The following is a 57671-nucleotide window of genomic DNA, read 5'->3' as shown; positions in this document are numbered from 1 at the left end:
TTGAGAGTCAGTTGGATCTTGTGGAAGAAGACATCAAGTCTATCCGCGAAGCACTCTCAACCTTGAAAGAACAAGAAGAAAAGAACAGTGCTCGCGTTAAGCATGCACTAGACTTGTACGAAGAGTTGCAAAACTCAATCGAGGAAAACTCTGATAATTTCGGTTCTACCATGACCGAAATCAATAAACAGCTTAAAAACATTGAAGCTGAGTTTGCAGAATTCGTGACGCTTAACTCATCAGGTGACCCTGTTGAGGCATCAAGCATCTTGGACCGTGCAGAAGAGCACACTATTGCATTGGGTCAAATTTCAGAGAAGATCCCTGCTATTGTAGCTAAGTTGGAAGATGATTTCCCAGATCAGTTGGATGATTTGGAGTCTGGCTACCGCAAGTTGATTGAGCAAAATTATCACTTCCCTGAAAAAAATATCGAACGTCGCTTCCAAGAAATTCGCGAAGCTATCCGTTCAAACTCAAGTGAGTTGGTTTCTCTTGATTTGGACCGTGCGGAAGAAGAAAACGCTGAGATTCAAGAAAAAATTGACAACTTATATAGCATTTTCGAACGTGAAATTGCATCATACAAGGTTGTTATGCGTCAAAAGAAAATTTTGCCAGATTATCTCAAGCATGCTAAAGAAAACAACAAGAAACTTCAAGAAGAGCTTGAGCGTCTCATGTTGACTTACATTTTCGATGAAACCTATGCAGCAGATGTACGTAGCTTTGCATCTGATATCTCAGGTGTGGAGACAGCTGTGCTTCCAACCCTTGAAAATTTTGAAACTCAGGTGAAACCTTTCTCAGAACTTGAAAAGGTTTTTGAAAAGAGTCTCAATACCTTGTCTGCTGTTGAAAATGGTCAGGTTGAGGTCTTTGAAAAACTTCAGGCTATTGAGAAAAACGAAGCTAAGGCACGTGAAGAGCTTGATGTTTATGTTAATAAATTACATGTTATCAAGCGTTACATGGAAAAACGTAACCTTCCAGGTATTCCTCAATCCTTCTTGAGTGTCTTCTTCTCAACAAGTGCACAAATTGAGGCCCTTATGGATGAACTCAGCCGTGGACGTATCAATATCGATGCGGTAATGCGTTTGACAGAAACATCTAAAAATGCCATTGATCATTTGGAAGAGACTGCCTACTTGGTTGTTCAAAATGCAACCTTGACTGAGCAACTCTTGCAATACTCAAACCGCTACCGTTCATTCGAACCTGCTGTTCAAAGCAGCTTTGAGCATGCACTTAAATTGTTTGAAGTTGATCATGATTATGATGCATCTTTGGAAGAAATCTCTTACGCCTTGGAAACAGTTGAACCAGGTGTGACAGATCGTTTTGTATCATCTTACGAGAAGACACGCGAACAAATTCGTATGTAAGAGAAAGATTCTGGACTAGGGTCCAGAATTTTTTGTAAGGTCCGTTTTTCATTTCATATTAAAATTAAATCCAGTGTAGGTTTAGATAGGCATCAAAGAATCGAGGTAATTATGTCAGAAGTTAAAGGTTTATTAGTTATGGACGTAGATTCAACGCTAGTCCAAGAAGAAGTTATCGATTTATTGGGAGAAGAAGCAGGCGTTGGTCAAGAAGTTGCTGAAATCACAGAGCGTGCCATGCGTGGAGAATTGGATTTTAGACAGGCCTTAAATGAGCGTGTAGCGACCCTCAAGGGATTGCCAGAGAGTATATTTGATAAGGTCTATGCTCGTATTCATTTCAACAAAGGAGCCAAGAAACTTGTGGATGAACTTCACGCCCGTGGCTTTAAGGTAGGCTTGGTTTCTGGAGGCTTCCATGAGACTGTGGATAGACTAGCAGCTGAAGCAGGAATCGATTATGTCAAGGCTAATCACCTAGAGGTTGTTGATGGTGTCTTAACTGGTAAGGTTTATGGTGAGATTGTCACCAAAGATGTCAAGGTAGCCAAACTCAAGGATTGGGCGTCAGAAAATGGTCTCGAACTCTCGCAAACCATTGCAATGGGTGACGGTGCCAATGATTTGCCTATGATTAAGACAGCTGGCATTGGTATCGCCTTTTGTGCCAAACCAATTGTCCGTGAACAAGCTCCCTACCAAATCACAGAACCAGATTTGTATAAGGTAATCGAGATTTTGGATGAGGTCAAGAAATAGTAGAGATATAAATAGTCCTTTGGAATCATCCAAAGGACTATTTGTATACCAAAAAAGCACCGAATCGGTGCCACTTTCTCAAGTTGAATACGGACCAAGCCTTATTTTAACTTTGCTGTATTGTTTCGAATGGTTTCGCTTCCCAATATATCGATTTTTGGTTGACTTCTTTTCCAACTCATCCTATCATAGAGGAGTCTAGTATTGAAATGGGGGAAGAGACATGTTATACGAATATCCGGCGATTTTTCACACGATTGAGGAAGGTTATCAAATTAGTTTTCCTGACTTTGGTCGTAGCATTAGGGCAGATTCTTTGCCTCTTGCCATGACGAAAGCATCTGTGTTTTTATCACATATTATAAAGGGCTATGGAGATAAGGATTTACCTGTGCCGACTGCGGTAAGTAGTATTCCTAATGAGGAAGAACTCGTCGTTTTGATTCAAACAGAGCTTGATTAAGACTAAAAAACTCTCGGAAGATCGATTACCGAGAGTTTTAGTTTTTATTGGCCACATAGACGCCCAAGACGACTAAAATTCCTGCAAAAATTTGTAGATGTGAGAAGGGCTCTCCTAAGACAATAACAGCAGCTAGAATAGATATAATTGTCGAAATCCCAATGAAGGAAGCTGTTCGGTTAACCCCGATATTGGCGATGGCAAAATTTGATAGCAAATAGCCCAGAACACTACATCCCAAGCCTTGATAAAGGATAGTGATTGTAAATTTTGGATTGGTCAAAGGAAGAAGTAAGAGTTCTTTTAAGTAGCCAGCTAGAAAGCCTTGGCTGAGTGCAAAGAGTCCAAATGTCAGGCAACCACTGGCAAGCATAAAATAGGTAATCTCAAGGCTGGTGAATTGACTTGCCCTTTCAACATCAACGCAATACAGGGCGTAGGAGATGACTGCTAGCCCTAGAATCAAGTAGCCAACAAGGGAGAAGTGAGTAGAACCGCCAGCAGCAAAGACAGCCATGATAATACCGACAAGGGTTGTGATGACACCGACCACTTGCCAACGGCTAGGCCATTCTTTTAAAATTAGGCTGGACATGATAAGGGCAACGACTGGGATACAGGCGAGGAAGGCTCCGCTTTCAGAAGCAGTCGTCATACGAATGCCAATCGTTTCGCAAATAAAATAGATAATCGGATTGAGAATGGCAATACGTGTCAGAGGTTTAAGATTTCTACCGTTAATGTTTAGCCGACGTCGACTGACGAGAAAATAGAGGTTGATAAAAAGGAAGGCTGTGACAAAGCGCCAAGAGATCAAAGCCAGGTCACTGACCTGTGCTGTAATAGATTTGGTAAAGATAAAACTGAGCCCAAAGAGAATCTCACAAGTCGCTGCAGCAAAACATCCCAAGACGATTTTATTTTTCATTGTCTCACCTCCTGAATTTGGATTTCCACGCCTATTATAGCACTTTCAGGAAGCGTTTACATCAATCTGAACCTAAAAAATAGACTAGCAGATTAGCTAGCCTTTTTTATCTTATTTAGTTACCAATTGAGACAGTCCCGTCTGATCCAACTTTGACATTTGTACCGTCTTGGCTATTAACGTCGACTGAGCCATCTTGACCAACTGTTGCGCTGTTACCTTCGCTATCGTTGGCTTCGACAGTATTATTACCGTTTGTTTTTGCTGAGTTACCGTTTCCGTCACTGACCTCAGTTGATCCGTCTTTGTTGACTTTTACTGAAGCGCTTGAATCCGTTGAAGAAGATTCTTTGGTCACCTTACTTGATGATGGTGCTGAAGATGACGAGTCAGTTTTGTCTTTAGAGTTGCCACATGCTGCTAAGGTCAACAAGGCAAGAACTGAGACAGAGGCTAAAGTTAATTTAGAAAATGTTTTCATAATAGTCTCCCTTTTTTCTTAGTAAATTCATTTTAAATGAAAAAACGAAATTTTAAAAGCGCTTCCAGTTGTTTTTACCCAACTGTAATCCCTCGGTAATATCAGTGTTGTACAAGGTTAATCTATTGGAAAATAAGAGCTAAAAGACCTTACGCTTTTTCTTCTTTTGATAGATATTTCAAAGCGTTCAGCTCGGTCCTTAAGGCTCTCTTTGTTATAATAATAAAAAAAGATTGAGGTGACATGATGTATCAAACAACAATTAAAGGTGACAAACGTTTCCATTCGCTTTCAGAGGGTTACGGAGCACCTGTGGAACTTTTTGGCTATACGGAAGATGGGGAAACACCGATGAGTTTGGTGAATATTGCCTTGGCTTCCTGTGTGACCATGTGTCTACAGAGTTATTTTGCCAAATATCAGGGAATCGAGGAGCTTGCTATTCAGGTTGATTCCAACTATGAAGAAGACCATTTTACCCTTGCCATTCATTTACCTGAGGATCTGATTTTGGAAAATGAGCAAGAACTCTTGGCTTTTGTGGATAATTTTTGCCGAGTGAAGAAGCTTTTTCGTGAAGATATTCAGGTTGATATTAGCTTAGCCAAATAAGCTTACTATCCTTTATGAACTTCGTGTTATACTAGTAGATAAAGACGTGTCATTTCACTAGGTATGGAATGAGCAACAATAGGAGGGCTTGCTATGCAAGACAAACTACATGAAATCCGTGTATTTGAGAATTTTCAAGAAGAACTATTTGAAACGGGACATGTCATCGTGACAACTAAGGTTGTTGAGAAGTCCCTGAATTATTTTGGTAATGCTCATGGGGGTTATTTGTTTACGCTTTGTGACCAGGTCGCAGGACTCGTGGCCATTTCAACAGGTGACTATGCGGTGACGCTTCAGTCTAATATCAATTATCTTAAGGCAGGGCATTTGTCTGACCAACTCAAGATTGAGGGATTGTGTGTTCATAATGGCAAGACGACCAAGGTGGTGGAAGTTGTCATTACTAATCAGGAAGAGAAAATCCTTACAAGGGCTACATTTACCATGTATGTGACAGGCTCGGTCGAGGAATAGAAAAGGAGCGTTTATGTCAGATTTTCAAACCATGGATGACTTTGCGGTCTTCGTTAATGACTACCTGACACCAGACCAATTGAGCGTTCAAGCCTATTCTTATGCGTCAGACCAGCAGGAGCTCTCTCTTCTTGTGACCATTGATGATTATGAGATGATGTGTCGTTGGCATGCCGTCTGGACTTTTTCAGGGTTACACCAGGCCTTCTTTCAGTCTGTAATGGACTTGGATAACAGCTTTTCTATTGATAGTGATAGCTTGGCTATGAAAGTGCGTTTAAGGGATCAAGAGCTCTTGTTTCAAGCAAAGGGGCTTGAAATGGTGGTTGTCGATTTGCCTGAGCCTCTTTTTCGTTTAGCTGATGTGTCTTTTAACGAAGGGGGAAAGCACTTTACCTACCTTTGTGAAGATCAAAGTGTCACAGCAGAAGATTGGGTCTTGGTTCCTATAGGTTCAGGTAATGCTGAAAAAGAAGCATTTGTAGAAAAGATTTCCTATGTCCTAGCAGATGAGGTTCCAGTCGAACTGATAAAACTGAAAAAGGTGATTCAAAAGCTGGATTTAGTAACTGTTCGTTATGATGTGAAGGTTGTTCGAAAGGGATTTTTGAGTTTTTCAGGGATGGCTTTTGAGGGCGAGGAACTAGGTAAGCCAACAGACTTTCTTTGGGTACCCTTTTTGGCAGAACAAGATGATTTGGCTGTTCCTACCTATGGTATTCGGATCAATGATGGCAGTCGTAAGACTTATGTAACAGCCTTGGCTGGTGAGGATGATAGTATGGAAATGATTGCTCTTGCACCGGCTACTTATGCGGTTTTTAAACTTAGAGGGCCTGCAACAGCAGCTGTTTGGGAGAGTTTTCATTATGCTAAGAAACATTTTGAAATGATTGATCAGCCAACTGTAGAGGTTTATCCACCAGGGAATCGTCAGGCTGAAGATTATGAAATGGAAGTTTGGATTCCAATAAAGGAGGAAGTATAGATGCGTCTGGATAAGTTTTTGGTTGATTGTGGTGTTGGTAGTCGCAGTCAAGTCAAGACCTTTCTCAAAAAGAAGCAAGTGACCGTAAATGGTCAGGTGGAGACATCACCTAAGACTCAGATTGATGAGAATCAAGACCAGATTGCTTTTCAAGGTCAAGCGTTAACACACGAGACCTTTGTTTACTATCTTTTAAATAAGCCTCAGGGTGTTATTTCAGCGACGGAGGATGCTCGTCACAAGACAGTGCTTGATTTACTGGATGATACAGCCAGACATAAGCAGGTCTTTCCTGTTGGACGTTTGGATATTGATACTCACGGTCTCCTGCTTTTGACCAATAATGGTGACTTAGCTCACGCCATGCTGTCTCCCAAGAAACATGTTGATAAGATTTATCAGGCTAAGGTTGATGGAATCATGAATCAGGAGGATATTCTGGCTTTTGAAAAAGGAATTGAACTCAAAGATCATACTTGCCAACCGGCTAAACTAGAGATTATTTCAGTAGATAGGGCTATTGGGACTAGCCTGGTTCAGATTACCATTGCTGAAGGGAAATTTCATCAGGTTAAGCGTATGGTAGCAGCTTGTGGTAAGGAAGTGACAGAGTTACAACGTCTAAGTATGGGGCCTTTAAGCCTGCCCAATGATTTAGAAGTCGGTGCTTGGCGACGTTTGACCGAGGAGGAGTTGGAAGCTTTAACGGTTTTTGGAATTCCTTTGGCTTAAGCTAGTCTAAGAGTTGCGAAATAGGCAGATTTTTGTTACTATTATTGTGAAATATTAGAAGAAAAAACGAGGTAAATTCAAGTGGCATTTGGAGATAACGGACCACGTAAGAAATCATTTTTTGAACGTCTAACAGTATTGGTCGTTTTGATTATGCTATTAGTAACAGTTGGGGCATTGATTTTCCAAGCAGTCGCAGCTGTCCTTTAAGACGCTATCAAGCGTTTTTTTGTGTATGTCGAAAATTCTTTCGTTTGTGATTGAATTTGTACATGGCATACAAATCAGAAAGAGAGAAATATAGATGAGTATGTTTTTAGATACAGCCAAGATTAGTGTCAAAGCTGGTCGTGGTGGTGACGGAATGGTTGCCTTCCGTCGTGAGAAATATGTACCTAATGGTGGTCCTTGGGGCGGTGACGGTGGTAAGGGTGGCTCAGTCATTTTCAAGGTTGACGAAGGCTTGCGTACCCTTATGGATTTCCGTTATAATCGTAAATTCAAGGCTAAGAATGGCGAAAAAGGGATGACCAAGGGAATGCACGGGCGAGGCGCTGAAGACCTCATCGTTAGTATCCCGCCTGGTACAACGGTGCGTGATGCTGAGACAGGCAAGGTTATTACTGATATGGTTGAGGATGGCCAAGAGTTTGTCGTTGCTCACGGTGGACGTGGTGGACGAGGAAATATCCGTTTTGCGACACCTCGTAACCCTGCTCCCGAAATCGCTGAAAATGGTGAACCAGGTGAAGAACGTGAACTTCAATTGGAATTGAAGATTTTGGCGGATGTTGGTTTGGTTGGTTTCCCATCCGTTGGTAAATCAACGATCCTCAGTGTGGTAACCTCAGCAAAACCAAAGATTGGTGCCTATCACTTTACGACAATTGTTCCTAACTTGGGGATGGTTCGTACGAAGTCAGGTGAGAGCTTTGCCATTGCTGACCTTCCAGGATTGATTGAGGGGGCTAGCCAGGGTGTTGGTTTGGGAACACAGTTCCTTCGCCACATTGAGCGTACACGTGTTATCCTTCATGTGATTGATATGTCAGCGAGTGAAGGGCGTGATCCTTACGAGGATTATCTTCAAATTAACAAAGAGTTGGAAACTTACAACCTTCGCTTGATGGAACGTCCACAAATTATTGTGGCTAATAAGATGGACATGCCTGGGGCTGAGGAAAACTTGAAAGAGTTTAAGGAAAAATTGGCTGCTAACTATGATGAATTTGATGAGTTGCCACAAATTTTCCCAATTTCAAGTTTGGCTCACCAAGGTTTGGAAAATCTCTTGGAAGCTACTGCAGAATTGCTTGATGAGACAGATGAATTCTTGCTTTATAGCGAAGACGATATGGAACAAGAAGAAGTTTACTACGGCTTTAACGAGGATGAACGTCCATTTGAAATTAGTCGTGACGACGATGCCTCATGGGTACTTTCTGGTGAGATACTTGAAAAACTCTTTGTCATGACTAACATGGAACGTGACGAATCTATCATGAAATTTGCACGTCAATTGCGTGGTATGGGAGTTGATGAAGCACTTCGTGAACGTGGTGCTAAGGATGGCGATATCGTTCGTATCGGTAACTTCGAGTTTGAGTTTGTGGATTGACGTTGAAAGACTCTCTAAGTGCTGAAGCACTTGATAGTCTACGGCAGCCGCTATGGCGGACTGCCTATCAACCTCACTAACTACGTAAAGTCGGTATAATCGACCGACTTTCCTTCGTGTCGTAACCGAGCAAGACTCTCTTAGTGCTGAAGCACAAGATAGTCTACGCCAATCGCTATGGCGGACTGCCTATCAACCTTACTAACTACGTGAAGTTGGCGAATTTAAAAATATTGAAATAAGAGGTTTACAATGGGAGATAAACCGATATCCTTCAGGGATAAAGATGGAAACTTTGTTTCTGCGGCCGATGTTTGGAATCCAAAGAAACTTGAAGAACTCTTTACGCGCTTAAATCCTAACCGAAAACTCCGTCTTGAGCGTGAACGCTTGGCAAGGGAAGAAGCAGCAAAACACCCTGAACTAAATGAAGAAACAGAGCAAGTCTAGCACTTGCTCTGTTTTTCTTATCCAAAATGGCAATCAAAAACAGCTACTCTAGCAAGAGTAACTGTTTTGATAATTAGGCGTTTAGAACCTTGTCCAAGAATTCTTTCAAACGTGGGTGTTGTGGGTTATCAAAGATTTGATCTGGAGTACCATCTTCGAGGAACTCACCGTCCGCAGTAAAGATTACTCGGTTGGCAACTTGACGAGCAAATCCCATTTCGTGAGTAACGATAATCATGGTCATACCTTGCTCTGCCAATTCTTTCATAACGTTAAGAACGTCTCCGACCATTTCAGGGTCAAGGGCAGAAGTCGGTTCGTCAAAGAGCATGATATCAGGATTCATTGCCAAACCACGTGCAATTGCCACACGTTGTTTTTGTCCACCTGACAAGCTATCTGGCGTTGCATCGGCCTTGTCAGCAAGTCCAACACGATTAAGAAGATCCATAGCTAATTTATCAGCTTCTTCCTTGTTCATACGTCCGAGTTCAACAGGTGCAAATGTCACGTTTTCAAGGACTGTCATGTGTGGGAAGAGGTTGAAATGTTGGAAGACCATCCCGATATTTTCACGGGCTTTGTCAAGGTTTGTCTTAGGATCTGATAATTCAAAACCATCAACGACTACTTTACCAGATGTCACGGTTTCAAGCAGGTTAAGGGTACGAAGGAAGGTTGATTTACCAGAACCTGAAGGACCAATGATACACACAACGTCGCCTTCGTAGAATTTGGCGTCAATGCCTTTAAGGACTTCATTGTCGCCGTATGATTTGTGCAAGTTCTGCACATCGATTTTCAATTCAGCCATTATTTAAGTCTCTTTTCTAGTCGTTTAGCCAATTTCGTCAAGCATGTGATGATGACCAAGTAAAGGATGGCCAAAATCGCATACATACGGAATGATTGGTAGTTACGAGCAATGATGATTTTACCAGTTTGGAAGAGTTCAACCAAACCGATAGCTGATACGATAGTCGTATCTTTCAATGAGATAACAAATTGGTTGATGAAGTTTGGCAACATCAAGCGAACAGCCTGTGGCAAGATAACCTTACGCATTGTTGTATTGTAAGGGACACCCAAGCTTCGGCTAGCTTCCATCTGACCAATCGGAACAGCTTCGATACCACCACGTACAATTTCGGCAATGTAAGCACCACCGTTAAGTGAGAGGGCAATTGTCGCTGCCACAAAGTCATTGATTGGTGATTGGTGACCAGTGATATTTTCAATCAAGTTAGGAATACCCCAGTAGATGAAGGCTGCAACAATCATCAATGGGATACCACGAACCACGTCAACAAAGACTTGCGAAATCACACGGAGTGTCTTGTTTGGTGCAACTGCCATCATACCGAAGATAACACCGATAATCATGGCAATAGCAAATGAAAGAAGGGTCAATCCAAGGGTAATTCCAAGACCTTGGAGAAGTTGTTTGTAGTTGTTTTTAATCAATCCTACGATGGTTGTTTCATCGGTAGCTTTTTTTGAGCTTCCTTCTTTTGATTTGTTGTTATCGAGGTATTTATTGATAATCTTATCGTAAGTACCATCTTTCACGATAGCAGCCAAACCATTGTTGAACATCTCAATCAACTCAGGGTTAGTGCCTTTTTTAACAGCAAATCCGACTTCACCAGTGGCAATACCTTCAATTGGTGTTGTAAAGTTACGCCCTTGTTGGATAGCGTATAGAAGAACGGCTTCATCATCCATAAGAGCATCGATTGAACCAGAGTTCAAGCTATCGTACATAGTAGAAGCTTCATCGTAAGCACGAACAGTAAAGCCATACTCACCAGCGTGGTCTTCCAACCATGAGTATGATGACGTACCGTTCTTAGCTCCTACAGTCTTACCTTTAAGATCCTTGTAAGATTTAACCTTACTTCCTTTAGCTACAGCCAAACGAATGTTTGATGTGTAGTAAGGATCTGAGAAGTCAAAGATTTGTTTACGAGCATCAGTGATGGTCATACCAGCCATAACCGCGTCGGCTTGGCTAGATTGTACAGCATTAAGTGATGCATCGAAACCAGGGTTTGTCAATTTGACATTGAAACCTTGATTTTTAGCAATGGCATTGATGATATCGACATCGATACCTACATATTTACCTGAACCATTTTGGTATTCAAATGGAGCAAAAGATGAGTCCATTGAGATAGTGTAGGTTTCCTTAACAGGAGTGGCTTTTGCGTTAGCATCACCAGTCAATTTAAGATCTGCTGAAGGTTTTGATGAAGAAGATTTTTCTGAGTCACCCAACCATTTGTTCATGATTTTGTCGTAGGTGCCGTCTTTCTTCATTTCTTTAAGAGCTTCGTTGAAGTCTTTGATAAGCTTTTCGTGTTTTCCGCCTTTTTTAACAGCGAAAGCGAAGCTACCGATAGATTCAGGCTTAATGTTGATCGCGTAGTCTTTTCCTTGACCAATAGCGTATTTAACAACTGGTGTGTCGTCCATAGCTGCGTCAACAGAACCAGAATCCAAGCTATTGTTCATCAAGTCGCTAGTGTCAAAAGTTTTAACTGTGAAACCATATTTACTAGCGTTTTTATCAAGCCAAGTTTGAGCAGCGGTACCGTTTTTAACACCGACTGTTTTACCCTTCAATTGTTTGTAGTCGCTGACTTTATCGCTGCTACGTGTGTAGATAACAATTGAAGTGTCGTAATAAGTGTCTGAGAAAGTGAAGACCTTCTTACGTGCGTCGGTAACAGTAGTACCGGCCATAAGGGCGTCTGCTTGGCCTGATTGCACAGCGTTAACGGCTGCATCGAAACCAGGGAAGGTTTGGTTAACGTCCCAATTTTTACGTTTGGCAACTTCGTTGATGATATCAACGTCGATACCCTTGTAGGTCTGATCAGAATCTTTGAATTCAAATGGGGCATAGGCTGTGTCTGAAACAACTGAAATAGTTTCAGCGGATGCCTTAGCTCCGAAAACAAAGAAAACTGACATGGCACTCAAGAAGAGTGTCAGAAGTTTTTTCTTCATTATAAAAAGTCTCCTTTATAAAATACCTTCCTATTCTATCAAAAAAAGGTCTTGTTATCAAACTTCTTGGAGTTTGATGTTAGAAAATATAACAAGGTTCGTTAGCTATGAGAGCTATCTGAGAAGAAGTTGACAAGCTTGTGTCAATTAGTTACACTGTAATCGAATACATGTAAGATTTGTTACAGGAGCTAAAAAATGAAGAAACGTATGCTTGAGAAATATACTAGCCGATATGATAAAGTTCCAAGTTGGCTGATGATTATGCTGTCCTGTTTTATAGCCACTGGTTATGTCCTTGTAGGTGGATTTCTATCAGGGATTGTTGTGGGAATTCCAATGGCTATTGTTCTTTCGTTCTTAGTATTAAATGGTAACATTCAGTTCCAGGATATAAATACGATTTCCTATAAGATGTTTTCAAACATGTATTTTCAGTTGGGAACATTTGCCTTTACTGCCTTAGCTATCTTTTTCTGGGTTAAAGTTGTTGAAAAACGTCCCATTCGTACACTTGGATTTTTCAAGGGTCATATTTGGTTGAACTTGCTTAAGGGCTGGGGATTTGGGACTCTACTCTTGTTAGTTAGTTTCCTTGGGACTTATTTACTTGGAGGGTTAGAATTTGTAAAAGTAGACTTTTCTCAGAGAACCCTCTTATGTATACTATCCCTAATACCTTTCTGGTTTATCCAAGGTGGAACCGAGGAACTGGTGACACGTGGTTGGTTACTTCAGACGGTGACTAATAAATTGAACCTTTCCTGGGGAATTGCTATTTCAAGTTCTTTCTTTTCAATATTACACCTAGGAAATCAAGGTGTTACCGCCTTGTCTCTTATCAGTATTGTTCTGGTAGGAGTTCTCATGGCGCTTTACATGCTCAAGACAGATAATATCTGGGGTGTAGCTGCCCTTCACGGTGCTTGGAACTTCGCGCAAGGAAATCTAGTTGGCGTGGCAGTTAGTGGACAGGATGCAGGCGCCAGCTTATTGCACTTTCAGGCCAGGTCAGGCGTGCCTGATTGGTTGTCAGGAGGGGCCTTTGGTCTAGAAGGAAATCTTGTTACCTGTCTCGTTCTCCTAGTAGGGATTATCATTCTTCGTCTACAATTGAAAAAAGAAAACTTTTAAGGCTGAGTTCAAAGACTCGGTCTTTTTACTTCTGTGTTAAAATAGAAGAAACACATGGAGGAGACAATATGATAGTTAAGCTTGATAGGGTCATGTTGAAATTGAAAATAGTCGTTGGCCTTATATTTTCTGTCTTGTCTTTATGGATTCTTTGTCCTGAGCTCATTATAGGTTCTCTTCGTGATAATCCAGTCAAGCAGTTCCTTGCTGTCATTGTTTTATTTTGGCTTTTATTATCCATTGTTCACCTTATAGACGGTATCGTAAATCTCAAAGGTCATGGAAAGCTCTTGGAACTGGATGACAATTCCTTGACCTACTATGGCCAAGCATTTGGACGGAAAACTTTTGACATTCCCTTATCCGAGATTGAATTTGTCAAGAAAGCTTGGACAACACGGATGGAGGATATTGGACGCTCTTCGACAGTGAGATATTCTTTGAAACGCATCGAGCATGTCTTCGACTATGATGCCGAGGTTGATGATAAAAAGAGATATCAGGTGTTGCTTATCTTCTTCAAAAATGGTGAGACAGCTGTTACCTATGACAAAAAACTTGGTCATCAATCATGGAAGAAACGTGCCTATGTCGCTAAGATGCGAATGATTCAAATTCCGCTTACAAGTGGGGAAATCTTCTCCGACCAAGAGATGAATGATTACATAAATGAAAGGAAAAAGAATGATAGATAGAAAAGAAGACAACCAATTCCATTTGGTTTCTAAATATGAACCTTCTGGGGATCAACCTCAGGCCATCGAAGCCTTGGTGGACAATATTGAAGGTGGTGAGAAGGCTCAAATTCTAAAGGGGGCGACAGGGACAGGTAAGACTTATACCATGAGTCAGGTCATCCAGCGCGTCAATAAACCAACCTTGGTTATTGCCCACAATAAAACTTTGGCAGGTCAGCTTTATGGAGAGTTCAAGGAGTTCTTCCCAGACAATGCTGTAGAATACTTCGTTTCCTACTATGATTTCTATCAGCCAGAGGCCTATGTACCGTCATCAGATACCTATATCGAAAAAGATAGTTCTGTAAATGATGAAATTGATAAGCTCCGTCACTCAGCGACATCTGCCCTCCTTGAGCGTAATGATGTTATCGTTGTGGCTTCCGTTTCTTGTATTTACGGTTTGGGTTCGCCAAAAGAATATGCCGATTCAGCGGTTAGTCTTCGTCCAGGGCAAGAGATTTCTCGAGACAAGTTGCTCAATGACCTAGTTGATATCCAGTTTGAGCGAAATGACATTGATTTCCAACGTGGGAAATTCCGTGTACGCGGTGATGTAGTCGAGATTTTCCCTGCCAGCCGCGATGAACACGCCTTTCGTGTGGAATTTTTCGGTGATGAGATTGACCGTATCTGTGAGATTGAAAGTTTGACAGGACGCAATCTCGGCGAGGTTGAGCACCTTGTTCTTTTCCCGGCGACTCACTTTATGACCAATGAAGAGCATATGGAAGAAGCCATCAAGAATATTATGGAAGAGATGGAAGCCCAGGTTAAGCAATTTGAAGCTGAGGGTAAGCTCATCGAGGCTCAACGTATCCGCCAGAGGACTGAATACGATGTTGAAATGCTTCGTGAAATGGGCTACACCAATGGTGTTGAAAACTACTCACGACACATGGATGGACGTAAAGAAGGCGAGCCCCCCTTCACCTTGCTTGATTTCTTCCCAGAAGATTTCCTTATCATGATTGATGAAAGTCACATGACCATGGGTCAGATTAAGGGAATGTATAACGGGGACCAGGCCCGTAAGAAGATGTTGGTTGATTACGGTTTCCGTTTGCCATCAGCGCTTGATAACCGTCCACTTCGACGTGAAGAATTTGAGAGTCATGTTCATCAGATTGTCTATGTGTCTGCCACTCCAGGGGACTATGAGATGGAGCAAACTGAGACTGTCGTTGAGCAAATCATCCGTCCGACAGGGCTTCTTGATCCAGAAGTCGAAGTGCGTCCAACTATGGGACAAATGGATGACCTCCTTGGTGAGATCAATGCCCGAACTGAAAAAGGCGAGCGTGTCTTTGTAACCACTTTGACTAAGAAGATGGCTGAAGACTTGACTGACTATCTCAAGGAAATGGGTGTCAAGGTTAAATACATGCACTCTGACATTAAGACTTTGGAACGTACGGAGATTATCCGTGACTTGCGTCTAGGTGTCTTTGATGTTCTTATCGGTATTAACCTTCTTCGTGAAGGGATTGACGTTCCTGAGGTTAGTCTGGTTGCTATTTTGGATGCGGATAAGGAAGGCTTCCTTCGTAACGAACGTGGACTTATCCAAACGATCGGACGTGCTGCCCGAAATAGCGAAGGTCACGTTATTATGTATGCAGATAAGATTACGGAGTCTATGCAAAAAGCCATGGATGAAACAGCTCGTCGCCGTGAAATCCAGATGGCCTATAATAAGGAGCATGGTATTGTTCCACAAACGATTAAGAAAGAAATTCGTGACCTTATTTCGATTACCAAGGCTAATGAAGCAGAGGTAGCAGAGGATACTGTGGACTACAGTGCCATGAACAAGAAAGAACGCCAAGAAGCCATCAAGAAACTTCAAAAACAAATGCACGAAGCAGCAGAACTACTTGACTTTGAATTAGCGGCTCAAATCCGTGATATGGTGCTAGAACTGAAGAGTATGGATTAGAAACACTGGACGTTAGGTTAATGCTTTAGCAAGATGAGCTTGCAAAAAAGGAGGTAACATTGAATTCAAGTTGGTTTAAGACAATCTGTCTTTTTATACCAGGTTTTGTTATTTCTTTTCTGATTTATGTTTATTTCCCTACCTTATTTTGAAGTGGTATATTGTTTCCGTTTGAGCTTAACTTTCTTATCTGGTTCCTCTTACTTCTTGCCCATAAGGATCAGATTGCCTATAAGCATCAGAGAAAAATTGCAGCTTTTATTGGTTTAAATTTTAACCTTATTGTATTTCTGTTGCATGCTATGGTAGGTATAAGTGATATGAATGAAGAGAATCCGCGAATTATTTTTGAGCCCTTGTGGATGATAAAAAGAGAACTTGTTTGGATACCAATATTTGGTTATATATTGTTTATGGCTTTCTATGCTTCTATTTATCTGCATTTGCGACATCGAGAGTCGATTAAAAACTAATTGTTAAGATTTTATTTGACTACTTACTAGAAAGGACTATCTATGTCACGTTCACAAGCTACTATTCTGACCAACATGTGTCTCATCGAAGATGGTCAAGGGAATATTGTCATGCAAATTCGCGATCCCAAGCGTTATTCTTGGTCGGGTGCTGCCCTACCTGGTGGTCATATTGAAGCACACGAGGGGCTAGTGGAGTCAGTTATTCGTGAGGTCAAGGAAGAAACTGGCTTGACCATTAAAAATCCTAAATTGGTTGGTATGAAGCATTGGTACACGACAGATGACGAGCGTTATCTTGTTTTCCTCTATAGAACTTCAGACTTTGAAGGAGACATTCATTCGACAGAAGAGGGAGAAGTCCGTTGGGTTGCCAGGGAGGACGTACCTAAGATGGAGCTGGCCTATGACATGCTCAACCTCCTGCGCGTGTTTGAAGAGGACCAACTCTCTGAACTTTTCTATCGTGAGCGTCTTGAAAATGACTTTATCCGAGAATTTTGGTAAGAATATGAACTATTTATTCAAATGAATGAATAGTTTTTTTGTCGTTAAAATCAGAAAGAAGAGCTTTAAATAAGTAATTTTTAGATTTTGCAATGACGATAAAATTAATAAAAATGAAAATTATAATCAATAAAAGTTCATTTTTTCATTGACAAATGCATAATAATGCATTATTATACTTACATAAGTTAATAAATATAGAAAAGAGATTGATTATGAAAACATGGAAAAAACTTTTGTTGGGATTTGCAGGAATCTTTGCTTTGACGACTTTAGCAGCTTGTTCTTCGTCGAAGGACACTTTGGAAAAGGTACAAGATAAAGGAACTTTGACAGTTGCTCTTAATCCTCACTTTGCTCCTTTTGAATTCAAGACAATCCAAAATGGTAAGGATACGATTGTTGGGGCAGATGTTGAAATTGCTAAGGCTATTGCAGATGAGCTTGGTGTAAAAGTTAAATTCTCTGAAATGTCTTTTGATAATGTCTTAGCCAATGTTCAATCTGGTAAGGCAGATATCGCCATTTCCGGAATCTCAGCTACTGAAGAACGTCAAAAAATCTTTGATTTCTCAGATACCTACTATGAGTCTGAAACGGTTCTTGTTGTCAAAAAAGATGCGACAGGAACTTACAAACAAACCGGTGATTTTGCAAAAAAATCTGTAGCCGTTCAAAAAGGTTCTATTCAAGAAAATATTGCCAAAGCAAACTTGTCAGATGCTAATGTGGTATCCTTGGCACAACCTGGTGAAGCTATCAATGAATTGAAATCTGGTCAAGTTGAAGGAGTGGTTCTTGAAAAAGCCATTGCACAAGGTTATGTAGATCAAAACAGTGATCTAGCTGTGTCAGACATTACGCTCAAGTCAGATTCAAAAGATGCCTATGCCGTCGCAATGCCTAAGGGAAGCGATAAACTAAAAGCAAAGGTTAATAAGGTTATCGCTAAACTCAAAAAAGAAGGTAAGATTGACAGCTATGTTCAAGATGCCTATGCTCTTTCACTTAAGAGTTCTAGTAAATAAGGGGTTATTATATGAAGAAAGTTTGGTTTATCCTTACAGCTCTAGTCGCCACGTGCTTTCTAGTTGCTTGTAGCGGAAGTCAGGGAGTAAGTCCCAAAACGATTAAGGAAAAGAAGAAAATTGTCGTGGCAACAGAATCTGAATTTGCGCCTTTTGAGTTCAAATCGTTGGTTAACGGCAAAGATACGCTGGTTGGAGCAGATATCGAATTGGCCAAAGCTATCGGTGAAAAACTTGGTGTAAAGGTTGAATTTTCAGTGATGTCTTTTGATAATGTTCTTGCTAACGTGCAAAGTGGTAAAGCCGATATCGCCATTGCAGGGATTTCGGTGACAGACGAACGTAAGAAGGTTTATGATTTTTCTGACAGCTACTATACGTCAGAAAATGTAGTGATTGTCAAAAAAGACAAGGTAAATGACTACACAAGCACTGATAGTCTCGCAAAACAAACGGTCGGTACGCAAAAAGGGTCTGTCCAAGAAACCGTTGCTAAGAAACAAATCCCTAAGGCAAGTGTCGTATCACTGTCTTCAAATGGTGAAATGATTAACGAACTCAAGTCAGGTCAGCTTCAAGCAGTTGTACTTGAGAAGGCCATTGCAGAAGGTTATATCGCTCAAAATGATGATTTAACCCTTGCCAACTTTAATCTCAAGTCAGATGGCACAGATGCTTATGCCGTCGCAACACGTAAGGGTTCAGATGACTTGCTTAAAGAAATCAATGCCGTCATCAAAGAGACTAAGGACTCTGGAAAATTTGACCAATGGTTAAAAGAAGCATCAACCTACGAACAAAGTAAGTAAATTTAAAACTTCCGAGCACCTGAAAAGAGTAAATTTCAGGTGCTTTCATCAACAACGAAAAGTCTTGTTTGGTCCTCGCTTTATTCACTTAAGGGGAGTCTCCAAAAATTCTTAAATCTAAATGGGGAATACCCCATTTTTTATTGAATTCTCTGCTAAAAACAGTTATTATCAAAGTAGGTAAGTCTGTTCAAATAGACAAATGACATCGTATAGAGTGCTTAAGAAAAGCAAGGAGAAACTATGAAGCTACCACGTTTTGGTGTTGAAGAATGGCTTAATGTCCATGAAAAATCTGCCATATATGATATCGCAGGAGTTTCAATTAAGGCCCTCACAATGGAAGAATTATTTGACCTGTCAGGCCTTGATAAGGATGCCTTTTTTGCCCAACTTCTAAAGAAAAAGATGGATTACGGCTGGATTGAGGGGTCACCAGAGTTCAAAACTCAAGTGGCTAGCTTATACAAGAACATGCCGGTTGATAATATCCTCCAAACCAATGGGGCTACAGGAGCGACGATGCTAGCCCTTTATGCGCTTATTGAGCCTGAGGACCATGTCATCTCCATGTATCCAACTTATCAACAGCTCTATGACATTCCTAAGTCGCTAGGAGCAGACGTGGATCTCTGGGAGGTTGAAGAGGACAAGGGGTGGTTGCCTGATTTGGACCAACTCCGCCGTCTCATTCGTCCTAATACCAAAATGATCTGTATTAACAACGCCAACAATCCTACCGGTGCCCTTATGGACGCTGCTTACCTCGAGGAGCTAGTGGCTATCGCTAAAGAAGTAGACGCCTATATCTTCTCAGATGAGGTCTATCGCAGTTTTGACCAGCCTACGCCTTCTATTGTAGATTTGTATGAAAAGGGCATTGCCGTCAATAGTCTGTCAAAGACCTATTCCATTCCTGGTATTCGTGTGGGTTGGGTTGCTTCTAACACAGAGGTGGCGGACATTCTGCGTGACTACCGTGACTACACGATGATTTGTGCGGGTGTCTTTGATGATATGGTGGCTACCCTTGTCTTGGAAAATAAAGAAGCCATCCTAGAGCGTAATCGTCAGATTGTAGAGGAAAATCTAGCTCTTATGGATGAATGGATTGCCAAGGAACCTAAGGCGTCATGGATTAGACCTGCCAGTGTTTCCACATCTTTCGTCAAACTAGATGTGAATCGTCCTATCGAAGATTTTGCTTTGGAGCTTCTTCAGGACTATGGTGTTCTTGTGGTTCCAGGTAACCGTTTTGACAAGGAGTCTCATGTCCGCATCGGTTATTGCTGTGACAAGGAAGTTCTTCAAAAGGGCTTAGAAAAATTGTCGCAATTTCTTAATAAATGTTGACAATGCTACTAATTTTAAGTAAAATAACAAGCGAAAAATTATATTTATACAGGAGTTTCTTATGAAAATGAAAAAACTTTTCCTTGGGGCTATGGCTCTCCTTGCTACTGTGACTTTAGTAGCTTGTGGGTCAAAAAAGGATGCTTACTTATCCATTAAAGAAAATAAAAAACTTGTCGTGGCTGTCAGCCCAGACTATGCTCCATTTGAGTTCAAAACTTTGGTAGATGGTAAAGACCAAGTAGTTGGTTCAGATATCAAGTTGGCACAAGCTATCGCTGATGAACTCGGTGTTAAGCTTGAAGTTACAACAATGAGCTTTGACAATGTCCTTTCTAGCCTTCAATCAGGTAAGGCTGATCTTGCTATTTCAGGTATCTCAGTAACAGACGAACGTAAGAAAACCTTTGATTTCTCATATCCTTACTACGAAACACAAAATGCTATCATCGTTCGCAAAGATCAAGAGTCTACTTACTCAAGTCTTGATGCTTTCAAAGGTAAGAAAGTAGCAGTTCAAAAAGGTACCATTGAAGAAGGCCTTGCTAAGAAACAATTGAAAGATTCAACAGTCGTATCACTTACAGCAATGGGTGAGGCGATTAACGAGGTGAAATCTGGCCAAGTTGATGCTGTTGACCTTGAAAAACCAGTAGCAGAAGGTTACGTGGCACAAAATTCAGATTTGGCTTTGGCAAGCGTTGCCCTCAAAGTTGATGATGGCGATGCAAAAGCAGTCGCTATGGCTAAAGGCAACGAAAGATTGAAAGAAGTAGTCAACAAAGTCGTCAAGAAATTGAAAGCAGATGGTACTTACGACGAGTACATCAAGGATGCTTCTAAATACACAGCAGTTGAATAAATCAGTAGCTAGGGGAGATGCCTCCTCTAGTTTTTGTATAGGAAAAAACTTGGATAGTTTTAGTAGACTTAGAAGTCAACTGTAATAGCAAAAATTCCTAAACTTAAAATATATTTCTTGACAGAAAAAGACGAGTCTTGTATACTTGAATAGAACGTGTAAAATGTTACATTATCTTGAGGAGGTGAATTCAATGTCAAAAACAGTAGTACGTAAAAACGAATCACTTGACGACGCTCTTCGTCGTTTCAAACGTTCTGTGACTAAAGCTGGTACTCTTCAAGAGGCTCGTAAACGTGAACATTACGAAAAACCTTCTGTAAAACGTAAACGTAAATCAGAGGCAGCTCGCAAACGTAAAAAATTCTAATTAAGAATGAAATTAACAGAAAAAAACTTGAGTCTTCTCAAGTTTTTTTCTTTTCATCGAATAAACAAGTCAGTTAGTAGTTCTGAGATACAAAAAATAAGACGACTGAGATTTCAGACGTCTTGAGTTTCATATGTCTTTAGTTGAACAAATAAAAATTATTTGTTTGCAAGAAGATCGCGGATTTCAGCAAGCAATTCTTCTTGTGATGGACCTGCTGCTTCAGCAGCATCCTCAGCTTCTTTTTTGCTAAGAGCTGTTGCTTTGCTAGCAGCTTTAACAACGAAGAAGAGAGTAGTACCAACGATGATGAAGTTGATAACTGCGCTCAAGAAGCTACCGTATGCGATACCGTTCCATGACAATTTAGAGAGGTTTTCAACGTTAGCAGCCTTAACAACTGGGTTAAGGATAAGTGGAGTGATGATATCACTTACAAGTGAAGTGATGATAGCGTTGAAAGCAGCCCCCATAACAACGGCTACAGCAAGATCAAGGACGTTACCCTTGAACAAAAAGTCTTTAAGTTCTTTAATCATTTTGACAATGAATCCTTTCTTTTATTTACTTTTAATAGTTTATCTGATTTTGTAAATCTTGACAAGGTATTTGCTCATGAAAAATCAATTTTATTTTACTTTCATTTTTCATCGTGTTATAATTAGGGGTAATGCAATTATGGTAAGATAGGGGGCGATTAGATGGTGATTGATAAAGCTTTAATAGAAGATATTAAGAGCAGTACCAACATCGTCGACGTGATTGGCGAAGTTGTCAGTCTTAATCGTGCAGGTCGCAATTACCTGGGTCTCTGCCCCTTCCATAAGGAGAAAACCCCCTCATTTAATGTTATTGAGGACAGACAGTTTTACCATTGTTTTGGTTGTGGAAAGTCTGGGGATGTCTTCAAATTTTTAGAGGAATACCGTCAGATTTCTTTCCAAGAAAGTGTCAAGGTTCTGGCAGACCGCTTAGGTATTGCAGTTACGATAGACGCACCAAGACAGGCTCAGCAGCAGAATTCTCCTAATCAAGCCTTCTATGATCTTCATGAGGATGCGCTTAAGTTTTATCACGCTGTTCTGATGACGACCAAGATAGGAGAAGCAGCACGTGCCTACCTCTATGAGCGTGGTATGACTGACGATTTACTTAAGACCTTCCAGATTGGTCTAGCCCCTGACGAACCAGATTATCTCTATCAGTCTGTATCAAAAAAATATGATGAAGAGGTGCTGACAGAATCAGGTCTTTTTAATCTTTCTGAAAGTAATCGTCTTTTCGATACTTTTAAAAATCGAATCATGTTTCCGCTTAAAAATGAGTTTGGAAAGACTATCGGTTTTTCAGGGCGTGTTTGGACTAAGGACGATATTGAAAAAGGACAAGCCAAGTACAAAAATACAAGGGCTACCCGTATTTTCAATAAGTCCTATGAACTCTACCACCTGGATCAGGCTAAACCAGTGATACAGAAAACCCATGAGGTCTATCTGATGGAAGGGTTCATGGATGTTATTGCTGCCTATAGAGCTGGGCATGTTAATGCTGTGGCTTCTATGGGGACGGCTTTGACCCCTGAGCATGTCAATCGTCTTCGTAAGTTAACCAAGAAAATTGTTCTGACCTATGATGGTGATAAGGCTGGGCAAAATGCAATCGCCAAGTCTCTTGAGCTTTTATCGGATTTTCAAGTCGATATTGTTAAAATTCCAGACAATATGGACCCTGATGAATATCTACAGAAAACATCCGAAGAGGCTTTGGGGAAACTTTTGGTCGAGTCCCGCATTTCAGATGTGGAATTTTGGATAGGACAGCTAAAACCTGCTAATGTAGACAATCTTCAAGCAGAAATTGCCTATGTTGAGCAGATTGCTAAGATTATTGCCAAGTCACCTTCTGTGACGGCACAAAATTCCTACATTTCTAAGGTGGCCGACCTTTTGCCTGACTTTGATTTTTTCCAAGTCGAGCAAGCGGTTAATAATGAACGGTTGACCATGAGGAATCAGCAGACGGCTCAATTATCGGCTGCTAGTAATAGTGCTTATGAGTCTTCAGCGTCAGGATTTAGAGGGACGGTCAAACTACCTTCCACACCGAAGATTACAGGTCTTCGTCGAGCGGAAAATCAACTCTTCCATCGTATGCTTAATCATCCTATGATTTTAAATGACTATCGCATGAGAGAGGAGTTTTTCTTCCAAACACCTGAGTTAGAGGAGCTTTATCATATTCTGAAACAGGATGGTCAGATTGATACCGTAGCTTTGTCTCTACTTTCTCAAGAGGTGCAAACAGCCTATTATCAGGTTTTAGAGGAGATTTTACCACCTGAAACTAGTCTTGAAGAAGTTCAGGCTATCGAAGAGCGTAGAAATCATTTTTTGAGGGAACAGGACTTTCGTAAGCAAAGTAAACAAATAAGAGAATCAAGTAACCACGGTGATGTGGATGCAGCGGTGGAAGCCCTGCAAATGCTCATCGCCCAAAAACGAGATATGGAGTAACACATGGCAAAGAAAAAACAAAATACAGCATTTAACGTTCAAGTCGCTGATTTCATTCGTAACCACAAAAAAGCTGGTACAGCAATTGATGATGAAGTCACAGAAAAACTAGTTATCCCATTTGTTCTTGATGCTGATGGGATTGATGACCTTTTGGAACGTTTGACAGACGGTGGTATCTCTATCACTGATAAGGACGGAAATCCTTCATCTAAATATGTTGTTGAAGCCCCAAAACCAGAAGAATTGACAGACGAGGAGCTTCTTGGTTCAAACTCAGCTAAGGTCAATGACCCTGTTCGTATGTACCTCAAAGAGATTGGGGTAGTGCCTCTCTTGAGTAACGAAGAGGAAAAAGAATTGGCTATCGCTGTTGAAAATGGTGACTTGGAAGCTAAACAACGTTTGGCAGAAGCCAACCTTCGTTTGGTAGTCTCAATCGCTAAACGTTATGTGGGACGTGGTATGCAGTTCTTGGACTTGATTCAAGAAGGTAACATGGGGCTTATGAAAGCCGTTGATAAATTTGACTACTCTAAAGGTTTCAAATTCTCAACTTATGCGACATGGTGGATCCGTCAAGCAATCACTCGTGCTATCGCAGACCAAGCACGTACCATCCGTATCCCAGTTCACATGGTTGAAACTATTAATAAATTGGTGCGTGAGCAACGTAACCTCTTGCAAGAGTTGGGACAAGACCCAACACCTGAGCAAATCGCTGAACGTATGGATATGACTCCGGATAAGGTTCGTGAAATCCTTAAGATTGCTCAAGAGCCAGTTTCTCTAGAAACACCTATCGGTGAAGAAGATGATAGCCATTTGGGTGACTTTATCGAGGATGAAGTTATTGAAAATCCAGTAGATTACACAACTCGTGTAGTTCTTCGTGAACAATTGGATGAAGTGCTTGATACCCTTACAGACCGCGAAGAGAATGTTCTTCGTCTCCGTTTCGGTCTTGACGATGGGAAGATGCGTACTTTGGAAGATGTTGGTAAAGTCTTCAACGTCACTCGCGAACGTATTCGTCAGATTGAAGCTAAAGCCCTTCGTAAATTGCGCCACCCAAGCCGTAGTAAACAACTTAAAGACTTTATTGAAGACTAATATAGTAAATGGAAGGGGCCTGATTGTTAGGCCCTGATTTTGGAGGAAAAGCTATGTCTGAAGCAACCTACACTGAAGCAGAAATTGAAAAAATCAAAGACCGTATCTTGGAAGCCTTGGAAATGGTTATTGACCCAGAATTGGGAATTGATATTGTCAACCTTGGCCTTATTTATGATATCCGTTTCCAGCAAGATGGCTATACTGAAATTGATATGACCTTGACGACTATGGGATGCCCACTGGCAGACCTTTTGACAGACCAAATTTATGACGCTATGAAAGAAGTGCCAGAAGTCACTAAGACAGAGGTTAAACTGGTCTGGACACCAGCATGGACTATCGAAAAGATGAGCCGTTATGCTCGTATCGCCCTAGGTATTCGTTAGGAGAAATCTTATGAAAACACTGGCTATCGTTGTTCCTTGTTATAACGAGGAAGAGACTATTCATCCTTTTTTAGAGGCTTGTCAGGCAGTTGAGCGACAAATGGCCAATCAGCTGGCTTTCAACTATTACTTTGTCAATGACGGTTCAAAAGATCGCACCTTGGAAGTTTTGAGACAGGTTTCAAAGCAATTTGAAAATGTTCACTATCTCTCTTTCTCTCGTAATTTTGGGAAGGAAGCAGGCTTACTTGCAGGACTTGAAGCTGCCCAAGGTGACTACGTCACAGTTATGGATGCCGATCTTCAAGATCCCCCTGAACTGCTCATCGAGATGTATGCCAAAATACAAGAAGGCTACGACGTTGTTGGGACACGGCGTGCAGACCGCAAGGGTGAGCCACCTATTCGTTCACTCTTTGCTAAGGCCTTCTATTGGTTGATTAATAAAGTTTCTGATACTGAAATGGTGGATGGGGCACGTGATTTCCGCTTGATGACTCGTCAAGTCGTTGATGCCATCCTTGAGCTCAAGGAAGTCAATCGCTTTTCAAAAGGCCTCTTTTCTTGGGTCGGCTTTGACGTGGCCTATGTCTCTTATGAAAATCGTGAACGTGTGGCGGGAGAGACTTCATGGTCTTTCTGGAGCCTATTGAGTTACTCACTTGATGGCTTTATCAACTTCTCAGAAGTACCCTTGAAGCTTGCCACATGGGCGGGAACCTTCTCATTCTTAATCTCCTTGGTTGGAATTCTCTTTGTTGTTATCCGAAAACTAACTATAGGTGGGAGTGTTGCAGGCTGGGCAAGCCTTGTCTCAATCATCCTCTTTATCGGAGGAATCCAACTCTTAGCCTTGGGAATCATCGGGAACTATATTTCAAAGATTTTCCTAGAAACCAAGAAACGACCGGTGTATGTTATTAAAGAAAAAGGGTGAAGGAATGAGTGAAAAAAAGAAAACAATTAACGCCTTTATGTTAATTGTTCTTTTGTTTGGCCTAATATCATTGTTTGCCTCTTATCCTCTTTCAAATGGGGATGAAGGATTCCATATGGCAAAAAGTTATTCTATGTTTTCTGCGACATCTCCTAGGGAGACCTCGGAAAAAAGATTAAGAGAGATTGAACTTACTGCCATTAGTCAACCTAAAGAAATTTCTGTAAGAAAATTTTACGGTGAAAAGATTAAAAGTGTTGCAAATGATGGGATTAAATTTAATGTTTTAACCGATCAAAATCTAACATCAAAAATAGATGTTGGACATTTTATCCCTGCAATTGGTATCCTCATAGGAAGGCTAATTTATCCAAGTTATGGTGTAATGCTATTTTCTGCTAGATTATTTAATTTAATCTTCTTTTTGGGAGGGATGTATCTAATTTTTAGAAGAGCCAAGTTTGATCATCTGATTTTCTTGATGATATTTACTGTTCCATTTATGCAGAAAATAGCTAGTCCATCATATGATATCTTGGCGTTTCTTGCTGTAGCAGCCTTTGGGACAAACTTCTTATATTTGAGTCAGTTAAAAAAAGTATCAGATGTAAGGAAAGAAGATGTTGTTTATACAGTAATGACTATAGCATTGATTCTGTTAACAAAACTTAACTATATTTTTGCTTTACCAGTATTATTGGGTGTTCCAATAATATATAATCCTATATTATCAGCACTTAAATGTTGTTCGAGAATAATAAAACTATCATTAGCAATTGTAACTAGTTTATTATTCTTAACAGTTGTTTTATTTGTCCACAGAGTCTATAATATTCCCGATTTGATAAAAGTATTTTTCAATAATTACTTTAATGTTGCAACTATGGGTGGGAGGGGTGCAACATTATTCTCTGTAGTTCAGGATAATCTTCCGGAGATAGTGAATATCTGTTGGATTGTTTGTTTAGTATTAGTAATGATGTCAACCCAAAAGAGTGGTTATAGATTACCTACTGCTCTAGCTGGTCTAATAGTTTATCTATTAAATTGGTTTGGTATATTTTTAGGATTTTATAGCTCACATCCTGAACATTTTTCTTTTGATGATCTAACAGGTAGATATTTACATGCATACATTATTTTTCTTATACCATTGATGTCCTGGTTAGGAATGAAAATGAATTTTAAAATATCGCCAAAAGCTAAGTATTATATTGCTATTTTTTCAACATCCAGTGTTTTAATATTATATTTAATTACAATTGTCTATAGAGGATTTATCTTAGGGATTACACCTGCGTGGAAAAACTAAGGATGAAAGCAGATTTTTTCTGCTTTTTTTGTTAAAATGAAACTGACATTATTGGAAACTACAAGGAGAAAAATATGATTCTAGTAACAGGTGCAAATGGTCAACTTGGAACTGAGCTTCGTCACCTTCTTGATGAACGTAACGAAGAATATGTAGCAGTAGATGTGGCAGAAATGGACATCACTGATGCTGCCAAAGTAGATGAAGTTTTTGCGGAAGTAAAACCAACCTTGGTTTATCACTGTGCTGCTTACACAGCTGTTGATGCTGCTGAAGATGAAGGTAAAGAGCTTGACTATGCTATCAACGTGACAGGTACTGAAAATGTCGCTAAGGCTGCTGAAAAACATGGTGCAACGCTAGTTTATATTTCAACAGACTACGTTTTTGATGGTGAAAAACCAGTCGGTCAAGAGTGGGAAGTTGATGACAAACCAGATCCACAGACAGAGTACGGTCGCACAAAACGTATGGGTGAAGAACTAGTTGAAAAACATGTGACTAACTACTACATTATCCGTACTGCGTGGGTATTCGGTAACTATGGTAAGAACTTTGTCTTCACTATGCAAAACCTTGCTAAGACTCACAAGACACTTACAGTTGTTAATGACCAACACGGTCGTCCAACTTGGACACGTACTTTGGCAGAGTTTATGACTTATTTGGCTGAAAACCGTAAGGAATATGGTTACTATCACTTGTCAAATGATGCAGCAGAAGACACAACTTGGTATGACTTTGCGGTTGAAATTCTCAAAGATACTGATGTTGAAGTGAAACCTGTTGATTCAAGCCAATTCCCAGCTAAAGCTAAACGCCCACTTAACTCAACAATGAGTTTGGCTAAGGCTAAGGCTACAGGATTTGTCATTCCAACATGGCAAGATGCTTTGAAAGAGTTTTACAAACAAGAAGTGAAATAAGAATCAAGGTCAGTTAAATAGATTTGAATATATTTGACTGACCTTTTTAATAGAGTTTTCAGGAGAAACTACGTATAAAGATGTCAGATTTACTCATTATTATCCCAGCCTATAACGAAGAAGGCTCAATTGAAAATGTTGTTAACAACATCATTCAAAACTATCCTCAATATGACTACGTTATTATCAATGACGGTTCCCGTGATAAAACTTCACAAATTTGTCATGAGAATCATTACAATATTGTTGATTTGCCAGTGAATCTCGGTCTTGCTGGGGCTTTTCAAACAGGTTTAAGATATGCATATGAGCATGGTTATAATAAAGCGGTTCAATTTGATGCAGATGGTCAACATTTACCTGAATATATTCAAAGTTTGGAAGAGAAAATCAATGATGGCTTTGATCTAGTTATTGGTTCTCGATTTGTTACAGAGAAACGACCAAATTCTTTACGAATGTTAGGTAATATCTTAATTAGTTCAGCTATTAAACTTACCACAGGTAAGACAATTAAGGACCCAACTTCAGGAATGAGAATGTTCTCAGAAGATTTAATTAAAGAGTTTGCACTCAATATTAACTATGGTCCAGAGCCAGATACCGTTTCTTATCTCATCCGTAATGGTGTAAAAGTTGCGGAAGCGCAAGTTAGAATGGAAGATAGACAAGCGGGAGAAAGTTATTTGACCCTTTCTCGTTCTATCAAATATATGACACACATGTTTGTGTCAATCCTACTCATTCAAAACTTTAGAAAGAGAGGCTAGACTCCATGACTATTTGGTTTCAAATTGTTCTAATTTTTGTATCTCTAGCGACAGTTACCTTCATTCTTAGAGGGATTAGAAAATCTCAAGTACAAATCAACGATTCACTATTTTGGATTTTCTTCTCACTGGTATTACTTGTATTTAGTGTCTTTCCAAAATTAGCTGAGATCATTGCGAGAGCATTAGGAATTGTTTCGGCGGTAAACTTTATTTTCCTTTTTATCATTTTCCTTCTACTGATTAATCAATATCAATTAACAGTTCGCTTGTCTAAACTTGATACAAAGTTTAAAAACTTAGTTCAAACAATTGCCTTGAGAGGAAAAGATAAATAAATGAGTTTAAAAAATCAACATACATTTGTTATCTGTGCTTATGGAGATAGCCCATTCTTAGAGGAATGTATTTTATCATTAGTAAATCAAGAGTTGAAATCCCAGGTGATTTTGTATACGTCGACTCCTAGCGATTATATTGAAAAATTGTGCTTGAAATATAATATTCCTTACCACTCTAAAGTAGGAGGGGGAATAGGGAAAGATTGGAACAATGCACTTTCCTTCGTTAAAACGAAGTATGCTACCATTGCTCATCAAGACGATTACTATCTGCCTAATTACTCCCTAGAAATTATGGAGAAGGCAAGTAAAGTACCAGATTCTCTAATTATTTATTCTGATTACTTTGAGGAAAAAGATGGACAAAAAATTGCTAAAACAACAAATTTAAAAATTAAAACTTTCATGTTGAAAGGGATTAATATATTATCATCAAATAAAATATGGAGAAGACGAATTCTAGCATTTGGGAACGCTATATGTTGTCCTGCTGTGACCTATAATCTTGAGAAACTTAAAGGTTTTCAATTTGATGAGAATTTGAAAGGGAATCTAGATTGGATTGCTTGGTATAAAATTGGTAATATGAATGGTTCCTTTTCTTTTGTTCCGAAGGGGCTAATGTGTCATCGTATTCATCAAGAATCTGAGACTTCTAAAACAATTAGTGATAACACTCGTTCGAAAGAAGATTTAGAGACGTTTGAAATTTTCTGGCCTAAATGGATAGCTCGATTAATAATGAGGCAGTATGTAAAAGCACAAAAATCTAATGACTAATCAGTAAATATTTAACAGTAATATCTTAGGAGCGTACAACGCGATTTAAAGAGAGGTATTATATGTAATTATGTTTTCCATTCCTCTAAAAATCTTATGATATAATAAGTGGAATATTGTTAATCGAAAGAGAGTAAAGTACTTGAAAAATGTAACTCCCCAAAAAGTTTTTTTCTGGAATATACTTGGTAGTATGTCTTCCGCAGCTGTTTCCGTAATCCTTCTTTTTATTGTTACTCGTATTTTAGATAGTGCTTCAGCAGACATTTATAGTTTTGCATACGCTATTGCTAATTTGTTTGTAATTGTGGCTAGTTTTCAAGTAAGAGATTTTCAGGCGACAGATATCAAAGAAAAGTATTCATTTGATACTTATTTGATGGCTAGAATAGTTTCAAATATTTTAATGGTTCTACTCTTGATTGGTTATATCATTTTAAACCCTAATACACACGCAAATATAGGTATAATATTTTGGGCTTCTTTTTTCCGAGTGAGTGAAGCTCTATCAGACGTTTTTCAAGGGTTATTTCAACAAAGAGAACGATTAGATATTGCGGGTAAATCATTGTTTTTGAGAAATACAATTTCTACTGCTGTATTTGCACTAGTTCTTCTTATTTCTAGAAATCTCTTGTGGTCAGTAATATTACAAACAATAAGCTCATTTCTTTTTATTGCTTTATTTGATTATCCTAATTCAAGATTATTCCATACTTTAAACATCAGAAATGTAAAACTGTGTAAAATCATTAAAGTGTTTAAAGATTGTCTACCATTGTTTATTAATGCATTTCTATTGGTTTCAATATACAATCAACCCAAGTATGCTCTAAATGATATCTACAATAAGGGGTTAATTGAAAATGGTGTTCAAAGAGATTTTAGTATTTTATTTACGCCGATATTTGCAATGAATTTAATGATTATTTTTCTTAGACCAATGATTACACAACTTGCAGTGTTTCTTGAAGAAAGGAAAATTTCTCATTTCATTACATATAAAAATAATCTATTCCGAATTTTATTAGGTACATGTACACTTATCTATATAGTTGGAGCTTTCATTGCTATTCCAGCATTAGATATAGTTTATGGAACAGATTTGAAACAGTATCAAAGTAGCTTTTTAATTTTATTGATGGGTGGTGTTGCTAGTACCTTCTCAACTGTGTGTGATAATATTCTAACAGTATTTAGAAAACAACACTATTTAATCATTTCTTTTGTAGTTGGTTACTTGGTTTCAATAATGACTGCAAGAACTCTGGTATTGAAATATGAAATATTAGGTGCCTCACTATCATTTTTGTGTGCTATGATTTCATGGTTAATTGTATCGTTAGTAATTTATTTTATTACAAGTCCTTATACTATTTTTAGAAAGAAAAAATAATATGAAATTTTCAATTGTAGTAGCTGCTTATAATGTTGCAGATTACTTATCAGAGTGTATTACTAGCTTAGCAAATCAGAAATTTCAATCTTCAGACTATGAAATTCTTATTATTGATGATGGTTCTACAGATGGCGTGACAGGAGAACTTTGCGATAAGTTGGCTTCTAAATACAAAATGGTAAGGACAATTCATCAGGACAATGGGGGATTATCTGCGGCTAGAAATACTGGAATTAAACACTCTAAAGGTGAGTTTATACTTTTTGTTGATGGTGATGATTTTTGGAGCAATTTAGAATTCCTTGATAACTTATCTAGAAATATTGATACCTATAAAAGTGATGTAGTAATTTTTTCTTATGATAAGTATTATGGAAAAGATGAGAGTGTTAGAATTGATTTTAACTCTGTTCCTGAGTCAGGAAATATTGAAGAAAACGTTATTGACTTGGTTAGGAATAGTGTGTTAACGGCTCCAGCATGGAACAAATGTATCAGAAGAAATTTATTTGTTGAGGAAACTTTAGATTTTCCTGTTGGATTCTTATCAGAGGATTGCTTATATTGTTCATATCTTTTAAAATTAACTGCGAAATATTCTATTTTGAATATAGAATCTTATAAGTACAGGCAGAATCGAATTGGAAGTATTACTAATGTGGTTAAGGAAAAAAATGTATATGACATCTTAAAAAGTATAGATATAGGTTTAACGAATATTGGAGAATATAAGAATAATGTTCGTAAAGCGATAAATATTTACTTTGCAATTTCATATATCTCAGTCTTACCATATGTAAGTCAATATATTTCAAATTCTGAGATTATGTATCTGTTAAAAAAATACAAGTATCTTTTGAAATTTTCAAATGAGATAAAGAATAGGTCGTTTAATTTAACCGGTAAGATTACAAGAATATTAGGTCTAAGATTATCAATTATTCTATTACCAAAGCTATTGAGAATATATAAAACAATGTAATAGTAGAATTTTAAGAGGAGTATCAATGTCTAAACCAGCTATTTCAGTAATTATTCCGGTTTATAATGCACAAGAAGGACTTAGTCAGTGTATTGATTCACTTTTAGATCAAACATTTTCCGATTATGAAATTATTATTTTAAATGATGGCTCTACTGACAATTCTTTAGAAGTAATTCAAAACTATGCTTCAAAAAATGATAGTATTAGGGTTATAGATAAGGAAAATGAGGGTGTAGCTAAGACTAGAAATCGAGGCATAGTCCTTGCAAAGGGTGAATACATAGTCTTTATTGATAATGATGATTTTATTGCTCCAGATTACTTAGAGTGCTTTTATGAGGCGATAGAAAAGGAAAAATTAGATATTGTTATTGGTGGCTATAAACGAGTTAACAAAGACCATAAAATTCTTTTCCAACAAGATCTATCTCAGACTGATTGGTCAAAATATATAGTGGTGGCACCTTGGGCACGTATCTATCGCACTTCATTTTTAAAGGAAAATGATATTCAGTTTTTTGATTATCCAATTGGAGAAGATGTTATCTTTACTTTAACTGCCTATAATTTAACTGATAAAATAAAGGTAATTGATTACAATGGGTATAATTGGTTCTTTAATGAACGAAGTATTTCAAATACTTCGCAAAGAGGTTTTAACCCTAAAATTGATATAATTTATTTTTTAAGTTGTTTAAAAGATGTTGCAGGAGATTCTGAATATATAAAATATTATGTCAAACGATATTATATTTGGTATTTACTCTTTTCTGGGAAAGCTGCATCAAGTAAGCAATTTGTTGAACAACATAGGAGAATACAGGATTGGATTCGTAAAGAAAATTTTAGATCAAAATTAACACCATTTTCAAAATCAGTAAGGGGAGAGAGAATCCAGACTAAGATTTATGTTGTGATATTTAGGCTGATAGAACATTTGAAGTTGGTTACATTATTTTCAAAGTTCTATTGTAAAGGGTAGTATTTATCCTCACAAAGCAGAGTAATTCTGCTTTTTTTGTTACTCAATAGCAAGAGGACTTTTTCTTTTTTGTATAAACTATAGTATAATTAAGGTGGTATGCACTTTCAAAGATTACTACTTTAGTCAATCTTTGAAGCTTAGTAATATTAGTAATTTTCAGGTACTAATTGATATTTTGTTAAACAAAATGGATGGAAAAATGAATAATTTAATCTCAGTGGTTGTGACTTGTTACAATCATGAAAAGTATATTGAGCAGTGTCTGCGAAGTGTTTTTAATCAGACTTATACTAATATCGAATTAATCGTTTTGGATGATGGTTCGACGGATAGTTCAACTCAAATTATCCAAGAGGTTTTGAAGGATTCACCTTTTGAGACAAGATTTGAAACTCATGAAAACCTTGGGGTGGTAAATAATCGAAATTTAGGACTCGAGCTTATTAGAGGTGATTATTTGCTATTTGTAGATAGTGATAACTACCTCGATGCGGATTATGTGGAACAGTTGTGTAGTAAGTTGACGGAAACAAATGCTGACATCGTGTACTGTGATCTTTTTAACCCAGAAAAAGAAGAGTTCTATCTTAAAAGCCGTGAATTTGACTTAACTGCTTTCCTAAATGCTAGTTTTATTGATAATTGTTCCTTGATTCGTAGAAGTATTATTGGAAATACTCGTTATGATGAGAAGTTAAATCGTAAAAAGCTTGAAGATTATGACTTTTTATTGAACTTGATTATTAATAACGGTGCTAAAGCGGTATATCAACCAAGCACTAAGCTTAATTATCGTGTCTTTGAAACAGGGTCAATTTCTGGACGTGAGTCTGTTCGCTACCATTATGAAATCTATCTTGACATTCTTGAGAAGTATCTTGATAAGCTTCCTCATGAAGTTTACAAGGCAGTTTGTGATAACCTCATGGTTTTGGAAGAACGGTTAGATAGCTTGCTTAAACATCACGGTGATGTGACAGACTATGTCAATCGCTTGAAAAAAGAACGTGATCAACTTGAACGAAGAAAGTATACACAATCTAAGCGATTGAAGGATGCCCATAAAGAGATGGAGCTTATCCGAGGTTCACTGTCATATCGTTTGGGGAACGCTCTTATCACACCTATAAAGACAGCAGGAGTCATTGCTAAGAATCCAAAAGCTATTAAAAATTATTTGAGAGCTTTAAAAGTCAAATTGATACAGCTACGTCGTCGAATGACACCACTTAAGGTTCGTCAGTTACGACGTCTCAGAAATAGTCAACGTTCTGCCTTGTCATATAATGGTAAGAAAGCGTTGGTTTATGTTATTTTTGAGTCTGAAGCTCGTCTTCAAGAATACAAATTACGTTTCTTGCAAGCCTTGGCTCCATTGGTAGATGATGTTATTGTAGTTGTCAATGGACAGCTTCACGATGATGATATTAATACCCTTGAGACTTACGGTAGGGTTTTGACTCGTGATAACAAAGGATATGATACTGCAGCCTTTAGAGAAGGAATCTTTGCCTTTGGTAAAGATAAGCTTAAAGATTACGACCAGCTTCTCTTGGTGAATGATACTAATATTGGTCCGATGAGGGATTTGTCTCAAGTGTTCCAAGAAATGGCTGATAAGCAACTAGATTTCTGGGGGATTTCCTTTGGAGAAGAGCAAGAGGATGTTACTAAAGAGAATCCTTATGGCTACATTCCTAAGCATCTTCAGTCTTATTTCCTAGTTATTGAAAAGCTTATGCTAAACGATGATGACTTTTATGAGTACTGGACACATTTGACGGATACAGATTCTCGTGATAAGGCTATTGGTCGACATGAGACACGTTTTACCAAGCATTTTGCTGATTTGGGTTATCGTTTCGATGCGGTCGTGCAAGAATACGAAGATTCTGCCATGTATATCCATCCGCTTAAGATGCTCAAAGCAGGTAGTCCTTTGGTGAAATATACGGCTCTGAAAAATTATGATGAAGACCAGTTTTTGTGGCAAGGTCTGGATCGTGATTCAGAAGTCCCTGACTTGTTGGACTTTGTTGCAGAAAAAACTGATTATCCAGTGTCAATTCTGGAAGATATTGTGAATAAATTTAAGGCTGTTCCACGTGATCAATATATTCTATTGATTGATGGGGTTGAAAACATTATTCCGCAATGTACCCGTTACCGTGTCTTGAACAAGGCAGAACAATTACGCAAGCATGGCTTTGACGTCAAAGTTGTTAACCTATCTGATTTCCAATTATCGATGGCTCAAAATGCTAGTCACATCATTATCTACCGCTCACCAATCTCACCGGAACTTTTGCGTCTCTGTCATTTGGCTAAGGAATATGGAAAACCTGTTTTCTTTGATATTGATGATCTGGTTTTTGATACGGTTTATACAGACCAATTGAGTTATACGCAAGGACTTAATTCGGTTGAAAAAGGAAACTATGATGCTGGTGTTCGAAATTATGGCTATATGCTGGAAAACTGTGATGGTGCCATTACTTCGACTAACCAATTGCAGGAGGAGTTGTATAAGTACCAAAGTAAGGTTTTACTTAATCGCAACTTGGCTTCTGATGACTTAATCGCTATTAGTAGTCAATATATCAAAGATTACTCTCAAACATCTGATATTGTTAAGGTTGGCTATTTCTCTGGTTCAATTAGTCACAATGAAAATTTTGAATTGATTAAACCAGCTATTAAGCAACTGCTTACAAAATATAGCAATGTCCAATTACATATTGTCGGGATTCTGGATATCCCACAAGATATGAAGCCCTTTGAAAATCAAATTGTAACTCACGATTATGTGGACTGGGATAAATTGCCTGCCTTGATTAGTGAGGTTGATATTAACCTAGCACCGCTTGTAGATTCTATCTTTAACCGTGCGAAGTCAGAGATTAAGTGGATTGAAGCTGCCTTGGTGAAGGTACCAACAGTAGCAAGTAAGATAGGAGCTTTCTCAGATGCGGTTGTTGATGGTGAAACAGGATTGTTAGCTACTGATGACCAGTGGTTCGACAAGCTTGAAGCCTTGGTTTTATCTCCAGAATTAAGACAGAAAATTGCAGATGCTGCTTATCGGGCTGTTCTTGAAAACTGTACGTTAAGCAAGAAAGATGATATGGTGACTTATTTTGAACAGAATTAAACAGATAAAAGTTGAAAATTTATTTTTCATCTTAGCAACGATTTTTATTTTCTCATTTATGTTTGTATTTCCAATTAATCGTGTGCCGGACGAAACAAACCACGCGCGAATGACTTGGGAAACTTTCCATAAACCAACCGATACATCTTTTAAGTGGATGGATGAGATTCCAAGTAATGATAAGGTTAAGTTAGCGGAATATAAACAGATTTTTGCTCAAAAGATTGATATGAGTAAAGAACCTTTTCAATTTGGTGTGAGTTTAAAAACAATCTCCTTTATTCCACAGTTGATAGGGATGACGATTGGAAGTTGGATTAGTCCTACAGTTGGGATGATTATCTATATGGGGCGCATCTTTAATGCACTGGCCTATATACTAGGAATTTACTTTTTAATACGTTATTTCAAGTATGGGAAAACAGCCCTAATGTTTATTTCGCTGCTACCTATTATGGTTCAGCAAGCTTCGTCACTTTCTTATGATGTGATGAACTATTTGGAAGTGATGTTGGCTCTCGGTTTTATTACGAATCTTGCCTATTCTAAACGTTTTACCAATCGTAATTTTATACAGGTGATAGGTCTAGCGATTTTGCTTCTAGCAACCAAACCAAATAACGTTTTATTATTGGGATTGATTCCATTTGTACCGTTTGAGTTTGAAGGTGTCCTTGCCTTTCTAAATCGTCCAGTACAAGCCATAAAGACCTTTATTTCAAAATATAAAGCAGTCTTCTATCTTCTCTTTGTTGTAGGTGTCGTATTGGTTCTTCAATTCTTAATGAAGAATCAAGGTGGACTACGCCACTATGGTGAAGTTTTGCGTAATACGCTCTTTAATCCTGAGTTGAATGATAACTTGAATGGTATCTTGTCACTTGGAATGTTCGGTTATCTTGGTAATCTTACTTTACAAATGCCACTGTGGTTAATCTTTATTGATATCATCGTTCTTACAATTTTATTCTTATCAAGTAAGAAGGATTTCTTTACAAAAGACTTTGCTAATGCATCTTGGATTCTCTTCCTACTAGAGGTTTTAGCCGCTGTTACAGTAATGTATATGCAGTGGACACCAGTTGTTCTTGGTCAGGGAGCTAATATATCAGTTGGTGCTCAAGGACGTTATTTCACGCCATTTATCATTCTTTTGTTGCCGCTAGTCGCTAACACAGCTAAGATTGATTTATCTCGACAGAAAAGATTGAAGATAGCAACTCTGACTTTAATTGCCAATTTCTTAGTGGCTATGTATTTGATTCTTTTCCATTATTGGGGGGTATTTGCATAATTTATGACTAAAACAATATTATTTATTTCTCCGACAGGGACCCTGGATAATGGTGCCGAAATTTCGATAGTCAATCTTATGAAATTTCTTGTGGAAAAAGGTTATCGTGTGTTAAACGTTTTCCCTGATTACAAGGTGCCATCTCAAGAGGAGTATCAAGCAGAACTTCAGAAAGCAGGAATTGAGACCTATGGTCTTTCGGCTGTCAAATGGTGGTGGGAAGAAGCACCGGGTGGATCGCCAGCAAATCATTTTTTGCGAGTGAAATCTTATAATAAGAATGTCAAAGATATTCGAAATATTATTGTAGATAACAAGGTAGACCTTGTTATTAGTAATACAGTCAATGTTTTTCAAGGTGCACTTGCTGCAACTTTTGAGAATGTCAAACATTTTTGGTTGATTCATGAATTTCCTGAGGGGGAGTTCGGTTACTATAAAGAAAAAATTGACTTTATAGACAAGTTTTCTGATGAGATTTTTGCTGTAACAGGAGCGTTGACAGAGGATTTACAAAAGTATTTTCCAAATAGGAAGATTTATTCCTTTGCACCTTATACTCAAATTGAACCTAAAGAAGGGCTGGAAACTGAATCCAAGGACCACCATCGTATCGTTTCAGTTGGTCGCTTGACTCAGAGAAAGAATCAGCTTGAGTTGATTAAAGCTTTTCAAATGCTTAATCTAGCAGAAACCGAACTTGTATTTTTAGGTGCATGGGATGAGGATTATAAACAACTCTGTGATGATTATATTGTAGAGCATAATTTGAAAAATGTTTCATTTATGGGATATTTAGATGATCCTTGGTCAGAGATTACTGATAAGGATTTAGCTGTTTTCCCGTCGAGTATGGAGACGTTTGGTCTGGTTTATGTAGAGTCTGTTTTAAATGGCATTCCAACGATTTTATCAGATAATGCGGGACATAAATCAGCCTTCGAGTATATGAATGAGCAAGGTCATATCTACCCTTTGGGTGACTTGGATACCTTAACTAGCATGATTTCAGAGGTCCTTGGTGGATTTGACCAAGAGAAACTTGAAGCAGTAAAAGCTGTTCCAAGTTTGAAAGAGAGATACTCTCTGGAGAGTGTTTATGCTAATATTACTGAAAAACTTGAGGATGATGAATTGCGTTATAAGAAAGTAAATCAGAAAGATGTAGATTTTCTCAACAGCCGAAAAGCACTAACGAAGAGTGTGAAATCTGCTGTAAAAAAATTATTTCAGCTTAAAAAGATGAATTAAGGTAAAATCTCGTTATCTATGATTAAGAATGAAAAGGCCATTTTCGAAGGGCCTTTTTGCTTTACTCTTTCTGTCCAATCATGCAAAATACCTTCCAAAATGGTATAATAAAAGCTACTATGTATAATTCTGTGTATTTGAGAGATGTGACGAATGGAGGTAAACTTTGAAGGATATTTTTATCATAGGTAGTAGAGGTTTGCCTGCTCAATATGGTGGTTTCGAGACATTTGTTGAAAAATTGATTTCTTATAAGGTATCACCTGCTATACGTTATCACGTGGCTTGCTTATCTGACGAAAGCACTGGCAACCATTTTGACTATAAGGGTGCGGATTGTTTTACGGTCAATCCTCCAAAGCTAGGTCCCGCACGTGTCATAGCTTACGATATGATGGCTATCAATTATAGCTTGAAACTTATTAAAAAAGAGGGAATTCAATCCCCAATTTTCTATATTTTAGGAAATACCATTGGTGCCTTCATTGTTCATTTTGCCAAGAAAATTCAGTCCGTTGGTGGGATTTTGTTAGTCAATCCTGACGGTTTGGAATGGAAACGTGCTAAGTGGTCTAAACCTGTTCAAAGCTATCTCAAATACTCTGAAAAAGAGATGACAAAGTATGCGAACTTAATTATTTCTGATAACCGAGGTATTGAGACCTATATTCAAAATACCTATCCGTGGGCTAGAACGACTTTCATTGCTTATGGAACTGATTTATCTAAGACGACTTTGACTGCTGAGGATGCCCCCGTTCGAGATTGGTATCAGAAATGGCAGACTCAAGAAAAAGATTATTATTTGATACTGGGTCGATTTGTTCCTGAAAACAACTACGAAACTGCGATTCGTGAATTTATGAAGTCCTCTACAGAGCGTGATCTTGTTATCATCTGTAATCATGAAGGGAATGCTTACTTTGATGAACTACGACAGATAACAGGATTTGATAAAGATAAACGTGTGAAGTTTGTGGGGACTGTCTATGATCAGGACTTGCTTAAGTATATCCGTAACCAAGCCTTTGCTTATATTCATGGACATGAAGTAGGTGGAACGAATCCAGGCTTATTAGAGGCCTTGGCTCAAACGGACCTCAATCTTATCTATAATGTAGACTTTAATCATCAGGTTGCTCAGGAGACCGCCTTGTATTGGAATAAAGTGGATGGGAATTTGTCTAAGCTTATTGATTCTGTAGATGGTCAAGTGTCGTTTGAGGACTTGGGAGATGCTGCTAAAGCAAATATGAAAGAAAATTACACCTGGGAAAAAATCGTGGGTGAATACGAGGAGCTGTTTTTATCATGAAAGTAACTATTCTCATGTCCACTTATAATGGTGAGAACTTTCTAGCGGAGCAAATTGAAAGTATTCAGCAGCAAACTTATACTGATTGGACCTTGTTAATTCGTGATGATGGATCTAAAGATAAAACGAGAGAGATTATCAAACGTTTCGCTTTAGAAGATGATCGCATTACTTTTATCAATCCTGATCAAACTGAAAATTTAGGTGTAATAAAGAGTTTCTTTACGCTTTTGAAGTATCAAGAATCTGACTACTATCTTTTCTCGGACCAGGATGATACTTGGTTACCTGAGAAGCTATCTCTTCAGCTTGAGGAAGCGAGTAGATACCCATCTGATAAACCACTTTTGGTATACACGGATTTAAAGGTTGTGAACCAAGATTTAGAGGTGCTTCATGAGAGTATGATTCGTACTCAATCTGACCATGCTAATACTAAGTTGGTTCAAGAAATGACAGAAAACACCGTTACTGGCGGTGTGTCGCTAATTAATCATGCTCTAGCCGAATTATGGACTGGCGAGGAACCTAATGAGCTTCTGATGCATGACTGGTATTTAGGTTTGCTTGCTTCAGCATTTGGTGATCTGGTCTATATTGATCAGCCAACAGAGCTTTACCGTCAGCACGCAGATAATGTTTTGGGTGCTAGAACTCTTCGGAAACGTATGCAGAATTGGATTCGACCTCAGACTTTGTTCAACAAATATTGGAAGTTGATTAAGGCTAGTCAGAATCAGGCGGAAAATCTTCTTTCTTTGCCATTGAATACTGAAAATAGAGAGTTGGTTGAAAACTTTGTGACCATTATGGATCAAGGGTTAAGAGAGCGTTACCGTCGTTTGAAAACATATGGTTACCGTAAAAACAGGGCTTTTCATACTTTTGTGTTTACGAGCTTGATTTTGACAAAATTCATGTATAAGGAGGACTAAATGAATTTCTTTAGTCAAAAAAATAGGATTTTACTTAAGGAACTGATTAAAACGGATTTTAAATTGCGTTATCAAGGTTCTTTCATTGGTTATCTTTGGTCTATTTTGAAACCTTTGATGATGTTTACAATTATGTACCTTGTCTTTGTTCGTTTCTTGAGATTTGATGATGGGACACCACACTATGCAGTAGGCTTGCTTTTGGCTATGATTTTTTGGGGCTTCTTTACAGAGGCTACCAATATGGGGATGCTTTCCATTGTTTCACGAGGGGATCTCTTACGTAAACTTAACTTTCCGAAGCAAACAATCGTGATCTCATCCGTACTAGGAGCAGCGATTAATTTCTTGATTAACCTAGTGGTTGTTTTCGTATTTGCATTGATTAACCATGTTCCAATTGGTTTCAATACTTTGGTTATCATTCCTCTCTTCATTGAGGTGCTATTGATGGCAATGGGAGTTGCTTTTATTCTATCAGCACTCTTTGTTAAATACCGTGATATTGGTCCAGTTTGGGAAGTAGTACTTCAAGCAGGTATGTATGCAAGTCCAATTATCTACTCAATCACTTATCTTCTTCAAAGAAATCAAGAGTTTGTTGCAAAGATTATGATGCTTAATCCGATTGCTCAGATTTTACAGGATATGCGTCATTTTATCATTGACCCAGTTAATCCAAGAGGATGGGATATTATTAATAATAAATTGATTGCTTTTGTTCCTTATGCGATTCCTGTAGTGATTTTTATCATTGGTTTCCTTGTCTTTAATCGAAATGCTAAACGATTTGCGGAGATTCTATAATGTCAAATAATATTGCTGTAAAAGTAGATCATGTAAGTAAGTATTTTAAGTTACCAACTGAGGCGAGTCAGAGTTTGAGAACAACTTTAGTCAATCGCTTTAAAGGGATTAAAGGGTATACTGAACAACATGTCTTAAAAGATATTTCATTTGAAGTTGAAAAGGGTGATTTCTATGGAATTGTTGGACGTAATGGTTCTGGTAAATCAACACTTCTAAAAATTATTTCTGAGATTTATGTTCCAGAAAAAGGTAAGGTTACCATTGATGGTAAGTTGGTATCTTTCATTGAGCTTGGGGTTGGGTTTAATCCGGAATTAACTGGTCGTGAGAATGTCTATATGAATGGTGCCATGCTTGGTTTTTCAACAGAAGAAGTAGATGCCATGTATGATGACATTGTAGACTTTGCTGAACTTCATGATTTTATGAATCAAAAGTTGAAGAATTACTCAAGTGGTATGCAGGTTCGTCTGGCTTTCTCAGTTGCTATCAAGGCTCAGGGGGATATCCTTATTTTGGATGAAGTTTTAGCCGTAGGTGACGAGGCCTTCCAACGTAAGTGTAATGATTATTTCATGGAACGTAAGCAATCTGGAAAAACAACCATCTTAGTTACCCATGACATGTCAGCAGTTAAAAAATACTGTAATAAAGCAGTTCTGATTGAACATGGTTTGGTAAAAGTGGTTGGTGATCCAGACGAAGTTGCTAACCAATATAGTTTTGATAATGCTGCTGGTCAAAAGGTTTCAAACGACGACGTTGTTGTTGAAAATCCTAAAATCACAGATTTACAAGTAAAACTCTTGAATGACAATATTATCAGTCCTGACCAAGATATTTCATTTGAGATTTCATATGATGTCAATGAGGATATTGAGACCTATATTGCCTTTTCATTGACAGATATTGACCGTGGTATCTGGATCTACAATGATAATTCTATAGACAATAAGACGAGTGGTTCTGGAAGAAAAACACTTACTTACAAATGTAGTCTTTCCCATCTTAATAATATCAAGCTCAAGCTTCAGGTTTCTGTTCGAGATAAGGATGATCAGATGATTGCCTTTGCTGATTCGGAAAATTCACCAGTTATTCTTTTAAATCGAACTGATATTGAAGATGATGATAAGTCTGCTAAAGATTCTGCAACTGGTATGGTTCAGAGAAATGGAAAATGGGAGATTCAAGAATAAATGAAACGTCTCTTATTGTATGTTCATTATAATAAGTACGACGAATTAAGTGGTCATGTGCTCTACCAATTGGAGCAACTTCGACCACTTTTTTCTAAACTTATTGTGATTTCAAATAGTCAACTAACGGAATCGGCAACATTAACTCTCAAAGAGCTTGGCATAGATGAAGTTATCCAGAGAGAGAATTTGGGCTTTGATTTTGCAGCCTGGAGAGATGGTATGGCTCATATTGGATTCGAACATTTAACAGACTTCGATTCGGTTACACTCATGAATGATACTTGCTTTGGTCCTCTTTGGGATTTATCTAACATAGTTGAAGGATTTGAACAACGACAGAATGTTGATTTTTGGGGGATGACGAATTTTAGAAAGACCAAATATTTCGATGAGCATTTGCAAAGTTATTTTATATCTTTCAAAAAGCATGTTGTCGGTTCAGAATCCTTTCAACAATTTTGGACTTCTATAAAGACTTTTACCGATGTTCAAGATGTTATTGATAATTATGAAACTAGGGTTACTAGTGTTCTTCTTGAAGCTGGTTACCATTATGATGCTGTCTTTAATACTATTGATGCAGAGGCAGAAGACTTAATTCACCCTGATTTTTCTTACTATAGACCGATAAGTACACTTGAACATAAGGTACCGTTCATTAAACTAAAAGCATTTACTGACAATGAAAAAAAGGGAAGACTACTTTTAGACTATATTACTAAGCTATCGGCATATCCAGTAGCACTAATTAAGTCCCATCTTAACAGCTACCATTCGCCAGATAGCTTAGTCATTTTAGATGAGAAAATCATTGAACCTTCATTTCATTCGGTAAGTGGGAAAGACTATCATTCGGCTATCCATGTACATATTAGTGACCTTGAGAGACTAAAAGTTTTCTCTGATAAAAAGTTATCTACCTTTTATTATTTCACTTTATCAAGCCATTTGGATAAAAATATCGTTGAGAACACCTTATTAAATAGCTTTGATAAAGATAGATTTCAGCTAGTCTCTCAAAGATTTGATAATCATTACCATGCCTTAGTATCCTTGGCATCTCAGCTTAGCGAGTACGACTTTATTGGGCATTTTCACACAGAAGACTTTGGAAATGAGGGCAAACTTGTTGATGAAGCTACAAGACTTGCTTTAGTGGATATACTATTAGATGAGGAGAAAGTGGCATCAATCTTTGACCATTTTCCAGAGGTTGGTCTGGTTTTTGCTGATTTATCAAAAGAACTCTATTGGACAGATGCAATTGGTGCCTTAAATCAAGAACAGACAGTTAAACTAACTAACGAATGTCAAAAAGTAATCAATCATTCGCTTCATGTTTTTCAAGGTTCTATGTGGTTGTCAAAAGATTTTCTAGAAAAAATTATTCTTAAGGATAAGCAAGCTTTCTATGACTTTGATGAGGATACCCTTTCTTATCTTTTCTATCGAAAAGCCTGGGATCTAGGAATTGATTATCGTATTATTGCTTCAGGAAAAATATCTTTTGCAGAACGTTATAAGCTCCATCTTATTGAAATGTCACAGGTAGCAGAACCACTGACGTTAAAGAAAAAATTTTCAGCATATCGAAAAGCCTTGTTAAAGAAATTAGGTTTAAAAAAATCTTCAGCTGTTTAACTTCCCCTCCCACTTACGAATAGGTAAGTAGGAGGTTTTTTTCTTATGTATAGTATTGTAGCTGAGGAGTCGGGGCTTTTGCCTCGTGAGCGACTCTTACAGAAGGGAGCAGAGGTTTTGTCGGACCAGGAGTTGTTGGCGATAGTGCTGCGGACAGGGACTAGGTCTGAGTCGGTCCTATCTATGGCCAATCGTATTTTGAAAGGGATGACGAGTTTGGCGGATTTGTCTCGTTTGTCCTTGAATGAGCTTCAGGAGATTCCTGGTATTGGGCGTGTGAAGTCTATTGAGCTCAAGGCTATGGTGGAGTTGGCTAAGCGGATTGAGAAGGCTGAGTTGGCTCGGTCTGAGCAGATTATGTCTAGCCAGCAGGTGGCGCGTCGTATGATGTTGGATATTGGCGACAAGCCTCAGGAGCATCTGGTGGCTATCTATTTGGATACGCAGAACCGTATTATTCAGCAAAAGACGGTCTTTATTGGTGGGGTTCGTCGTTCGATTGCTGAGCCACGTGAGATTTTACATTATGCCTGTCATCTGATGGCAACGTCTTTGATTGTGGTTCACAATCATCCGTCGGGTGAGGCATATCCAAGTCGAAATGATATTGATTTTACCCAAAAGATTAAGCGGTCCTGTGATGATTTAGGGATTTGTCTGCTTGATCATCTGATTGTTGGAAAATCAACCTATTATTCCTTTCGTGAGGAGAGGGAGGATTTTGATCTTTAGGTTGAACCTATGTGATAAAGACAAGAGAAAAGCAACTGAGTGCAGTCTCAGTTGCTTTTAAAGTTCGTTAACGACGTATTCAAAGAGTTTGAGGTCTTCTTCACGTTTGTCTAGGAGAAGCTCTGGGTGCCATTGTACACCAAGAAAGCGAAGGTCTGGACTATTTGACTCAACAGCTTCGACTGTGTTGTCCTCAGGATCACGCGCAATGACACGAAGGTCAGAGGCCAAGTGTTTGATACTTTGATGGTGGAAGGAGTTGATAGAGGTTCCACATCCGTAGATTTCTGCCAACTTGCTGTTCTCATCAACAATCATCTCATGGTAGAGGTAATCAGAAGGCTTGTCCTGCCAGTGATGCTCAATATCTTGATGGAGGCTACCACCTAGTGCGACGTTCATTAGTTGGGTTCCACGACAGATTGAAAAGATGGGTTTCTTCTGCTTAGTGGCTTCCTCGATGAGTGCCATTTCAAAGATATCCCGTTCGAGGAAGAAGTCATCTTCACTGGCATGGTTCTCTTCGTTGTAGAATTTAGGGTCAACGTTTTGCCCACCGATAAGGATGAGCTTGTCAATCATGGAGATATAGGTCTTGGCTTCCGATGGATCGGATACTGGTAGTAGGATTGCTAGGCCACCGGCTCTTTGAACTCCTTCTACAAAGCCAGATGGGGCATAGGACCAGTTGATATCTTCATGGGCTGGATTAGGCCTTACATTGGCAGTGATTCCGATAATTGGTTTAGTCATTGTTTCTCCTTGATTTTTCTTCTTCTTTCATGAAATAGAGTAGGGTTTGTAGTTCGCTAGTCAAGTCTACATATTGGACCACTACATGGCGTGGAAGATTGAGGTTGACCGGAGAGAAACAGAGAATGCCTTCAATTCCAGCATCAACCAAAAGATCAGCCACCTCCTGGGCCTTAACTGATGGCACTGTCAGGATGGCTGTTTTGATATCTTCTTGGGCAATCTTGTCCTTAATCTGGGAAATCCCATAGATAGGAATCTTGTCCTCGGTTTGAGTTCCAACCAATTCGTTATCGTCTGTATCAAAAGCCATGACCAGCTGCATGCGGTTACGCTCTTGAAAACGGTAGTGGAGGAGGGCACGCCCGACATTACCAACACCTACGAGGAGTACCTTGGTAGTCGCATTGTCATTTAGGAGTTCAGCGAAAAATGTCATCAGCTTGTTTACGTCATAACCAAAACCACGACGACCTAGCTCACCAAAGTAGGAGAAGTCCCGACGAACAGTGGCAGGGTCAATCCCAATCGCTTCAGCAATTTGTTTAGAGCTTGCTTTATCGATATTTTCACGATGGAATCGTTTGAAAATACGATAGTAGAGAGAGAGACGTTTGGCAGTGGCGTTTGGGATGTTTTTCTCAAATGTCATTGATCGCTTTCCTTTCTTTAATTAGTATGATTCTCTTATATTTTAAGAAAAGTTTGTGAAGAATGCAACAAAATAGTGTAGATGAGGCGATATAAAAAACCTATCACATGGATAGGCTATTTCTATGTAGTAAGAAAAAATTTAGACTTCTTCTTGCTCGAAAACGTTACGATCAACCAAACTCTGCATCAAGAAGTAGAATTTTTCTTGCAAGATATGGTGATCTTCATTTTTAAAGATATTAACGTTACGAAGGCCAGATTTGTCTGTGATAGACAATTTGAAGCCTGTCAAGTCTTTGTTAATAGTGATTTTGAGTGGAAAACCTTCGCCTGAGTTAGGCACTTTTTCGAGAAGGCGGTGCAACTCGTAGTTTCCGATTTTATTTTGCACAAAAGTCGTATCACGTAGAGTGAATTTTTTGACATTAGGACTGATGGTGTAACGGTACTTACAGTCAGTCAAATGAATGCTTTTTTCAAATGCCATGTTAGTCTCCTATGATTTGATTAAGTTTTTCTGCTAGGGCCTGGAGTTCTTCAGCGGTATTTTCCTCTGATAAACTAATGCGAATGGCTGTTTTTAGCTTGTCAGAATCCTTGCCATAGAGGGCCTGGATGACATGACTTGGATCAACAGTTCCAGCAGTACAAGCAGAACCTGTTGAGACAGCAAAGCCTGCTAGGTCTAACAAGGTTAAGAGAGGCCCATTTTCCTTACCAGTAAAGCTAATATTGATAACGTGAGGTAGGCTAGATCCTCCGCCATTAATTTCATAAGGAATGGTAAGGGAATCTAGAAAGGCCTGACGAATCGTTTCAACATGTTGGTAATTGTCTTGGTAGTGGTCACTAGCATGCTTGTAAGCAGCGGTCATACCTGCAATACCGACCAGATTTTCAGTGCTAGCACGGCGTTTTTCTTCTTGCTCACCACCGTGGAGTAGGTTGTCAAAATGCAAATCGTTATGATAGAGCAAGCCGACACCTTTAGGTCCATGGAATTTATGGGCACTAATTGAGAGAAAATCAGCTCCAAGTTCCTCTGGGTGAATTGGAAGTTTTCCTGCTACCTGAACGGCATCAACGTGGAAGGCAGCTTGGTGATTGGCAAGCAAGTCACCAATTTCCTTGATAGGAAGCAATTGGCCGGTCTCATTATTGGCATACATAACAGAAACTAGAATAGTATCGTCACGTAAGGCATCAGCGATTTGTTGAGCAGTAATGACTTGATTTTCTGGTTGAATATAGGTTACTTCAAAACCAAAACGCTCTTCCAAGTAGGCCATGGTGTGAAGGACAGAGTGGTGTTCAATAGCAGTTGTAATCAGGTGTTTGCCTTTAGCTTGATTGGCTAGGGCATAACCTTTGATAGCTGTATTGTTTCCTTCAGTCCCACCAGAAGTGAAAATGAGCTTACGAGCAGGGACTTCAAATTGTTTGGCCATTTCTTCACGGGCTTCACGAAGTTCCTTGGAAGCTTGGCGACCATAGGCATGGAGGCTGGATGGATTTCCAAAGGTTTCAGTCATAACATGTGTCATAGCTGAAATAGCAGCAGTATTTAAAGGAGTTGTTGCTGCATTGTCCAAATAAACCATAGCTTAGTCCTCGTGTGCAGTGTAAGCAAAGAGTGGGCTAAGTGGTTGACGTTCGAAGATACGAGTAGTAGCGTTAGCGATTAGCTCACTTGCTGAAATGTATTTAACGTTTGTAGGCACTTTTTCTTTAGTCGCAACTGAATCTGTCACCAAGATTTCTTTAATTGGAGCAGCGTTGAGGACTTCGGCAGCTCCACCCGCAAAGAGACCGTGACTAGCTACTGCAAAGATGTCTTTAACGCCACCACGTTCAAGGATTTTAGCAGCTTCAGCAAATGTTTTACCAGTATTAAGGATATCATCAACCAAGATTGCTGTTTTTCCTTCAACCTCACCGATGATGTAGCCTTCTTCACGTTCTGAATCATCTTGAGCGTAGTCAATGATAGCGATTGGTGCATCAAGGTATTCCGCCAAGCTACGAGCACGTTTAACACCTGAGTTTTTAGGGCTAACAACGACAACATCACTTCCTGTGAATCCCTTTTCGTTGTAGTATTCAGCAAACAATGGCATTGTGAAGAGGTTATCTACTGGGATGTCGAAGAAACCTTGAACTTGGACAGCGTGAAGGTCAAGTGTCAAGAGACGATTGACACCAGCTTTAACCAGCATATTGGCAATCAATTTAGCAGTGATTGGTTCACGTGAAGCAGCGATACGGTCTTGACGTGCATAACCAAAGTAAGGCATAACCACGTTGACAGAGTTAGCACTGGCACGTTTGCAGGCATCAATCATAATGAGCAATTCCCAAAGGTGGTCGTTAACAGGGTTGCTTGTAGATTGGATGATATAAATATCGTCCCCACGAACAGACTCTTCGATGTTGATCATGATTTCACCGTCAGAAAATTGACGTGAAGATACTTTACCAAGTGGCAATCCGGTAGCCTCAGCAATTTTTTCAGCAATTTCTGGGTTTGAGCTGAGCGAGAACAATTTCAATTGTGGGTTTGCTTTTTGATGTACCATGACGATGGTGACTCCTTTAAAAAAATAAGATGCTAAGCCCAGTTAGGGCTATTGTAATAAAACTACAGATAGTTCTATTTTAGCAAAAAGAAGCAGAAATTTCAGTCATCAAAGTATGATATTAGTGAAAAATACCGAACCTTTGTTAGATAAAATTCCTTTGTATGCGTTTTTAGACCTCTGGAAGCCATTTATGAGATAAAATGCTTGTATTATTTAACGCTGCATGTGTTTAAACATAAAAAAACAAGGAGATAACTCCTTGTCTAACTTTTAGTCTTTGTCTCGTTTGAGGGTAGCTACAAAGCGTGCAACCTTACTCTTTGCATACTTAAAGTCAATGTTATTTTCTTTAAGGAAAGCATCAAAGTCGTCTTTACCTTTCTCGGCATCCGAAACTTCTAGTTCAAGCTCGTAGTCTTTCTTATCGGCATAGACATTGACATCGAGGGCCATGAGGCCGATGTTGGTCTGGTACTCGCGACGGGTAGTGGTCAAATGTCCGAGGATGGTTAGGTCCTCAAGTTTAACCCCGCGTTCCAGAAGAATGGATTTGATCTGACAATCAGGAAAGTCCAGCGACTTAGTCAAAGCCTTAGCGTCCGCACAATCCATGGTAAGGTTGTACTCCATGTTCCCGACCTTTTCAGGAATCTTCAAGGTCAGCTCACCATGAGTGGGAAGCGTCCTGATACGCAAGGAGAGTTTTTTGTTTCTCATGTCACTCTGAGGAGTGTCGATGTAGTAGTTGGTTTGCGTAACAGGTGTCACATGGGAGAAAAGCATCGCTAAACGATTGTACTCGTCTTTGGTGAGTAGAGTCTTGTACTCTATCTCTAAATGGTTCATGTGTGTCCTCCCTTGTGCTTTCAAATGTGGTATAATATAACAGATTGTATTTATTTTATAAAAAACTAAAGCTTTTGACAAGGAGGAGTCCTATCTTGACCATGGATTGGGAACAATTTTTAGACCCCTATATTCAGGCCGTAGGTGAGCTCAAAATCAAGCTCCGAGGCATTCGTAAACAATTTCGTAAGCAAAATCGTCACTCGCCTATTGAATTTGTGACGGGACGTGTGAAGTCAGTGGCTTCCATTGAGGAGAAAATAGCCCTTCGTGGCCTCTCAGTTGAAAATTTGGCTCAAGATATGCAGGATATTGCTGGTCTCCGAGTCATGGTCCAGTTTGTCGATGATGTGGATGAAGTTTTGGCCTTGCTTCGTCGCCGTAGTGATATGACCATTGTTTCAGAGCGTGACTACATCAGAAACCGTAAACATTCGGGTTATCGCTCTTATCATGTTATTATCTCTTATCCCGTTGATACCATTGATGGTCGTAAGGAGATTCTTGCGGAGATTCAGATTAGGACTTTGGCCATGAACTTTTGGGCCACCATTGAACATTCCCTTAATTACAAGTATCAGGGAAACTTTCCAGAGGAAATTAAGCTTCGCTTGGAAACTACGGCCCGCATGGCTTATGAACTTGATGAAGAAATGCGTAAGATACGTGATGATATTAGAGATGCCCAGTTGCTCTTTGATCCAATTAACAGAACTTTGAAGGATAGTGTAGGAAATAGTGATGACACAGATGAAGACCTCTTCGGATGAGATGAAGGTAGCTATTATTGCCAATGGCAAACCCCAAAGTAGGCGTGTGGCCTCAAAACTTTTTAATGCCTTTCGAGATGATCCAGATTTTTATTTGACCAAGAAAAATCCAGATGTGGTCATCTCAATTGGTGGTGATGGTATGTTGCTATCGGCCTTTCATATGTATGAAAAAGAGCTTGCTCGTGTGCGTTTTGTAGGGATTCACACGGGTCACTTAGGCTTTTATACGGATTATTTGGACAGTGAAGTGGATCAATTAATCGAGACGCTTCGAAAAGATAGTGGTGCTAAGATCTCTTACCCTCTTTTGAATGTCAAATTGACTCTTGCTGATGGGCGTTCTTTTACGTCGATTGCCCTTAATGAAGCAGCCATAAAGCGTAATGAGAAAACCATGGCAGCAGATGTTTGCCTTAATGATGTCTTGTTTGAGAGTTTTCGTGGTGATGGACTGTCGGTGTCAACGCCTACAGGATCAACGGCCTACAATAAATCTTTGGGTGGTGCGGTCCTTCATCCCACCATTGAAGCCTTGCAACTGACTGAGATTGCCAGTCTTAATAATCGTGTTTATCGTACCCTAGGAAGTCCCCTTATTGTACCTAAGCATGAGAAGATTACGGTTTATCCTACCCGAATGGGAAGCTACACTCTATCCGTTGATAATAAAACCTATACCAACCGTAATGTGAAAAAGGTAGAATTCTCAATTGACCAACGTAAGATTTCCTTTGTGGCTAGTGCCAGCCATACAAGTTTCTGGGAACGTGTACGTGATTCCTTTATTGGAGACATGGAAGAATGAGATATGAGTTTACCGTAGGACGTTCCTGTCGGGTCAAGACCTTTTTGAAGGAGCATGATATTTCAAAAGGACTTCTAGCCAAGATTAAGTTTGAAGGTGGTCATATTTGGGTTAATGGCGAGGAGCAGTTTGCGACTTATCCTGTCCATGAAGGAGACGTGGTTGCCATTGAAATCCCTGACGAGGCACCGCATGAAACCTTGAAGCCAATTCCTTTTGACTTGGATATCGTCTATGAGGATGATAACTTCTTGGTGATTAATAAACCCTATGGCTATGCTAGTATTCCAAGTGTTAACCACGATAATACCATGGCTAATTTTGTCAAACATCATTTTGTCAGCAATAATTATCCCAACCAGCGTGTGCATATTGTGACACGTTTGGATAAGGATACGTCTGGTCTTATGCTGTTTGCTAAGCATGGTTATGCCCATGCTCGTATGGATAAACAGTTACAACAGAAGTCTATCAAGAAACATTACTATGCCTTAGTTGAAGGTGACACCAAACTTGAGAAGCAGGGTGAAATCATTGCACCGATTGCGCGTGATGTGGATTCCATTATCACACGTCGAGTCCATAAGTCGGGGAAATATGCCCACACTAGTTATCGCTTGGTAGCTGATTATGGTAGGGTTAAACTGGTTGATATCAATTTGCATACTGGGCGTACTCACCAGATTCGCGTCCACTTTGCCCACTTAGGCCTTCCCCTTTTGGGAGATGATCTTTATGGTGGTTCTCTAGACTATGGTATTGAGCGCCAGGCCTTGCATTGTCACCGTCTTTCATTTGCTGATCCATTCACCAAAAAAGAGATGGTCCATGCATCTTCCTTGACAGATGATTTTGAAACCGTTATCATGAATTTACAAACTAAAAAAGATTGATTGAGGAATTTTTTTATGCGTAGTCTATTTGGTGAACTTCGTGAACATATTTCAGGGAAAGGTGTTAAGATTGTTTTCCCTGAGGGTAACGACGACCGTGTGGTTCGTGCAGCTGCCCGTTTGAAATTTGAAGGATTGGTTGATCCTATTATTTTGGGAGACCCAGCAGAGGTTCACAAAATCTTGAACGATCTTGGTTTTGCAGACTTTAACTATACGATTATTAATCCTGAAACCTATGAAGGTTTTGAGGAAATGAAGGAAAAATTTCTTGAAATCCGTAAAGGAAAAGCAACAGTCGAAGATGCAGAGAAGTTGCTTCGTGATGTGAACTATTTCGGTGTTATGCTAGTTAAACTCGGTCTTGCTGATGGAATGGTTTCAGGTGCTATCCACTCAACAGCGGATACGGTACGTCCTGCCCTTCAAATTATCAAAACAAAACCAGGCATTTCACGTACATCAGGTGTCTTCCTTATGAACCGTGAAAATACGGATCATCGCTTGATGTTTGCCGACTGTGCTATCAATATTGAACCAAATTCTCAAGAATTGGCAGAAATTGCAATTAATACTGCCGAAACAGCTAAAGTTTTTGGTATTGATCCTAAAGTGGCCATGCTTAGCTTCTCAACAAAAGGTTCTGCTAAATCGCCAAAAGTTGACAGGGTAGTAGAGGCAACAAATATTGCTAAAGAAATGCGTCCTGACTTAGCTATTGATGGTGAGTTGCAGTTTGATGCAGCCTTTGTTCCAGCAACAGCTGCTATTAAGGCTCCAGATAGTAACGTAGCAGGACATGCCAATGTCTTTGTCTTCCCAGGTTTGCAAGCAGGTAACATTGGATATAAGATTGCCCAACGTTTGGGAATGTTCGAAGCTATCGGTCCAATCTTACAAGGTCTTAATAAACCAGTAAACGATCTTTCTCGTGGTGCTAGTGCTGAAGATATTTACAATTTGGCGATTATCACAGCTGCTCAAGCTCTTAATGGCTAATTTTAACTTAGAAACAGAGGTTTAACCAAGGTGTTAGGCCTTTTTGTTTTATGCATGACTGGTGATTAAAAATAAATCGATTAAAGTAACTAGAAATCCAGGAAATACAATGGACTGTTGAGTTTATCGTGTTTTATCATGTAAAATACTTGTGCAAATTGTCTGACAACGACTGTTTTTCTTGATTATTTATGCTATAATGAAAGAGTAAAATTTTATTTTTTGGAGAAATCTTATGAAAAAAAGCAAATGGTTAGCCCTTGCGGGTGTGGCACTCCTCAGTGTAGGTGCCTTAGCGGCTTGTTCTTCTAAGTCAAGTACTAGTGGAACGACTTATGGTTATGTTTATAATTCAGATCCAGAATCATTGGATTACATCACTTCAAATACAGGACCTACTAAGACAGCTGTGACAAACGGTGTAGATGGTCTTATGGAAGCAGATAAATATGGAAATCTTGTCCCTTCAGTAGCTGAAGATTGGTCTGTCTCTCAAGATGGTCTAACTTATACTTATAAAATCCGTAAGGGTGTTAAATGGTACACTTCAGATGGTGAAGAGTATGCTGATGTGACTGCTAAGGACTTTGTGACTGGTCTTAAGCATGCGGCTGATTCCAAAGCTGGAGCCCTCTATTTGGTACAAGATTCTATTGCAGGCTTGTCTGACTACCTCTCTGGTGCCAATAAAGATTTCTCAAATGTAGGTGTCAAAGCAATCGACGATCACACATTGCAATATACCCTTAAAAAACCAGAACCATACTGGAATTCTAAGACAACCTATGGTTTGCTCTTCCCGGTTAACGAAGACTTTCTTAAGAATAAAGGAAAAGATTTTGGTAAGTCAACAGACCCAACCTCTATCCTTTATAACGGTCCTTTCCTTCTTAAATCTTTGACAGCTAAATCATCTATCGAGTTGACTAAGAATGAGAATTATTGGGATAAGAAGAACGTGCATTTCGACGCTATCAAATTGTCATATTATGATGGTTCTGACCAGGAGGCTCAAGAGCGTAGCTTCTCAGATGGTGCTCTCAGCATTGCACGTGTATTCCCTATGAGCTCTAACTATGCGTCAGTAGAAAAGAAATATAAAGATAATATTTATTACACAGCACCAGGTGCGTCTACAGCAGCTATTGGTGTGAATATTGATCGTCAAAGCTATAAATTCTCAGCTAAGAAGACAGATGCTGAAAAGACATCAACTAAGAAGGCTCTTCTAAACAAAGACTTCCGTCAATCAATCAACTTCGCTATTGATCGTACAGCTTATCAATCTCAAGTAAATGGTAAAGATGGGGCAGCTCTTGCTCTACGTAACCTCTTTGTTCCTTCTGATTTTGTCAGTGCAGGTGATAAGACCTTCGGTGACCTTGTGACAGACAAGATGAGCACTTACGGTGATGAATGGTCTGGTGTCAATTTTGCGGATGGTCAAGATGGTCTCTACAATGCGGAAAAAGCTAAGACTGAGTTTGCCAAAGCCAAAGAAGCTCTTCAAGGTGAAGGTGTTCAATTCCCAATTCACTTGGACCTTCCAGTTGATCAAAGTTCTAAACTTAATGTTGCTCAAGCTCAATCATTGAAACAAACGATTGAAAAATCATTGGGCAGTGAAAATGTCGTTATCGATATCAACCAGTTGTCATCTGATGATATGCAAAATGCAACCCTTAATGCGGCAAATGCGGCAGCAGAAGACTGGGATATTTCAAACGGTGTGGTTTGGGGTCCAGACTATCAAGATCCATCAACTTACCTTGATATCTTTAAGACAACTTCAAGTGAAAATACCAAGACTTTCATGGGTTATGATGATCCAAACAATGCGGCCGCAGCTCAAGTAGGTCTTAAAGATTATGATGCCTTGCTTGATTCAGCAGCTTCAGAAACAACAGACCTCAACGCTCGTTACGATCGCTATGCCCAAGCTCAAGCATGGTTGGAAGATAGCTCGCTTGTCATTCCATTGACTGTTGGTAACGGTGCAGCACCAGTTATTTCACGCTTGACACCATTTACGGGTGCTAGCATGCAAGTGGGTGATAAGAACTCATCAGACTACTTCAAATATGTGAAACCACAAGAAAAAGTAGTTACTAAGAAAGAATATGAACAAAGTCGTGAAAAATGGCTTAAAGAAAAGAAAGCATCTAACGAAAAAGCTCAAAAAGATCTTGAGAAACACGTTAAATAATATTCTTGAGAAAAAGGCAGTTAGCCTTTTTCTTTTGTCCAAAAAGGGCTAATCCATAGTGTTCGTAAGGGGTAAAATTGTGAGAAAGTCAGTATAAGACAAAATATTCTGAAAATTGTACTCATCTTATTTTTTATGGTATAATGTAGGCATATAAAAAAGATTTTTTGGAGAATGCTTATGAAAAAAAGTAAATGGTTGGCCCTTGCGGGTGTTTCCCTTCTAAGTGTTGGGGTTTTAGTGGCTTGCTCATCAAAATCAAACACTTCAAGCAATACTTATAACTATATTTATACTGCTGATCCTGAGACATTGGATTACCTTATTTCCAATAAAGGTTCAACGACTGACGCTGTGACAAATGGTGTCGATGGCCTTTTGGAAAACGATAAATATGGTAACTTGGTACCTTCTATTGCCAAGGACTGGACTGTTTCAGCTGATGGTTTGACTTATACTTACAAACTTCGTAAAGGAGTTAAATGGTATACTTCAGACGGTGAAGAGTATGCAGAAGTAACAGCTAAAGACTTCGTAACAGGTCTTAAGCATGCTGCTGATAAAAAGACAGAGTCAATTTACTTGGCAAAAGATTCTGTAGTAGGTCTTGCTGATTATTTCAATGGTACTGATAAAGACTTCTCTAAAGTTGGCGTTAAAGCACTTGATGATTACACTCTTCAGTACACACTTAAACAACCAGAACCTTACTGGAATTCTAAGATGACTTATTCTCTCTTCTGGCCTGTAAATGAAGAGTTCCTTAAGTCAAAAGGGGATAGCTTTGGTAAATCAACAGATCCATCATCTATCCTTTATAATGGTCCATACATCCTTAAGTCGTTGACAGCTAAATCATCTATTGAGTTGGCTAAAAATGAAAACTACTGGGATAAGAAAAATGTCCACTTCGATGGCATTAAACTTTCTTTCTATGATGCATCAGACCAAGAATCGCTTGTTCGTAATTTCACTGATGGCGCTTATAGCCAAGCACGTCTATATCCAACAAGCTCAAACTTTAATTCAGTAGAAAAACAATATAAAGATAATATCTTCTATACACAACCATCTGCAGATATTGGTGGGGTTGGTGTTAATATTGACCGTCAGTCTTACAACCATACATCTAAGAAGACTGATGCTGAAAAAGATTCAACTAAGAAAGCTCTTCTTAACAAGGATTTCCGTCAATCAGTTAACTTTGCTATTGACCGTACAGCTTATTCAGCACAACTTAATGGTGAAAAAGGTGCAGCACT

General features: G+C 39.0%; 57 protein-coding genes (2 of these 57 cut by a window edge). 46 read left to right on the top strand and 11 right to left on the bottom strand.

Annotated features, from left to right (window positions below; translation table 11 throughout):
* The 3 genes from ezrA to HMPREF3112_RS01860 form a co-directional block, all read left to right on the top strand.
* Positions 1-1388, top strand: partial view of a septation ring formation regulator EzrA gene (gene ezrA / locus HMPREF3112_RS01870; RefSeq protein ID WP_038676580.1) — the 3' portion only. It extends 337 nt beyond the left edge of the window; only the last 1388 of its 1725 coding nucleotides appear in the window; its start codon lies off the left edge, out of view; its stop codon occupies positions 1386-1388.
* Between the two features lie 111 nt (positions 1389-1499).
* Positions 1500-2147 (top strand): phosphoserine phosphatase SerB, encoded by a 648-nt coding sequence (gene serB / locus HMPREF3112_RS01865; RefSeq protein WP_038676578.1) that lies wholly within the window; start codon positions 1500-1502, stop codon positions 2145-2147.
* A gap of 223 nt (positions 2148-2370) precedes the next feature.
* Positions 2371-2610: a hypothetical protein gene (locus tag HMPREF3112_RS01860; RefSeq protein ID WP_037602882.1), complete on the top strand. Its 240-nt coding sequence runs from the start codon at positions 2371-2373 to the stop codon at positions 2608-2610.
* 37 nt (positions 2611-2647) lie between these two features.
* Here HMPREF3112_RS01860 and HMPREF3112_RS01855 read toward each other — a convergent pair whose 3' ends face one another.
* Complete coding sequence (locus HMPREF3112_RS01855; RefSeq protein WP_070437740.1) at positions 2648-3538, bottom strand: DMT family transporter; 891 nt, start codon at positions 3536-3538, stop codon at positions 2648-2650.
* 115 nt (positions 3539-3653) lie between these two features.
* The gene (locus tag HMPREF3112_RS01850; RefSeq protein WP_038676574.1) at positions 3654-4019 is read right to left on the bottom strand and encodes a hypothetical protein; all 366 of its coding nucleotides are present in this window, start codon (positions 4017-4019) and stop codon (positions 3654-3656) included.
* Positions 4020-4265: 246 nt separating this feature from the next.
* Here HMPREF3112_RS01850 and HMPREF3112_RS01845 point away from each other — a divergent pair, with 246 nt between their 5' ends.
* From HMPREF3112_RS01845 to HMPREF3112_RS01815, 7 genes are all read left to right on the top strand, one after another.
* Entirely contained in the window at positions 4266-4631 is a 366-nt protein-coding gene (locus HMPREF3112_RS01845; RefSeq protein ID WP_070437737.1) for an OsmC family protein, read from the top strand.
* Positions 4632-4724: 93 nt separating this feature from the next.
* Entirely contained in the window at positions 4725-5108 is a 384-nt protein-coding gene (locus HMPREF3112_RS01840; RefSeq protein ID WP_021143776.1) for a PaaI family thioesterase, read from the top strand.
* Positions 5109-5121: 13 nt separating this feature from the next.
* Positions 5122-6096, top strand: a complete 975-nt coding sequence (locus HMPREF3112_RS01835) for a GyrI-like domain-containing protein (protein WP_070437733.1) — start codon at positions 5122-5124, stop codon at positions 6094-6096.
* A complete protein-coding gene (locus HMPREF3112_RS01830; protein ID WP_070437730.1) occupies positions 6097-6828 on the top strand; it encodes a pseudouridine synthase in 732 nt (243 codons plus the stop codon).
* A gap of 81 nt (positions 6829-6909) precedes the next feature.
* Positions 6910-7038 (top strand): DUF4044 domain-containing protein, encoded by a 129-nt coding sequence (locus HMPREF3112_RS01825; protein WP_002884629.1) that lies wholly within the window; start codon positions 6910-6912, stop codon positions 7036-7038.
* Positions 7039-7132: 94 nt separating this feature from the next.
* Positions 7133-8446, top strand: coding sequence for a GTPase ObgE (gene obgE / locus HMPREF3112_RS01820; RefSeq protein ID WP_070437727.1), 1314 nt, complete (start codon positions 7133-7135; stop codon positions 8444-8446).
* Between the two features lie 252 nt (positions 8447-8698).
* Entirely contained in the window at positions 8699-8896 is a 198-nt protein-coding gene (locus HMPREF3112_RS01815) for a hypothetical protein (protein WP_002884415.1), read from the top strand.
* 73 nt (positions 8897-8969) lie between these two features.
* Here the strand turns inward: HMPREF3112_RS01815 and HMPREF3112_RS01810 are convergent, their stop codons facing one another.
* Complete coding sequence (locus HMPREF3112_RS01810; protein ID WP_002891489.1) at positions 8970-9710, bottom strand: amino acid ABC transporter ATP-binding protein; 741 nt, start codon at positions 9708-9710, stop codon at positions 8970-8972.
* Complete coding sequence (locus HMPREF3112_RS01805; protein ID WP_070437724.1) at positions 9710-11908, bottom strand: ABC transporter substrate-binding protein/permease; 2199 nt, start codon at positions 11906-11908, stop codon at positions 9710-9712. Before HMPREF3112_RS01805 ends, HMPREF3112_RS01810 begins: the two co-directional genes overlap by 1 nt.
* A 198-nt stretch (positions 11909-12106) precedes the next feature.
* Here HMPREF3112_RS01805 and HMPREF3112_RS01800 point away from each other — a divergent pair, with 198 nt between their 5' ends.
* The 9 genes from HMPREF3112_RS01800 (at position 12107) to rpsU (ending at position 21120) form a co-directional block, all read left to right on the top strand.
* Positions 12107-13042, top strand: a complete 936-nt coding sequence (locus tag HMPREF3112_RS01800; RefSeq protein WP_070437721.1) for a CPBP family intramembrane glutamic endopeptidase — start codon at positions 12107-12109, stop codon at positions 13040-13042.
* A gap of 68 nt (positions 13043-13110) precedes the next feature.
* Positions 13111-13737 carry a hypothetical protein gene (locus tag HMPREF3112_RS01795; RefSeq protein WP_070437718.1) on the top strand — a complete coding sequence of 209 codons (627 nt, stop codon included), beginning with the start codon at positions 13111-13113 and terminating at the stop codon, positions 13735-13737.
* Positions 13727-15718 (top strand): excinuclease ABC subunit UvrB, encoded by a 1992-nt coding sequence (gene uvrB / locus HMPREF3112_RS01790; RefSeq protein WP_021143783.1) that lies wholly within the window; start codon positions 13727-13729, stop codon positions 15716-15718. The genes HMPREF3112_RS01795 and uvrB overlap by 11 nt, the downstream gene beginning before the upstream one ends.
* A gap of 515 nt (positions 15719-16233) precedes the next feature.
* Complete coding sequence (locus tag HMPREF3112_RS01780; protein ID WP_021143784.1) at positions 16234-16698, top strand: 8-oxo-dGTP diphosphatase; 465 nt, start codon at positions 16234-16236, stop codon at positions 16696-16698.
* A 215-nt stretch (positions 16699-16913) separates the two neighbouring features.
* Positions 16914-17726 carry a transporter substrate-binding domain-containing protein gene (locus tag HMPREF3112_RS01775; RefSeq protein ID WP_070437715.1) on the top strand — a complete coding sequence of 271 codons (813 nt, stop codon included), beginning with the start codon at positions 16914-16916 and terminating at the stop codon, positions 17724-17726.
* Between the two features lie 11 nt (positions 17727-17737).
* The gene (locus HMPREF3112_RS01770; protein WP_070437712.1) at positions 17738-18535 is read left to right on the top strand and encodes a transporter substrate-binding domain-containing protein; all 798 of its coding nucleotides are present in this window, start codon (positions 17738-17740) and stop codon (positions 18533-18535) included.
* A gap of 243 nt (positions 18536-18778) precedes the next feature.
* On the top strand, positions 18779-19888 hold the full coding sequence (locus tag HMPREF3112_RS01765) for an aminotransferase (RefSeq protein WP_014634848.1): 1110 nt from the start codon (positions 18779-18781) through the stop codon (positions 19886-19888).
* 67 nt (positions 19889-19955) lie between these two features.
* Complete coding sequence (locus HMPREF3112_RS01760) at positions 19956-20750, top strand: transporter substrate-binding domain-containing protein (protein ID WP_037601831.1); 795 nt, start codon at positions 19956-19958, stop codon at positions 20748-20750.
* Positions 20751-20943: 193 nt separating this feature from the next.
* Complete coding sequence (rpsU, locus tag HMPREF3112_RS01755) at positions 20944-21120, top strand: 30S ribosomal protein S21 (RefSeq protein WP_002884573.1); 177 nt, start codon at positions 20944-20946, stop codon at positions 21118-21120.
* Between the two features lie 158 nt (positions 21121-21278).
* Here rpsU and mscL read toward each other — a convergent pair whose 3' ends face one another.
* Positions 21279-21659, bottom strand: a complete 381-nt coding sequence (gene mscL, locus HMPREF3112_RS01750) for a large conductance mechanosensitive channel protein MscL (RefSeq protein ID WP_037611854.1) — start codon at positions 21657-21659, stop codon at positions 21279-21281.
* Positions 21660-21821: 162 nt separating this feature from the next.
* Here mscL and dnaG point away from each other — a divergent pair, with 162 nt between their 5' ends.
* The 21 genes from dnaG (at position 21822) to radC (ending at position 45901) form a co-directional block, all read left to right on the top strand.
* Entirely contained in the window at positions 21822-23633 is a 1812-nt protein-coding gene (dnaG, locus tag HMPREF3112_RS11220; protein WP_002886808.1) for a DNA primase, read from the top strand.
* 3 nt (positions 23634-23636) lie between these two features.
* Entirely contained in the window at positions 23637-24746 is a 1110-nt protein-coding gene (rpoD, locus tag HMPREF3112_RS11215) for an RNA polymerase sigma factor RpoD (protein ID WP_002884252.1), read from the top strand.
* Between the two features lie 53 nt (positions 24747-24799).
* Positions 24800-25135: a metal-sulfur cluster assembly factor gene (locus tag HMPREF3112_RS01735; protein ID WP_070438004.1), complete on the top strand. Its 336-nt coding sequence runs from the start codon at positions 24800-24802 to the stop codon at positions 25133-25135.
* 10 nt (positions 25136-25145) lie between these two features.
* Positions 25146-26072, top strand: a complete 927-nt coding sequence (locus tag HMPREF3112_RS01730) for a glycosyltransferase family 2 protein (RefSeq protein ID WP_037611851.1) — start codon at positions 25146-25148, stop codon at positions 26070-26072.
* Positions 26050-27384, top strand: a complete 1335-nt coding sequence (locus tag HMPREF3112_RS01725) for a glycosyltransferase family protein (RefSeq protein ID WP_227826977.1) — start codon at positions 26050-26052, stop codon at positions 27382-27384. The genes HMPREF3112_RS01730 and HMPREF3112_RS01725 overlap by 23 nt, the downstream gene beginning before the upstream one ends.
* Before the next feature lie 74 nt (positions 27385-27458).
* On the top strand, positions 27459-28310 hold the full coding sequence (gene rfbD, locus HMPREF3112_RS01720; RefSeq protein WP_002884247.1) for a dTDP-4-dehydrorhamnose reductase: 852 nt from the start codon (positions 27459-27461) through the stop codon (positions 28308-28310).
* Positions 28311-28384: 74 nt separating this feature from the next.
* A complete protein-coding gene (locus tag HMPREF3112_RS01715) occupies positions 28385-29080 on the top strand; it encodes a glycosyltransferase family 2 protein (protein ID WP_175064142.1) in 696 nt (231 codons plus the stop codon).
* A gap of 5 nt (positions 29081-29085) precedes the next feature.
* Positions 29086-29418, top strand: a complete 333-nt coding sequence (locus HMPREF3112_RS01710) for a DUF2304 domain-containing protein (RefSeq protein ID WP_011227433.1) — start codon at positions 29086-29088, stop codon at positions 29416-29418.
* Entirely contained in the window at positions 29419-30201 is a 783-nt protein-coding gene (locus tag HMPREF3112_RS01705; protein ID WP_070437706.1) for a glycosyltransferase family A protein, read from the top strand. It abuts the gene before it with no gap.
* A gap of 142 nt (positions 30202-30343) precedes the next feature.
* The gene (locus HMPREF3112_RS01700; RefSeq protein WP_070437703.1) at positions 30344-31597 is read left to right on the top strand and encodes a lipopolysaccharide biosynthesis protein; all 1254 of its coding nucleotides are present in this window, start codon (positions 30344-30346) and stop codon (positions 31595-31597) included.
* 1 nt (position 31598) lies between these two features.
* Positions 31599-32582, top strand: coding sequence for a glycosyltransferase family 2 protein (locus HMPREF3112_RS01695; protein WP_070437700.1), 984 nt, complete (start codon positions 31599-31601; stop codon positions 32580-32582).
* Between the two features lie 25 nt (positions 32583-32607).
* Complete coding sequence (locus HMPREF3112_RS01690) at positions 32608-33567, top strand: glycosyltransferase family 2 protein (protein ID WP_070437697.1); 960 nt, start codon at positions 32608-32610, stop codon at positions 33565-33567.
* A gap of 202 nt (positions 33568-33769) precedes the next feature.
* A complete protein-coding gene (locus HMPREF3112_RS01685) occupies positions 33770-36721 on the top strand; it encodes a rhamnan synthesis F family protein (protein ID WP_070437694.1) in 2952 nt (983 codons plus the stop codon).
* A complete protein-coding gene (locus tag HMPREF3112_RS01680; protein ID WP_070437691.1) occupies positions 36708-38015 on the top strand; it encodes a DUF2142 domain-containing protein in 1308 nt (435 codons plus the stop codon). Before HMPREF3112_RS01685 ends, HMPREF3112_RS01680 begins: the two co-directional genes overlap by 14 nt.
* A gap of 3 nt (positions 38016-38018) precedes the next feature.
* The gene (locus HMPREF3112_RS01675; RefSeq protein ID WP_070437688.1) at positions 38019-39266 is read left to right on the top strand and encodes a glycosyltransferase family 4 protein; all 1248 of its coding nucleotides are present in this window, start codon (positions 38019-38021) and stop codon (positions 39264-39266) included.
* 166 nt (positions 39267-39432) lie between these two features.
* Positions 39433-40581 (top strand): beta 1-4 rhamnosyltransferase Cps2T, encoded by a 1149-nt coding sequence (gene cps2T / locus HMPREF3112_RS01670; protein WP_070437685.1) that lies wholly within the window; start codon positions 39433-39435, stop codon positions 40579-40581.
* Positions 40578-41516, top strand: a complete 939-nt coding sequence (locus tag HMPREF3112_RS01665) for a glycosyltransferase family 2 protein (RefSeq protein WP_070437682.1) — start codon at positions 40578-40580, stop codon at positions 41514-41516. The genes cps2T and HMPREF3112_RS01665 overlap by 4 nt, the downstream gene beginning before the upstream one ends.
* Positions 41517-42323, top strand: coding sequence for an ABC transporter permease (locus HMPREF3112_RS01660; RefSeq protein ID WP_049554133.1), 807 nt, complete (start codon positions 41517-41519; stop codon positions 42321-42323).
* Positions 42323-43525, top strand: a complete 1203-nt coding sequence (locus tag HMPREF3112_RS01655; RefSeq protein WP_022496742.1) for an ABC transporter ATP-binding protein — start codon at positions 42323-42325, stop codon at positions 43523-43525. Before HMPREF3112_RS01660 ends, HMPREF3112_RS01655 begins: the two co-directional genes overlap by 1 nt.
* Positions 43526-45169 carry a rhamnan synthesis F family protein gene (locus HMPREF3112_RS01650; protein WP_070437679.1) on the top strand — a complete coding sequence of 548 codons (1644 nt, stop codon included), beginning with the start codon at positions 43526-43528 and terminating at the stop codon, positions 45167-45169.
* Positions 45170-45214: 45 nt separating this feature from the next.
* A complete protein-coding gene (gene radC, locus HMPREF3112_RS01645; protein ID WP_070437676.1) occupies positions 45215-45901 on the top strand; it encodes a RadC family protein in 687 nt (228 codons plus the stop codon).
* Positions 45902-45958: 57 nt separating this feature from the next.
* Here the strand turns inward: radC and HMPREF3112_RS01640 are convergent, their stop codons facing one another.
* The 6 genes from HMPREF3112_RS01640 to HMPREF3112_RS01615 all read right to left on the bottom strand — a co-directional run bounded on the left by HMPREF3112_RS01640 (position 45959) and on the right by HMPREF3112_RS01615 (position 50733).
* Positions 45959-46654 (bottom strand): gamma-glutamyl-gamma-aminobutyrate hydrolase family protein, encoded by a 696-nt coding sequence (locus HMPREF3112_RS01640; RefSeq protein ID WP_070437673.1) that lies wholly within the window; start codon positions 46652-46654, stop codon positions 45959-45961.
* Entirely contained in the window at positions 46647-47306 is a 660-nt protein-coding gene (locus HMPREF3112_RS01635; RefSeq protein ID WP_002884205.1) for a redox-sensing transcriptional repressor Rex, read from the bottom strand. The genes HMPREF3112_RS01640 and HMPREF3112_RS01635 overlap by 8 nt, the downstream gene beginning before the upstream one ends.
* Positions 47307-47447: 141 nt before the next feature.
* Positions 47448-47795 (bottom strand): DUF1831 domain-containing protein, encoded by a 348-nt coding sequence (locus tag HMPREF3112_RS01630; protein ID WP_002884733.1) that lies wholly within the window; start codon positions 47793-47795, stop codon positions 47448-47450.
* Between the two features lies 1 nt (position 47796).
* Entirely contained in the window at positions 47797-48909 is a 1113-nt protein-coding gene (locus HMPREF3112_RS01625; protein ID WP_070437670.1) for a cysteine desulfurase family protein, read from the bottom strand.
* Between the two features lie 3 nt (positions 48910-48912).
* Positions 48913-49884, bottom strand: a complete 972-nt coding sequence (locus HMPREF3112_RS01620; RefSeq protein WP_070437667.1) for a ribose-phosphate diphosphokinase — start codon at positions 49882-49884, stop codon at positions 48913-48915.
* A gap of 273 nt (positions 49885-50157) precedes the next feature.
* Positions 50158-50733: a CYTH domain-containing protein gene (locus HMPREF3112_RS01615; RefSeq protein ID WP_022496737.1), complete on the bottom strand. Its 576-nt coding sequence runs from the start codon at positions 50731-50733 to the stop codon at positions 50158-50160.
* Positions 50734-50828: 95 nt separating this feature from the next.
* Between HMPREF3112_RS01615 and HMPREF3112_RS01610 the strand changes: the two genes are divergently transcribed.
* The 6 genes from HMPREF3112_RS01610 to HMPREF3112_RS01585 all read left to right on the top strand — a co-directional run.
* On the top strand, positions 50829-51503 hold the full coding sequence (locus HMPREF3112_RS01610; protein ID WP_002884702.1) for a GTP diphosphokinase: 675 nt from the start codon (positions 50829-50831) through the stop codon (positions 51501-51503).
* The gene (locus HMPREF3112_RS01605) at positions 51475-52311 is read left to right on the top strand and encodes an NAD kinase (protein ID WP_002884507.1); all 837 of its coding nucleotides are present in this window, start codon (positions 51475-51477) and stop codon (positions 52309-52311) included. Before HMPREF3112_RS01610 ends, HMPREF3112_RS01605 begins: the two co-directional genes overlap by 29 nt.
* Positions 52308-53204 carry an RluA family pseudouridine synthase gene (locus HMPREF3112_RS01600; RefSeq protein WP_070437664.1) on the top strand — a complete coding sequence of 299 codons (897 nt, stop codon included), beginning with the start codon at positions 52308-52310 and terminating at the stop codon, positions 53202-53204. Before HMPREF3112_RS01605 ends, HMPREF3112_RS01600 begins: the two co-directional genes overlap by 4 nt.
* Positions 53205-53219: 15 nt before the next feature.
* A complete protein-coding gene (gene pta, locus HMPREF3112_RS01595; RefSeq protein WP_070437661.1) occupies positions 53220-54203 on the top strand; it encodes a phosphate acetyltransferase in 984 nt (327 codons plus the stop codon).
* A gap of 235 nt (positions 54204-54438) precedes the next feature.
* Positions 54439-56409 carry a peptide ABC transporter substrate-binding protein gene (locus HMPREF3112_RS01590; RefSeq protein ID WP_060971832.1) on the top strand — a complete coding sequence of 657 codons (1971 nt, stop codon included), beginning with the start codon at positions 54439-54441 and terminating at the stop codon, positions 56407-56409.
* A 180-nt stretch (positions 56410-56589) separates the two neighbouring features.
* Positions 56590-57671 carry the 5' portion of a peptide ABC transporter substrate-binding protein gene (locus tag HMPREF3112_RS01585; RefSeq protein ID WP_060971833.1) on the top strand. The gene runs 889 nt beyond the window's last position, so only the first 1082 of its 1971 coding nucleotides appear in the window; the start codon lies at positions 56590-56592; the stop codon falls past the right edge of the window.

The sequence above is a fragment of the Streptococcus sp. HMSC10E12 genome, assembly GCF_001807855.1.
Classification (GTDB): domain Bacteria; phylum Bacillota; class Bacilli; order Lactobacillales; family Streptococcaceae; genus Streptococcus; species Streptococcus salivarius.
This window is presented reverse-complemented; position numbering and strand designations above follow the sequence as displayed.

What these genes read in the sequence shown, in the direction of transcription:
- HMPREF3112_RS01620 (WP_070437667.1), bottom strand. Translation starts at nt 49,884, where the DNA reads ATGGTACATCAAAAAGCAAACCCACAATTGAAATTGTTCTCGCTCAGC.
- HMPREF3112_RS01630 (WP_002884733.1), bottom strand. Translation starts at nt 47,795, where the DNA reads ATGGCATTTGAAAAAAGCATTCATTTGACTGACTGTAAGTACCGTTAC.
- HMPREF3112_RS01635 (WP_002884205.1), bottom strand. Translation starts at nt 47,306, where the DNA reads ATGACATTTGAGAAAAACATCCCAAACGCCACTGCCAAACGTCTCTCT.
- rpoD (WP_002884252.1), top strand. Translation starts at nt 23,637, where the DNA reads ATGGCAAAGAAAAAACAAAATACAGCATTTAACGTTCAAGTCGCTGAT.
- dnaG (WP_002886808.1), top strand. Translation starts at nt 21,822, where the DNA reads ATGGTGATTGATAAAGCTTTAATAGAAGATATTAAGAGCAGTACCAAC.
- HMPREF3112_RS01675 (WP_070437688.1), top strand. Translation starts at nt 38,019, where the DNA reads ATGACTAAAACAATATTATTTATTTCTCCGACAGGGACCCTGGATAAT.
- HMPREF3112_RS01730 (WP_037611851.1), top strand. Translation starts at nt 25,146, where the DNA reads ATGAAAACACTGGCTATCGTTGTTCCTTGTTATAACGAGGAAGAGACT.
- HMPREF3112_RS01840 (WP_021143776.1), top strand. Translation starts at nt 4,725, where the DNA reads ATGCAAGACAAACTACATGAAATCCGTGTATTTGAGAATTTTCAAGAA.
- HMPREF3112_RS01780 (WP_021143784.1), top strand. Translation starts at nt 16,234, where the DNA reads ATGTCACGTTCACAAGCTACTATTCTGACCAACATGTGTCTCATCGAA.
- HMPREF3112_RS01855 (WP_070437740.1), bottom strand. Translation starts at nt 3,538, where the DNA reads ATGAAAAATAAAATCGTCTTGGGATGTTTTGCTGCAGCGACTTGTGAG.
- radC (WP_070437676.1), top strand. Translation starts at nt 45,215, where the DNA reads ATGTATAGTATTGTAGCTGAGGAGTCGGGGCTTTTGCCTCGTGAGCGA.
- HMPREF3112_RS01710 (WP_011227433.1), top strand. Translation starts at nt 29,086, where the DNA reads ATGACTATTTGGTTTCAAATTGTTCTAATTTTTGTATCTCTAGCGACA.
- HMPREF3112_RS01805 (WP_070437724.1), bottom strand. Translation starts at nt 11,908, where the DNA reads ATGAAGAAAAAACTTCTGACACTCTTCTTGAGTGCCATGTCAGTTTTC.
- HMPREF3112_RS01695 (WP_070437700.1), top strand. Translation starts at nt 31,599, where the DNA reads ATGAAATTTTCAATTGTAGTAGCTGCTTATAATGTTGCAGATTACTTA.
- HMPREF3112_RS01650 (WP_070437679.1), top strand. Translation starts at nt 43,526, where the DNA reads ATGAAACGTCTCTTATTGTATGTTCATTATAATAAGTACGACGAATTA.
- HMPREF3112_RS01655 (WP_022496742.1), top strand. Translation starts at nt 42,323, where the DNA reads ATGTCAAATAATATTGCTGTAAAAGTAGATCATGTAAGTAAGTATTTT.
- HMPREF3112_RS01775 (WP_070437715.1), top strand. Translation starts at nt 16,914, where the DNA reads ATGAAAACATGGAAAAAACTTTTGTTGGGATTTGCAGGAATCTTTGCT.
- HMPREF3112_RS01770 (WP_070437712.1), top strand. Translation starts at nt 17,738, where the DNA reads ATGAAGAAAGTTTGGTTTATCCTTACAGCTCTAGTCGCCACGTGCTTT.
- HMPREF3112_RS01640 (WP_070437673.1), bottom strand. Translation starts at nt 46,654, where the DNA reads ATGACTAAACCAATTATCGGAATCACTGCCAATGTAAGGCCTAATCCA.
- HMPREF3112_RS01660 (WP_049554133.1), top strand. Translation starts at nt 41,517, where the DNA reads ATGAATTTCTTTAGTCAAAAAAATAGGATTTTACTTAAGGAACTGATT.
- uvrB (WP_021143783.1), top strand. Translation starts at nt 13,727, where the DNA reads ATGATAGATAGAAAAGAAGACAACCAATTCCATTTGGTTTCTAAATAT.
- HMPREF3112_RS01835 (WP_070437733.1), top strand. Translation starts at nt 5,122, where the DNA reads ATGTCAGATTTTCAAACCATGGATGACTTTGCGGTCTTCGTTAATGAC.
- rfbD (WP_002884247.1), top strand. Translation starts at nt 27,459, where the DNA reads ATGATTCTAGTAACAGGTGCAAATGGTCAACTTGGAACTGAGCTTCGT.
- serB (WP_038676578.1), top strand. Translation starts at nt 1,500, where the DNA reads ATGTCAGAAGTTAAAGGTTTATTAGTTATGGACGTAGATTCAACGCTA.
- HMPREF3112_RS01845 (WP_070437737.1), top strand. Translation starts at nt 4,266, where the DNA reads ATGTATCAAACAACAATTAAAGGTGACAAACGTTTCCATTCGCTTTCA.
- HMPREF3112_RS01600 (WP_070437664.1), top strand. Translation starts at nt 52,308, where the DNA reads ATGAGATATGAGTTTACCGTAGGACGTTCCTGTCGGGTCAAGACCTTT.
- HMPREF3112_RS01760 (WP_037601831.1), top strand. Translation starts at nt 19,956, where the DNA reads ATGAAAAAACTTTTCCTTGGGGCTATGGCTCTCCTTGCTACTGTGACT.
- HMPREF3112_RS01605 (WP_002884507.1), top strand. Translation starts at nt 51,475, where the DNA reads ATGACACAGATGAAGACCTCTTCGGATGAGATGAAGGTAGCTATTATT.
- HMPREF3112_RS01625 (WP_070437670.1), bottom strand. Translation starts at nt 48,909, where the DNA reads ATGGTTTATTTGGACAATGCAGCAACAACTCCTTTAAATACTGCTGCT.
- HMPREF3112_RS01725 (WP_227826977.1), top strand. Translation starts at nt 26,050, where the DNA reads ATGTTATTAAAGAAAAAGGGTGAAGGAATGAGTGAAAAAAAGAAAACA.
- obgE (WP_070437727.1), top strand. Translation starts at nt 7,133, where the DNA reads ATGAGTATGTTTTTAGATACAGCCAAGATTAGTGTCAAAGCTGGTCGT.
- HMPREF3112_RS01735 (WP_070438004.1), top strand. Translation starts at nt 24,800, where the DNA reads ATGTCTGAAGCAACCTACACTGAAGCAGAAATTGAAAAAATCAAAGAC.
- mscL (WP_037611854.1), bottom strand. Translation starts at nt 21,659, where the DNA reads ATGATTAAAGAACTTAAAGACTTTTTGTTCAAGGGTAACGTCCTTGAT.
- HMPREF3112_RS01615 (WP_022496737.1), bottom strand. Translation starts at nt 50,733, where the DNA reads ATGAACCATTTAGAGATAGAGTACAAGACTCTACTCACCAAAGACGAG.
- HMPREF3112_RS01590 (WP_060971832.1), top strand. Translation starts at nt 54,439, where the DNA reads ATGAAAAAAAGCAAATGGTTAGCCCTTGCGGGTGTGGCACTCCTCAGT.
- HMPREF3112_RS01765 (WP_014634848.1), top strand. Translation starts at nt 18,779, where the DNA reads ATGAAGCTACCACGTTTTGGTGTTGAAGAATGGCTTAATGTCCATGAA.
- HMPREF3112_RS01690 (WP_070437697.1), top strand. Translation starts at nt 32,608, where the DNA reads ATGTCTAAACCAGCTATTTCAGTAATTATTCCGGTTTATAATGCACAA.
- rpsU (WP_002884573.1), top strand. Translation starts at nt 20,944, where the DNA reads ATGTCAAAAACAGTAGTACGTAAAAACGAATCACTTGACGACGCTCTT.
- HMPREF3112_RS01665 (WP_070437682.1), top strand. Translation starts at nt 40,578, where the DNA reads ATGAAAGTAACTATTCTCATGTCCACTTATAATGGTGAGAACTTTCTA.
- HMPREF3112_RS01795 (WP_070437718.1), top strand. Translation starts at nt 13,111, where the DNA reads ATGATAGTTAAGCTTGATAGGGTCATGTTGAAATTGAAAATAGTCGTT.
- HMPREF3112_RS01705 (WP_070437706.1), top strand. Translation starts at nt 29,419, where the DNA reads ATGAGTTTAAAAAATCAACATACATTTGTTATCTGTGCTTATGGAGAT.
- HMPREF3112_RS01850 (WP_038676574.1), bottom strand. Translation starts at nt 4,019, where the DNA reads ATGAAAACATTTTCTAAATTAACTTTAGCCTCTGTCTCAGTTCTTGCC.
- HMPREF3112_RS01685 (WP_070437694.1), top strand. Translation starts at nt 33,770, where the DNA reads ATGAATAATTTAATCTCAGTGGTTGTGACTTGTTACAATCATGAAAAG.
- pta (WP_070437661.1), top strand. Translation starts at nt 53,220, where the DNA reads ATGCGTAGTCTATTTGGTGAACTTCGTGAACATATTTCAGGGAAAGGT.
- HMPREF3112_RS01830 (WP_070437730.1), top strand. Translation starts at nt 6,097, where the DNA reads ATGCGTCTGGATAAGTTTTTGGTTGATTGTGGTGTTGGTAGTCGCAGT.
- HMPREF3112_RS01860 (WP_037602882.1), top strand. Translation starts at nt 2,371, where the DNA reads ATGTTATACGAATATCCGGCGATTTTTCACACGATTGAGGAAGGTTAT.
- HMPREF3112_RS01800 (WP_070437721.1), top strand. Translation starts at nt 12,107, where the DNA reads ATGAAGAAACGTATGCTTGAGAAATATACTAGCCGATATGATAAAGTT.
- HMPREF3112_RS01810 (WP_002891489.1), bottom strand. Translation starts at nt 9,710, where the DNA reads ATGGCTGAATTGAAAATCGATGTGCAGAACTTGCACAAATCATACGGC.
- HMPREF3112_RS01815 (WP_002884415.1), top strand. Translation starts at nt 8,699, where the DNA reads ATGGGAGATAAACCGATATCCTTCAGGGATAAAGATGGAAACTTTGTT.